The 43,902-nt window shown below is 63.4% G+C and carries 39 protein-coding genes, 2 rRNA genes and 1 pseudogene (2 of these 42 running past the window's edge); 23 read left to right on the top strand and 19 right to left on the bottom strand.

The features are described 5' to 3' along the window. The 11 genes and pseudogenes from ACZ9C1_RS12360 to ACZ9C1_RS12310 all read left to right on the top strand — a co-directional run. A 23S ribosomal RNA gene (locus ACZ9C1_RS12360) occupies positions 1 to 1,687 on the top strand (it extends 1,207 nt beyond the left edge of the window). A gap of 137 nt (positions 1,688 to 1,824) precedes the next feature. Beyond that, positions 1,825 to 1,940: ribosomal RNA gene (gene rrf / locus ACZ9C1_RS12355) — 5S ribosomal RNA — on the top strand. A gap of 323 nt (positions 1,941 to 2,263) precedes the next feature. Then, positions 2,264 to 3,908: pseudogene (locus tag ACZ9C1_RS12350) on the top strand (acetolactate synthase large subunit). A 506-nt stretch (positions 3,909 to 4,414) separates the two neighbouring features. Continuing rightward, positions 4,415 to 4,567, top strand: a complete 153-nt coding sequence (locus tag ACZ9C1_RS12345; protein WP_277505482.1) for a hypothetical protein — start codon at positions 4,415 to 4,417, stop codon at positions 4,565 to 4,567. A gap of 135 nt (positions 4,568 to 4,702) precedes the next feature. Further along, positions 4,703 to 5,599 carry a nitrilase family protein gene (locus ACZ9C1_RS12340; RefSeq protein ID WP_102685195.1) on the top strand — a complete coding sequence of 299 codons (897 nt, stop codon included), beginning with the start codon at positions 4,703 to 4,705 and terminating at the stop codon, positions 5,597 to 5,599. 93 nt (positions 5,600 to 5,692) lie between these two features. After that, positions 5,693 to 6,760, top strand: coding sequence for a hypothetical protein (locus ACZ9C1_RS12335; RefSeq protein ID WP_476254575.1), 1,068 nt, complete (start codon positions 5,693 to 5,695; stop codon positions 6,758 to 6,760). After that, positions 6,757 to 7,734, top strand: a complete 978-nt coding sequence (locus ACZ9C1_RS12330) for an asparaginase (RefSeq protein WP_476254020.1) — start codon at positions 6,757 to 6,759, stop codon at positions 7,732 to 7,734. The genes ACZ9C1_RS12335 and ACZ9C1_RS12330 overlap by 4 nt, the downstream gene beginning before the upstream one ends. An 82-nt stretch (positions 7,735 to 7,816) precedes the next feature. Further along, positions 7,817 to 8,371 carry a UPF0149 family protein gene (locus tag ACZ9C1_RS12325; protein ID WP_277505479.1) on the top strand — a complete coding sequence of 185 codons (555 nt, stop codon included), beginning with the start codon at positions 7,817 to 7,819 and terminating at the stop codon, positions 8,369 to 8,371. Positions 8,372 to 8,548: 177 nt separating this feature from the next. Next, positions 8,549 to 9,178: a glutathione S-transferase family protein gene (locus ACZ9C1_RS12320; protein ID WP_139673636.1), complete on the top strand. Its 630-nt coding sequence runs from the start codon at positions 8,549 to 8,551 to the stop codon at positions 9,176 to 9,178. An 18-nt stretch (positions 9,179 to 9,196) separates the two neighbouring features. Further along, positions 9,197 to 11,212 (top strand): 2Fe-2S iron-sulfur cluster-binding protein, encoded by a 2,016-nt coding sequence (locus tag ACZ9C1_RS12315; protein WP_476254019.1) that lies wholly within the window; start codon positions 9,197 to 9,199, stop codon positions 11,210 to 11,212. Between the two features lie 46 nt (positions 11,213 to 11,258). Beyond that, a complete protein-coding gene (locus tag ACZ9C1_RS12310) occupies positions 11,259 to 12,158 on the top strand; it encodes a LysR family transcriptional regulator (RefSeq protein ID WP_102685189.1) in 900 nt (299 codons plus the stop codon). Positions 12,159 to 12,208: 50 nt separating this feature from the next. Here ACZ9C1_RS12310 and ACZ9C1_RS12305 read toward each other — a convergent pair whose 3' ends face one another. From ACZ9C1_RS12305 to pdxR, 3 genes are all read right to left on the bottom strand, one after another. Then, entirely contained in the window at positions 12,209 to 13,627 is a 1,419-nt protein-coding gene (locus ACZ9C1_RS12305; protein ID WP_476254018.1) for an aminotransferase-like domain-containing protein, read from the bottom strand. 23 nt (positions 13,628 to 13,650) lie between these two features. Continuing rightward, positions 13,651 to 15,075, bottom strand: a complete 1,425-nt coding sequence (locus tag ACZ9C1_RS12300) for an L-lactate permease (RefSeq protein ID WP_476254017.1) — start codon at positions 15,073 to 15,075, stop codon at positions 13,651 to 13,653. 277 nt (positions 15,076 to 15,352) lie between these two features. Next, the gene (gene pdxR / locus ACZ9C1_RS12295) at positions 15,353 to 16,834 is read right to left on the bottom strand and encodes a MocR-like pyridoxine biosynthesis transcription factor PdxR (RefSeq protein ID WP_476254016.1); all 1,482 of its coding nucleotides are present in this window, start codon (positions 16,832 to 16,834) and stop codon (positions 15,353 to 15,355) included. Positions 16,835 to 17,058: 224 nt separating this feature from the next. Between pdxR and ACZ9C1_RS12290 the strand changes: the two genes are divergently transcribed. After that, positions 17,059 to 17,529, top strand: coding sequence for an N-acetyltransferase family protein (locus ACZ9C1_RS12290; protein ID WP_476254015.1), 471 nt, complete (start codon positions 17,059 to 17,061; stop codon positions 17,527 to 17,529). Positions 17,530 to 17,678: 149 nt separating this feature from the next. Here ACZ9C1_RS12290 and ACZ9C1_RS12285 read toward each other — a convergent pair whose 3' ends face one another. From ACZ9C1_RS12285 to ACZ9C1_RS12275, 3 genes are read right to left on the bottom strand one after another with little or no spacing between them, the layout of a single operon-like run. Continuing rightward, positions 17,679 to 18,068, bottom strand: coding sequence for a DUF6088 family protein (locus tag ACZ9C1_RS12285; RefSeq protein WP_476254574.1), 390 nt, complete (start codon positions 18,066 to 18,068; stop codon positions 17,679 to 17,681). Beyond that, entirely contained in the window at positions 17,950 to 18,357 is a 408-nt protein-coding gene (locus ACZ9C1_RS12280) for a DUF6088 family protein (RefSeq protein ID WP_476254014.1), read from the bottom strand. The genes ACZ9C1_RS12285 and ACZ9C1_RS12280 overlap by 119 nt, the downstream gene beginning before the upstream one ends. Then, positions 18,341 to 18,880, bottom strand: a complete 540-nt coding sequence (locus tag ACZ9C1_RS12275) for a BRO-N domain-containing protein (protein ID WP_476254013.1) — start codon at positions 18,878 to 18,880, stop codon at positions 18,341 to 18,343. The genes ACZ9C1_RS12280 and ACZ9C1_RS12275 overlap by 17 nt, the downstream gene beginning before the upstream one ends. A 234-nt stretch (positions 18,881 to 19,114) precedes the next feature. Between ACZ9C1_RS12275 and ACZ9C1_RS12270 the strand changes: the two genes are divergently transcribed. Together ACZ9C1_RS12270 and ACZ9C1_RS12265 are read left to right on the top strand one after the other, a co-directional pair. Then, entirely contained in the window at positions 19,115 to 19,534 is a 420-nt protein-coding gene (locus tag ACZ9C1_RS12270; RefSeq protein WP_476254012.1) for a hypothetical protein, read from the top strand. Beyond that, positions 19,531 to 20,607 carry an SIR2 family NAD-dependent protein deacylase gene (locus ACZ9C1_RS12265; RefSeq protein WP_476254573.1) on the top strand — a complete coding sequence of 359 codons (1,077 nt, stop codon included), beginning with the start codon at positions 19,531 to 19,533 and terminating at the stop codon, positions 20,605 to 20,607. Before ACZ9C1_RS12270 ends, ACZ9C1_RS12265 begins: the two co-directional genes overlap by 4 nt. 43 nt (positions 20,608 to 20,650) lie before the next feature. Here ACZ9C1_RS12265 and ACZ9C1_RS12260 read toward each other — a convergent pair whose 3' ends face one another. Then, a complete protein-coding gene (locus ACZ9C1_RS12260) occupies positions 20,651 to 21,901 on the bottom strand; it encodes a ribonucleotide-diphosphate reductase subunit beta (RefSeq protein ID WP_038706634.1) in 1,251 nt (416 codons plus the stop codon). A 242-nt stretch (positions 21,902 to 22,143) separates the two neighbouring features. Further along, positions 22,144 to 25,023, bottom strand: a complete 2,880-nt coding sequence (locus ACZ9C1_RS12255) for a ribonucleoside-diphosphate reductase subunit alpha (RefSeq protein ID WP_139673606.1) — start codon at positions 25,021 to 25,023, stop codon at positions 22,144 to 22,146. Positions 25,024 to 25,870: 847 nt separating this feature from the next. Between ACZ9C1_RS12255 and ACZ9C1_RS12250 the strand changes: the two genes are divergently transcribed. Together ACZ9C1_RS12250 and ACZ9C1_RS12245 are read left to right on the top strand one after the other, a co-directional pair. Further along, positions 25,871 to 26,566: a response regulator gene (locus ACZ9C1_RS12250; RefSeq protein ID WP_102683604.1), complete on the top strand. Its 696-nt coding sequence runs from the start codon at positions 25,871 to 25,873 to the stop codon at positions 26,564 to 26,566. Beyond that, on the top strand, positions 26,563 to 28,167 hold the full coding sequence (locus ACZ9C1_RS12245) for an ATP-binding protein (RefSeq protein ID WP_102683605.1): 1,605 nt from the start codon (positions 26,563 to 26,565) through the stop codon (positions 28,165 to 28,167). Before ACZ9C1_RS12250 ends, ACZ9C1_RS12245 begins: the two co-directional genes overlap by 4 nt. On the opposite strand, the gene ACZ9C1_RS12240 is transcribed toward ACZ9C1_RS12245, so the two are convergent. Beyond that, complete coding sequence (locus ACZ9C1_RS12240; protein WP_457378841.1) at positions 28,164 to 28,865, bottom strand: 4'-phosphopantetheinyl transferase family protein; 702 nt, start codon at positions 28,863 to 28,865, stop codon at positions 28,164 to 28,166. The two genes, ACZ9C1_RS12245 and ACZ9C1_RS12240, sit on opposite strands and share 4 nt — an antisense overlap. A gap of 159 nt (positions 28,866 to 29,024) precedes the next feature. Next, positions 29,025 to 29,816: a dienelactone hydrolase family protein gene (locus ACZ9C1_RS12235; RefSeq protein ID WP_457378842.1), complete on the bottom strand. Its 792-nt coding sequence runs from the start codon at positions 29,814 to 29,816 to the stop codon at positions 29,025 to 29,027. A 123-nt stretch (positions 29,817 to 29,939) separates the two neighbouring features. Between ACZ9C1_RS12235 and ACZ9C1_RS12230 the strand changes: the two genes are divergently transcribed. The 4 genes from ACZ9C1_RS12230 (at position 29,940) to ACZ9C1_RS12215 (ending at position 34,395) form a co-directional block, all read left to right on the top strand. After that, positions 29,940 to 30,545 (top strand): outer membrane beta-barrel protein, encoded by a 606-nt coding sequence (locus tag ACZ9C1_RS12230; protein WP_102683608.1) that lies wholly within the window; start codon positions 29,940 to 29,942, stop codon positions 30,543 to 30,545. 119 nt (positions 30,546 to 30,664) lie between these two features. After that, positions 30,665 to 31,342 carry a response regulator gene (locus ACZ9C1_RS12225; protein WP_023632177.1) on the top strand — a complete coding sequence of 226 codons (678 nt, stop codon included), beginning with the start codon at positions 30,665 to 30,667 and terminating at the stop codon, positions 31,340 to 31,342. Beyond that, a complete protein-coding gene (locus tag ACZ9C1_RS12220; RefSeq protein WP_457378843.1) occupies positions 31,339 to 32,679 on the top strand; it encodes an ATP-binding protein in 1,341 nt (446 codons plus the stop codon). The genes ACZ9C1_RS12225 and ACZ9C1_RS12220 overlap by 4 nt, the downstream gene beginning before the upstream one ends. Positions 32,680 to 33,072: 393 nt before the next feature. Continuing rightward, positions 33,073 to 34,395: a dicarboxylate/amino acid:cation symporter gene (locus tag ACZ9C1_RS12215; RefSeq protein WP_102683610.1), complete on the top strand. Its 1,323-nt coding sequence runs from the start codon at positions 33,073 to 33,075 to the stop codon at positions 34,393 to 34,395. 56 nt (positions 34,396 to 34,451) lie between these two features. Here ACZ9C1_RS12215 and ACZ9C1_RS12210 read toward each other — a convergent pair whose 3' ends face one another. Next, entirely contained in the window at positions 34,452 to 34,946 is a 495-nt protein-coding gene (locus ACZ9C1_RS12210) for a SprT family zinc-dependent metalloprotease (protein ID WP_046854519.1), read from the bottom strand. Positions 34,947 to 35,086: 140 nt separating this feature from the next. After that, positions 35,087 to 35,686 carry a Yip1 family protein gene (locus ACZ9C1_RS12205; protein WP_023630778.1) on the bottom strand — a complete coding sequence of 200 codons (600 nt, stop codon included), beginning with the start codon at positions 35,684 to 35,686 and terminating at the stop codon, positions 35,087 to 35,089. A 263-nt stretch (positions 35,687 to 35,949) separates the two neighbouring features. Between ACZ9C1_RS12205 and ttcA the strand changes: the two genes are divergently transcribed. Continuing rightward, the gene (gene ttcA / locus ACZ9C1_RS12200) at positions 35,950 to 36,774 is read left to right on the top strand and encodes a tRNA 2-thiocytidine(32) synthetase TtcA (RefSeq protein ID WP_023630777.1); all 825 of its coding nucleotides are present in this window, start codon (positions 35,950 to 35,952) and stop codon (positions 36,772 to 36,774) included. A gap of 4 nt (positions 36,775 to 36,778) precedes the next feature. Next, positions 36,779 to 37,450, top strand: coding sequence for a DNA-3-methyladenine glycosylase I (locus ACZ9C1_RS12195; protein ID WP_023630776.1), 672 nt, complete (start codon positions 36,779 to 36,781; stop codon positions 37,448 to 37,450). A 33-nt stretch (positions 37,451 to 37,483) separates the two neighbouring features. Here ACZ9C1_RS12195 and ACZ9C1_RS12190 read toward each other — a convergent pair whose 3' ends face one another. From ACZ9C1_RS12190 to arsC, 3 genes are read right to left on the bottom strand one after another with little or no spacing between them, the layout of a single operon-like run. Then, positions 37,484 to 37,897 carry a DUF2069 domain-containing protein gene (locus tag ACZ9C1_RS12190; RefSeq protein ID WP_031315197.1) on the bottom strand — a complete coding sequence of 138 codons (414 nt, stop codon included), beginning with the start codon at positions 37,895 to 37,897 and terminating at the stop codon, positions 37,484 to 37,486. Next, positions 37,890 to 38,495 (bottom strand): NAD(P)H:quinone oxidoreductase, encoded by a 606-nt coding sequence (wrbA, locus tag ACZ9C1_RS12185; RefSeq protein WP_046854520.1) that lies wholly within the window; start codon positions 38,493 to 38,495, stop codon positions 37,890 to 37,892. The genes ACZ9C1_RS12190 and wrbA overlap by 8 nt, the downstream gene beginning before the upstream one ends. Next, positions 38,492 to 38,845, bottom strand: a complete 354-nt coding sequence (gene arsC / locus ACZ9C1_RS12180) for an arsenate reductase (glutaredoxin) (protein ID WP_110701183.1) — start codon at positions 38,843 to 38,845, stop codon at positions 38,492 to 38,494. The genes wrbA and arsC overlap by 4 nt, the downstream gene beginning before the upstream one ends. An 86-nt stretch (positions 38,846 to 38,931) precedes the next feature. On the opposite strand from arsC, the gene ACZ9C1_RS12175 reads away from it, so the two are divergent. After that, complete coding sequence (locus ACZ9C1_RS12175; RefSeq protein WP_277505441.1) at positions 38,932 to 39,399, top strand: TlpA disulfide reductase family protein; 468 nt, start codon at positions 38,932 to 38,934, stop codon at positions 39,397 to 39,399. A 60-nt stretch (positions 39,400 to 39,459) separates the two neighbouring features. Here ACZ9C1_RS12175 and ACZ9C1_RS12170 read toward each other — a convergent pair whose 3' ends face one another. From ACZ9C1_RS12170 to ACZ9C1_RS12155, 4 genes are all read right to left on the bottom strand, one after another. Continuing rightward, positions 39,460 to 39,864 carry an META domain-containing protein gene (locus ACZ9C1_RS12170; RefSeq protein ID WP_110701179.1) on the bottom strand — a complete coding sequence of 135 codons (405 nt, stop codon included), beginning with the start codon at positions 39,862 to 39,864 and terminating at the stop codon, positions 39,460 to 39,462. Beyond that, on the bottom strand, positions 39,865 to 40,299 hold the full coding sequence (locus tag ACZ9C1_RS12165; RefSeq protein ID WP_094011801.1) for a hypothetical protein: 435 nt from the start codon (positions 40,297 to 40,299) through the stop codon (positions 39,865 to 39,867). A gap of 186 nt (positions 40,300 to 40,485) precedes the next feature. Then, positions 40,486 to 41,481 carry a 2-hydroxyacid dehydrogenase gene (locus ACZ9C1_RS12160; protein WP_476254011.1) on the bottom strand — a complete coding sequence of 332 codons (996 nt, stop codon included), beginning with the start codon at positions 41,479 to 41,481 and terminating at the stop codon, positions 40,486 to 40,488. Between the two features lie 123 nt (positions 41,482 to 41,604). Then, a protein-coding gene (locus ACZ9C1_RS12155; protein WP_457378847.1) for a response regulator crosses the window boundary here: on the bottom strand, positions 41,605 to 43,902 show its 3' portion. It continues 459 nt past the right edge of the window; only the last 2,298 of its 2,757 coding nucleotides appear in the window; its start codon lies off the right edge, out of view; it ends in the stop codon at positions 41,605 to 41,607.

Genomic DNA, 43,902 nt, shown 5'->3' with positions numbered 1-43,902 from the left:
TGAGTTGAGAAGCTTGCTGGAGGTATCAGAAGTGCGAATGCTGACATGAGTAACGACAATGCGAGTGAAAAACTCGCACGCCGAAAGACCAAGGTTTCCTGCGCAACGTTAATCGACGCAGGGTTAGTCGGTCCCTAAGGCGAGGCTGAAAAGCGTAGTCGATGGAAAACAGGTTAATATTCCTGTACTTCCAGTTATTGCGATGGAGGGACGGAGAAGGCTAGGCCAGCTTGGCGTTGGTTGTCCAAGTTTAAGGTGGTAGGCTGAGATCTTAGGCAAATCCGGGATCTCAAGGCCGAGAGCTGATGACGAGTGCTCATTAGAGCGCGAAGTGGTTGATGCCATGCTTCCAAGAAAAGCTCCTAAGCTTCAGATAACTGGGAACCGTACCCCAAACCGACACAGGTGGTTAGGTAGAGAATACCAAGGCGCTTGAGAGAACTCGGGTGAAGGAACTAGGCAAAATGGCACCGTAACTTCGGGAGAAGGTGCGCCGGTGAGGGTGAAGCACTTGCTGCGTAAGCCCACGCCGGTCGAAGATACCAGGCCGCTGCGACTGTTTATTAAAAACACAGCACTCTGCAAACACGAAAGTGGACGTATAGGGTGTGACGCCTGCCCGGTGCCGGAAGGTTAATTGATGGGGTTAGCGCAAGCGAAGCTCTTGATCGAAGCCCCGGTAAACGGCGGCCGTAACTATAACGGTCCTAAGGTAGCGAAATTCCTTGTCGGGTAAGTTCCGACCTGCACGAATGGCGTAACGATGGCGGCGCTGTCTCCACCCGAGACTCAGTGAAATTGAAATCGCTGTGAAGATGCAGTGTATCCGCGGCTAGACGGAAAGACCCCGTGAACCTTTACTATAGCTTTGCACTGGACTTTGAGCTTGCTTGTGTAGGATAGGTGGGAGGCTTTGAAGTGGGGACGCCAGTTCTCATGGAGCCATCCTTGAAATACCACCCTGGCAACCTTGAGGTTCTAACTCAGGTCCGTTATCCGGATCGAGGACAGTGTATGGTGGGTAGTTTGACTGGGGCGGTCTCCTCCCAAAGAGTAACGGAGGAGTACGAAGGTGCGCTCAGACCGGTCGGAAATCGGTCGTAGAGTATAAAGGCAAAAGCGCGCTTGACTGCGAGACACACACGTCGAGCAGGTACGAAAGTAGGTCTTAGTGATCCGGTGGTTCTGTATGGAAGGGCCATCGCTCAACGGATAAAAGGTACTCCGGGGATAACAGGCTGATACCGCCCAAGAGTTCATATCGACGGCGGTGTTTGGCACCTCGATGTCGGCTCATCACATCCTGGGGCTGAAGCCGGTCCCAAGGGTATGGCTGTTCGCCATTTAAAGTGGTACGCGAGCTGGGTTTAGAACGTCGTGAGACAGTTCGGTCCCTATCTGCCGTGGACGTTTGAGATTTGAGAGGGGCTGCTCCTAGTACGAGAGGACCGGAGTGGACGAACCTCTGGTGTTCCGGTTGTCACGCCAGTGGCATTGCCGGGTAGCTATGTTCGGAAGAGATAACCGCTGAAAGCATCTAAGCGGGAAACTTGCCTCAAGATGAGATCTCACTGGAGCCTTGAGCTCCCTGAAGGGCCGTCGAAGACTACGACGTTGATAGGTTGGGTGTGTAAGCGCTGTGAGGCGTTGAGCTAACCAATACTAATTGCCCGTGAGGCTTGACCATATAACACCCAAGCAATTTGCGCTGAGGCCAAATTGTGGTGGTGAAGACGAAACGAACCGAAAGTTCGCGACGACCCACAAATATCGCATATCCGAATTGGCTGGCATGTCTGCAAAGACGTACTGGCAACCGAATTTCTTGACGACCATAGAGCATTGGAACCACCTGATCCCATCCCGAACTCAGTAGTGAAACGATGCATCGCCGATGGTAGTGTGGGGTTTCCCCATGTGAGAGTAGGTCATCGTCAAGATTCATTTCGCAAAACCCCTATCTGCGCGAGCAGGTAGGGGTTTTGTCTTTGCGCGTTCCGACAAGCCCGCTCCCACGGTATGTTGTTCCTACACGGGATCCGCTTGCTGACAATCACGCAAAAATCCTTTGCTCGTCGGCTACCTCACATCGCCGCGTCACAGGTGCGACAATATTGCCGTCACATTAAGTGACTTCCCCGTACCTACCCTGCGTCAAGGCTTAGGTTCGGGGCAATCCTGGCACCCGGACCGAGCGATGCCAGCGTACCGTGCTGCGCATTTCTGGACTTTCACCGTCCTATTACTTGAGGTTAGAAGCAAGATGGCCAAGGCCGCCGATGTCGTTGTGCAATGCCTGGAAAACGAAGGTGTCGAGTATGTGTTCGGCATTCCCGGTGAGGAAAACCTCGACCTGCTCGAGTCCCTGCGCAAGTCGAAGATCAAGCTGGTACTGACCCGCCACGAGCAATCCGCGGGCTTCATGGCCGCCACCTACGGCCGCCTGACCGGCAAGACCGGCGTCAGCCTGTCGACCCTCGGCCCTGGCGCGACCAACCTGGTGACCGCCAGCGCCTACGCCTACCTGGGTGGCATGCCGATGATGATGATCACCGGCCAGAAACCGATCAAGAAGTCCAAGCAAGGCCGTTTCCAGATCATCGACGTGTGCGGCATGATGGACCCCATCACCAAGTACACTCACCAGTTCGCCTCGGCCGACAACATTCCTGCGCGCATGCGTGAAGCCTTCCGCCTGGCGGAAGAAGAGAAGCCGGGCGCCGTGCACCTGGAATTGCCGGAAGACATCGCCGCCGAGCAGACCGACGCCCTGCCGATTCCGCGCAGCCTGCACCGTCGCCCGCTGGCCGAGCACGTGGCCATCGAAGCCGCCGTGCAGAAACTGCAGAACGCTCGCAACCCGATCCTGGTGATCGGTGCCGGCGCCAACCGCAAGATGACCGCCAAGGTCCTCAAGCAACTGATCGACAAGACCGGCATCCCGTTCATCACCACCCAGATGGGTAAAGGTGTGGTCGACGAGCGTCACCCGCGCTTCCTGGGTAACGCTGCGCTGTCCTCCGGTGACTTCGTTCACCGCGCCGTCGAAGCCGCCGACCTGATTGTCAACATCGGCCACGACGTGATCGAGAAGCCACCGTTCTTCATGGTTCGTGGCGGGCACCGAAGTGATCCACGTGAGCTTCCGCTCGGCTGAAGTCGATGCCGTGTACTTCCCGCAAGTAGAAGTGATCGGCGACATTGCCAACGCCGTATGGCAGATCAGCGAAGCGCTGACCGATACCAGCCACTGGGACTTCACCCGCCTGATGGCCATCCGCGAAGCGAACGAAGCGCAGATCGCCGAAGGCGCCGACGACGACCGCTTCCCGGTCTATCCGCAGCGCATGGTTGCCGACATCCGTCGCGCCCTGCCGTCTGAAGGCATCGTCGCCCTGGACAACGGTATCTACAAGATCTGGTTCGCCCGCAACTACAAGGCCCACAAGCCCAACACCGTGCTGCTGGACAACGCCCTGGCGACCATGGGCGCCGGCCTGCCATCGGCCATGGCCTCGCACCTGGTGTACCCGGATCGCCCGGTCATCTCGGTCTGCGGCGACGGCGGCTTCATGATGAACAGCCAGGAGCTGGAAACGGCCGTCCGCCTGGGTATGCACATCACCGTGGTGATCCTGCGTGACGACGGCTACGGCATGATCCGCTGGAAGCAGGCCAACATGGGCTTCACCGATTTCGGCCTGGACTACGGCAACCCGGACTTCGTCAAATACGCCGAAGCCTACGGTGCCAATGGCCACCGCGTGGAAAGCGCCGAAGCCTTCCTGCCGCTGCTCGAGCACTGCATCAAGACCCCTGGCGTGCACGTGATCGACTGCCCGGTCGACTACAGCGAGAACGACCGCATCCTCAACAGCGAGCTGCGTGAACGCGCGCTGGCGGTCTAAACCGTAGCACCCTCATCGCGGGGCAAGCCCGCTCCCACGCCATCCGCAACCACAGAGCTAATACAGGGCTTGTGGGAATGGGTAGCGTGGGAGCGGGCTTGCCCCGCGATTGCGTCTGTTCTGGCAACGACGCACTCAGCACCGCGATACCCATCTACCACGCACCATCTCCCTCTCTCGGCATGCTCAGGCTCTTCACCTACCCTGAGAACCCGAAACCATGACCATCGGTTCAACGCACAACCATCCCGCCGACCTTATCGCGACGTCACTCAGTTAACGGCGTTTTCAGACATCGAGCTGGTGGGAAAATGCGTAGCTGAACTCGATCGGATTCTGTTGCGTTGCACCAACATCAGCGAGCCCATCACGCTGCATATCGATCTTGGAAACACCCACATACAAAGATGGATGACAGATAGGAATGCACTTGGTTGTGCGAAGTTGTACCGGGCGGGTGCCTATTACGACGCAGATAGCCTGATGTAGTACAACCGCGACCTTGAGTGCCCGTTCAGGGGTTCTCCCTCGCCGAGCCGTGTCTGCGCACCGCCATCGACACCGTGATCAACCTCTGCAACAACACGGGTGCCCCCTTCAAGGGTGGCTTCACCCTCGAGCACTATCCGCATTATCAGGTGCCTCTACAGGTGCTTTGAAACAACTTTGTAGGAGTGCTCCTCCCCGTATTTTCGCACTCTCCCGCAGTTCCAGAGGATCCTGCTGACTGTCGCTCCACCTGCCATGCCCGTTCTACTGGCGGCCTTCCATAACAACCAGAAAAGGAAGCCGCCATGCAGGAACACACCACCCCCGTCAGCCCCGTACGCATTGCCGTCATCCAGTACGACCCGCAGGTCGGCCTGGATCATTGTGATGGTAACCTGAGCCGTGGTTTGGCCCTGGCCCGCCGCGCCGTGCGTGAAGGGGCGAACCTGATCGTGCTGCCGGAGCTGGCCAACACCGGCTACACCTTCAACTCCCGCGCCGAGGCCTATGCCCACGCCGAGTCGCTGGAGGATGGACGATGCCTGCAGGCCTGGGCGGAGTTCGCCCGTGAGCAGCAGGTGTATCTGGCTGCAGGCTTCGCCGAGCGTGACGGCCTCAAGCTTTTCGACAGCGCCGTGCTGTTCGGCCCGCTGGGGCTGCTCGGGCATTACCGCAAGGCGCACTTGTGGAACCAGGAAAAGCTCTGGTTTACCCCCGGCGACCTGGGCTTCCCGGTGTTTGAAACGCCCATCGGCCGCATCGGCCTGCTGATCTGCTGGGACATCTGGTTCCCGGAGGTGCCACGGCTCATGGCAGCGCAGGGCGCCGACATCATCTGCAGCCTGAACAACTGGGTCTGGACACCGCCGCCGCTGTTCGACGAGGCCGGACGCTGCATGGCCTCGTATCTGACGATAACCGCAGCCCACGTCAACAATGTCTATATCGCCGCCGCCAATCGCATCGGTCGGGAACGGGGCGGGCGCTTCCTCGGTTGTTCGCTGATTGCCGGCACCAACGGCTGGCCCATCGGCGAGGTGGCCGGTGCCGAGGAGGAGTGCATCCTCTATGCCGACGTCGACCTCAGCGCCGCCCGCTCGGCGCCTATCTGGAACAGCCTCAATGACCTGCCGCGTGACCGCCGCACCGACCTCTACGACGCCACCTTGGGTTATCGGCTGCATGCGCCGATGCCACGTTGAGGAGGCGCCATGGAACAGCACCTTTCTTTACCGCGACAACGGTCGTCGTCGCTGATACTCCTGGGCCTCGCGCTGCTTTGCGTTGCCAGCCTGATGTTGGGTGGATGGCCCGATTATGCGCAACTCGTCGCAACCCTCGACCAGCCGCTGAGCAGGCTGCGCTGGATGGTCGGCGATATCAGTGAGGTCGCCTTCTACAAGCACGAGTTGCCGGCACTGGGGCTGCTGCTGGGGGCGAGCCTTGCGCATTGGGCCCAGCAGCGTGGGCATCGCTGGCAGGGCTTCGCCATCTGCTACGGCACTGGGTTGTGGCCCTGGCTGATTATCAGCTCGCTGCTCGGCCTACTGCTCAGCCATGCGTTGTGGGGCTGGACGCTGGACGGTGGTACCTGGCAGCCGACCTTCGTCGCCTTCGTCTCGCTGCCGGCGGCCATGGTCCTGCTGTTTGGCGGCGGTTGGCGCGTCGCGATCAATGGCGCGCTGCTCGGTGCCGTGCTGGTGACGCCGGCCAGCCTGCTGCTGGTCAACTACCTGTGCTACCCGCTGCAGTTGCCGGTGGTGATCGGCAATGTCAGTGGCATGGCCTTGGCCAGTGTGCTGGCGTTCCTGCTGTGCAAACGCTTCCCGGTGCTGGTTCGCGATGGACAGCGCCCAGCGCTCATAGCGACAGCCAGCCAGCCGGACTATGGCGTGGCCTGGACCCTGCGTCGGGTACTGGCCGATTTCAGCGAAGCGCCGTTCTTTGGCAATGAACTGGCCAGCCTCGGCTTGCTGCTGGGCGTATTGCTGGCTTATGTATTGGCCCCGGCGGCACCGGCCTACGGATCGCAACTGGTGCTGCAGATGGTGGCCGGGCAGGGGTTGGCATCGCTGGTCGGTGTGCTGTTCTGGCGACGGCAATGGAAGGAGCGGGGCTGGTATCCGACCTATATTCCCATCGTCTCGATCGTGCCCGCCGCCGTGCTGACACTGGGTGGCAGCTGGCAGGTGATCATCGCCAGCGCAGTGCTCGGCGCGCTGATCGCGCCACCGCTTGCCGTGGCAATCAGCCAGCGCCTGCCAAGCTACATGCACGGTTATATCGGCAATGTCCTGTCCATGGCCATTAGCACCCTGGGTATCGTGCCCCTGGTTGGTCTGCTTGCGGGAGGTAACCCATGACAGCACCACGTGTTTCCATCGGCAGCCTGGGCGGTACGGTCAGCATGCAATCCGGGGCGCCGGGGCAGGGTGTGACACCCCGGCTCGACTGTGCCGCGCTGTTGAGTGCCCTGCCTCAGTTGCAGCAACTGGCGCAGATCAGCACCGCCACGTTGTGCCTGGTGCCGAGCGCCTCCCTGGCATTCACCGACATGCTGGATGCGCTGGCCTGGGCAAACGCACAAGTGCAAGCCGGGGCCCAGGCCGTGGTGCTTACCCAGGGCACCGATACGCTGGAGGAGACCGCATATTTCCTCGATCTGCTTTGGCCCCATGACATTCCGCTGATCATGACCGGCGCCATGCGCTCGGCCTGCCAGCCGGGCGCAGATGGTCCGGCGAACCTGCTGGCGGCAGTGCAGGTTGCGATATCCGATGGCAGCCGGGGGCGTGGCGTGCTGGTGGTGATCAACGACCAGATTCACTCGGCCGCCCGGGTACGCAAGACTGCCAGCCTGGCAATGGCGGCCTTCGAATCGCCCGGCGCAGGGGCGTTAGGGGAAGTGGTGGAGGGCTGTCCCATCTATCGTCAGGCTGCCGCGCCACGCTGGGTGTTGCCCCTGCCGGCGCAGGTCGGTCACCAGGTCGTGCTGCTGGAAACCTGCCTCGATGCCGATACGCGGCTGCTGCGAGCCCTTGGTGGCATGGGCTATTCAGGGCTGGTGGTTGCCGGCTTTGGCGCAGGCCATGTCTGCGAAGCCTGGGCCGAGGCTTTGGAGGAGGTCGCAGACACCATGCCAGTGATTATCGCCACCCGCACCGGCAATGGCCCGACAGCCCGGGGAACCTACGGGTTCGTCGGTGGCGAGATCGACCTGCAGGCCCGCGGCCTGCACATGGCCGGCTGGCTTTGCCCGCGCAAATGTCGGCTCTTGTTGTGGCTGCTGGCCGGTAGCGGGCGGCAGGCCGAGCTGGCGCAGTGGCTGCAGCAATAGCCCGATGCCCGTTCCCATGAAGGGAGCGGGCAGGCGTTGCCTATGCTAGGGTGCACGCACATTTACCCAGGACACCCACCCCATGCTCCCCGCGCTCAGCGAAAAAGAACTCGACCGCCTCGAAGACCTGCTGATCACCTACGGCAACGATTATTCGGTACTCAACCTCGCCGAGCTCAACGGTTTCTTCACTGCGCTGGCCAGCTCCCCCAACAAGGTCAACCCTGAGCAATGGCTGCCCTCTGTCGCCGGTGGCAAGGTGCCCAAGTTCAAGAAGCCTGCCCATGAAGAAGCGTATACCGCGCTGATGCTGCGTTATGCCAGCCAGGTGGCCGAAGAGTTGGCCACGGACCTCGAGGACTTCGAGCCGATGTTCGAAGAGGGCGAGAGCGAAGAGGGCCCGACGATCATTCTCGAGGAGTGGTGCTTCGGCTACATGCGCGGCACGCAAGTGGCCGAGTGGAGCGAGCTGCCGCCAGAGCAGGATCGTCTGCTCAAGGCCATTTCGCTGCATGGTCTGGAGGACAACTTCGAGCTGCTCGACTCGATGAGCTTCGATGAGCGCCAGGCCTGTGTACCGCTGGTGGTCGAGGCGGCGCGGGGGTTGTACCAGTACCAGAAACAGCACCGGCATTGAGATCGCAACCGCGGGCGCGTGGGAGCGGCGATGCGGCGACCCGACTTGCCCCGCGATTGTAATTATTCCACTTGCCGAAATACTGGATTGCTTCCAGCACGGATTCTGCTGCCAGCCGATCCCGTGCAGCATGTCCTCCAGCAGCGCCACTCCCGGCGCTGACCTGGAGCCCTGCACATGCCAAGCCCGATCAAGCTCTACAACTTCCCCAAGTCCGGCCACGCCCACCGTATCGAGCTGATGCTGTCACTGCTCGAACTGCCTACCGAGCTGGTGTTCGTTGACCTGGCCAAGGGTGAGCACAAGCAACCCGGGTTCCTGGCCATCAACCCCTTCGGCCAGGTGCCGGTGATCGATGACAACGGCATCGTCATCGCCGACTCCAACGCCATCCTCGTCTATCTGGCCAAGGCCTATGGCGGCGAGCGTTGGTTGCCCGAAGATCCGGTCGGCGCCGCCCGTGTGCAGCGCTGGTTGTCGGTGGCGGCAGGCCCTTTGGCCTTCGGCCCGGCCGCGGCACGCCTGGTGACCGTATTCGGCGCCTCGTTCAACACCGACGAAGTGATTGGCCGCGCCCATACCTTGCTCAAGGTGATCGACGCCGAATTGGCCAAGGGCCCGTTCCTGGTAGGTGACCAAGCGACCATCGCTGATATTGCCAACTACTCGTACATCGCCCACGCCCCCGAGGGCAATGTGTCGCTGGAGCCGTACGCCAATGTGCGCGCCTGGCTGGCCCGGATCGAGGCGCTGCCGGGCTTCGTGCCGATGCCACGCACTGTCATCGGTTTGCAGACCACGCTCTGAACCCAGAGGAATGCCGCCATGCGATCGCCCTGGCATGCAGGTGAAAAACGGCTGCAGGAGCAAGTCGGTGTTGCAGAGCGCATGGAGGTGTTCGGCCAGAAGGTCATCCGCGACTTCATGCCCGACCAGCATCGCGCGTTCTACCAGCAATTGCCGTTCCTGGTGGCCGCTGCCGTGGATGCTGCTGGCACCCCTTGGGCGACGCTGCTCGAAGGCCCGGAAGGCTTCGTCAGCTCGCCCGATCCCCGGCAACTGCTGATCGGCACCGCGCCTGCCGCTGATGACCCGGCCATGCCGGGCCTGGTGGATGGCGGTGCCATTGGCTTGCTGGGGATCGAGCTGCACACGCGGCGGCGCAATCGCCTCAATGGCCTGATCCTCCGGGCTGGCACCGGCCAGCTGGAGGTGGTGGTCGAGCAATCGTTCGGCAACTGCCCGCAGTACATCCAGCTGCGCGAGTACACCCGCGTCGACGAGCCGCCGCAGGGGCGCCGGGACTCAGTGGCACTCGATACCGAGTCCCGCGCCATGATCGAACACGCCGATACCTTCTTCGTCGCCAGTTACGTTGAGCAGGAAAATGGCCAACGTGCCGTGGACGTGTCCCACCGCGGTGGCCGGCCCGGTTTCGTCAGGGTCGAAGGTAATCGCCTGACCATACCCGACTACGCCGGCAACCTGCATTTCAACACCCTCGGCAACCTGCTGGTCAACCCGGTTGCCGGCCTGTTGTTCATCGACTTCACCACGGGCGATGTGCTGCAGGTTTCAGGGCGAACCGAGGTGATTCTCGACAGCCCGCTGATCAGCGCTTTCGAGGGGGCCGAGCGGCTCTGGACCCTGGACATCGAGCAGGTGGTGGTCCGCCCGGCCGCCGTGTCATTGCGCTGGGCCTTTCAGGAGTACGCCCCTACCAGCCTGATGACCGGCACCTGGAGTGAAGCCCAAGAGCGCCTGCAACAGCGTGAGCGCCAGCGCCAATGGCTGACCTGGCGCGTGCTGCGTATCGAGCAGGAAAGCCGCGATATCCGTTCGTTCTACCTGCAACCCGAGGAGGGTAAGGCGGTGCCCTTCGCGCCCGGCCAGCATATGCCCGTGCGCCTGCAGGTTGATGGAGAGGCACCGCTGATCCGCACCTACAGCCTGTCCAGTGCGCCGTCCGATGGCCACCTGCGCATCAGCGTCAAGGCGCAGGGGCCGGCGTCACGCTATCTGCACCAGCAACTGAAGGTGGGCGACCCTTTACAGGTGCGCCTGCCCATGGGCAGTTTCACCCTGGATCACACCAGCGACCGGCCCCTCGTGCTGGTCGGTGCTGGTGTCGGTATCACCCCGTTGATCGCCATGCTCCGCGAGCAACTGGCCTTGGGGCTGGGGCGGCGCATCTACCTGTTCCACGGTGGCCGTACGCTGGCCGACCTGCCGTTCCAGCACGAGCTTGCCGAACTCCAGCAGCACGCCGGTGGCCTGCTGAGCATTCACCGCGCCCTGAGCCTGCCCGAACCCCAAGCCGTGCAGGGCCGCGACTATGTGTTCGCCAGCCGCCTGGGCATCGAGCAGATCAAGGCCACGCTGCCGCTGGACGACTACGACTTCTACCTCTGTGGCCCGGCCAGTTTCACCCAGGACCTTTACGAAGGCCTGCGCACGGTGCATGTACCGGATGCCCGCATCCATGCCGAAGCCTTCGGCCCTTCGACCCTGCGTCGCCACAACGACGACAACCAGTCCACCCTGCAACAACCGCCGCCCGCCAGCGAACCGGTGCCGGTGTACTTCGCCAGCTCCGCCAAGGAAGCGCGCTGGGCGCCCGGAGGCGGCACCTTGCTGGAACTGGCGGAAAGCCGCGGCCTGTCGCCGGACTTCAGCTGCCGTGGTGGCTCGTGCGGTACCTGCAAGACCAAATTGGTCAGCGGCCAGGTCCACTATCCGAACCCGCCCGCCGAACTGCCCGAAGCCGGTAGCGTGCTGATCTGCTGCGCGATTCCGGCCCAGGCCGAGGAAGGCATGCAGCCCCTGGTACTGGAGCTCTAGCGTGACCACGGCGATAATCGCTCGACGACAACGCGTGGGGCGCGGCATGGACCAGATCCACCTGATGAAAGTGTTCGTGGCCGTGGGCGAGCTGGAAAGCTTCGCCGCCGCCGCTCGCCGCCTGGCCATCTCGCCGGCGGCGGTGACCCGCGCCGTCAGCGCCCTGGAGGAACAGCTCGGGGTCAAGCTGCTGCTGCGCACCACCCGCAGCGTGCGCCTGACCGAGGCCGGCGGGCGCTATCTGGAAGACACCCGGCATATCCTCGCCAGCATTGTCGAAGCCAACGAAGCCGCCGCCGGCATCAACGCCGCGCCCAAGGGCGACCTGGCCGTGACCGCGCCGATCCTGTTCGGCAAGAAGTTCGTCATGCCGTGCATCGTGCGCTACCTGCAGCAGTACCCCGAGGTGGACGTCTCGGCGTTCTTCCTCGACCGCGTGGTGAACCTGGTGGAGGAGGGCATGGACGTGGCCGTGCGCATCGGCCAGTTGCCCGACTCGGGCCTGAAGGCGCTGCGGGTGGGCAAGATGCGCCGGCTGCTGTGCGCCTCGCCCGAATACCTCGAACGCCACGGCACGCCGCGCCATCCTTCGGAGTTGCAGAAGCACGAAGTCATCGCCGCCGGGACGCTGTCACCTCGCACGGACTGGCGTTTCGGCGCCATCGACGACCCGACGTTGATCCGCATGAAGCCGCGCCTGACCGTGACCAGCAACGACGCCGCCATCGCCGCGGCCAGTGCCGGGCTGGGGATCGCCCGGCTGCTGTCGTACCAGGTGGCGGACGAAGTGGCGGCCGGGCGCTTGCAGGTGATTCTGGCCGAATACGAGGAGGCGCCGTGGCCGATCCATATCCTGCATCGCGAGAGCAAATATGGTTCGACCAAGGTGCGGACCTTTATCGATATGTTGGCCGAGCACTTGCGTAGCCAGGCGCATCTGGCGTGATTCCGGAACCTGGGGCTGCTGCGCAGCGGCCCCAAGTACCTCAAGCTCAATCAAGGCCTTGAAAGGCCAGCACACTCCGCCAGCACCCTCAACCCGCCCATCACCTGCGGCGTAATCACCCGCCCCAGGCACACCCGCAACCCAGTGCCACACTCCCCATCGGCAAAGAACATCCCGCTGGCGCCCACATTGCAGCCACGCTCCGCGGCAAGCCGTTGCAGCGCCAGCATGTCTGTCCTTCCCGGTAATTCGACCCAGTGGATGAAGCCGCCCCGAGGCGCCACATAGCGCGTCCCCGCCGGAAATACCGAGCGCACCAGCGCCTCCATCACCCCGGCCTGCGCCGCCAGCCGCCCACGCGGTTTCGCGCAGTGCTCGTCCATGTACCCCCGCCCGATGAATTCATCCAGCACCCGCTGCGCCAGGCTCGATACCGCCAGGTTGCGTGAAAACATCTGGGCCAGGATCGCATCCCGGTACCGTCCGGCCACGCACCAGCCCACCCGGTACCCCGGCGCCACGGTCTTGGAGAACGACGAGCAATAGATCGTCTGCCCGGTCACGTCGTAGTGCTTGATCGCCCTGGGCCGCTGCGCCTCGTCCACCAGGTCGAAGAAGATATCGTCCTCGATGATCGGCACATCCGCCGCCTGCGCCAGCTGTGAGAGCCGTGCCCGCGCCGTGTCGGGCATGATGAAGCCCCGGGGGTTCTGCAGCGTCGGGTTGAGGAACACCACATCGACCTTCCCGCGCTTCAGGGCCCACTCCAGGTGCTCGAGGTCCATGCCGCTGTCGGCGTGGGTGCGAATGGGCAGGGCGCGCATCCCCAGGCGTTCGATGGTCTGCAGGATGCCGTAGTAGGTGGGTGTCTCGATGGCCACCGTGGCGCCCGGCCGGGCGACGGCTTCGAGGGCCAGTTCCAGCGCCACGGTGTCGCCTGAGGTCACCAGGATATCGTCCGGCCCGCAGGCCACGCCGCGTTGCAGCATCAGCCCGGCGATACGCCGGCGCAGCGAGGCCTGGCCGGGTGGCGCGATCAGCCCGGCCAGCGCCAGATCGGCCTTGCTCGCCAGCGATGCCAGGCATCTGCTCAGCAGCACCTGGGGGGCCAGTTCGTCATGCAGCACTGCCGAGCTCAGCGAAAGCGTGGTGTTGCTGGCCGCCTGGGCGAGCATGGCGACCACCGCGTGGTCGACGTTGACGGTGACGCTGGCCAGGTCGAACCCCTGCACCTGGGCCGTGCCCTTGGCGACGAAATAGCCTACCCGTGGCCTGGCCTGCACATAGGCATTGGCCTCCAGCTCCGCCAGGGCCCGTTGCACGGTGGCGATGCTGCTGTCGAACAGCCGCGCCAGCTCGCGCACCGAGGGCAATTGCATGCCGCTGGGCCATTCGCCGCTGTCGATCTGGCGCAGCAGCCAGGCGTTGACGGTGTGCCAGCGCTTGTCGGGCTTGGGAATGCGGTCCATGGGGGCTCTTTGTGGCGTCAGGTTCAGGCCCCCGAAAGGTAGAGCAAAACCACGCCGGTTGCAGCCACGATGACAATGTTCAGCACGACCAGGGCAAAACCGAAGCGGATCAGCCCGTGTTCCTCGTCGCGGTTGGCACTGGCCAGCCCGATGATCAGCGCCAGGATCGACAACGAGCCCAGCGCGCCGTGCCCGGCGGCACTGTTGGCCATGGCGGCCAGCCACGCACCATGGCTGTCGGACAATGCCGCGATGGCGGGCATCACCAGGGTGGTACCGCCGACATTGGAACTGGTGACATAGCCGGCCAGCCCTGCCAGCAACGACACGGTCGCGGCCAGCGATACGCCGGACAGCGACTGCAAGGCCCGTTGCGCCTCGACCAGGAAGCCCGCCTTGACCATCACCTGGGAGAGCAGCAGGAACAGGAAGATCGTCGCCACCGGAAACCGTGCGCGGGTGAACAGTGCCCGCCACGGGAAGCCGCCGCCCTGGCGTGCGGCCATCGCCAGCACCACCAGCAGCAGCGCCAGCCCCGGCGAGGCCAGTGGCTTCCACGCTACATTGGCGCCGTGCACCACCCACCCGCCGTCCCAGCCCGAGGCCAGGAACAGCCCACGCGAGGCGACGATCACCCCCAGCAACGCCAGGTACGGCCACGCTGCCCGTGGCCAGTGCACCAAGGTTCCTCGCCGCGCCCAGGACAGCGCCAGGCCCGTGCAGGCCACCGCCAGCCCGGCCAGCACCCCCGAAGCCTCGGGCCCGATCCAGCGATTGGCCGTATACAGCACTGTGCTGAACAGCAGCGAGATCGCCGCCAGCCCCAGCCATGCCTTGAGGCTGCGGATCCCCGCCAAGGCCAGTGCCACGGCGGCCAGGCAGAGAAACACCGGTGCGCTGACCAGCGCCGAATGGCTGCCCAGTTCCTGCGCCGGTACATGAGCCAGCAGCGCGCCGATCACCGTGGCCAGCCCAAGGGTGCCCCACGGCATCACCGCCATCCCTGCCAACGCCATCTTCATGCCCGTCTGGCGCGAAAACAGCCCCATCAGCAATGGCACGGTAGCGATCAGCGACACCCCGAACCCGGTCATCGCTTCCAGCAGCGGCGCCAGGCCCAGGACAATGAAGATCACCTGCATCGGTGGCGTCCAGCCCAGCTCCCGTACCCAGGCCCCGATAGCCTGCGGGGCGCCGGCGCGCTCGACCAGAATGGCAAAGGCCAGGCCCGGGACGATCACGCCGGCGGTGCTGAGAAACAGGATCAGCGTGTCTTGCAGGATCGCGCCGGACACCGCCGTCGACAGCGGCTGCGCGACGCCCAGGCCCCACAGCAGCAGGACACCGGCCACGCCAGCCAGCGCGGCCTGCACGGGGGGGCGGCGCAGCAGCAGGATCAGGGTGATCACCAGGCCTATGGGGGACATTTGCAGCAGCAGGGCAGCCATGATGCGGGTTCCTTTAGCCATCCGGGGGAGTGTGGGAGGGATGGTGGAGGGAAGGGAGAGACGGCAATAGATACAGGGGGTGGGGGTTTTTCAATACAGACCCAGGGCTTGTGGCGTTGGAGCCACCTGTTTGCACCTCCTCTCACGCCAATGCCTGGATTTCTGGGCACTGACTGCGATATTGGCCGTTAATGCCTGTAATTCGAGGCATTGGGTGGATCGGGCATTCTGGTTACATTCCGCACGGGTTTTGACCGTACTGCTTACACGCAGCGTGTTATCTGGCCAAACCTGCCAGCACCTTCTCCAGTTTCACCACCGCCTCCCTCATCTCTGCGGGCGTCAGTGCCGCAAACCCCATCAGCAAGCCGGCATCGTTCCTCGGCTGCGCATACAAGCTGCCCAGCCCCAGCAGATCGATCCCCGCCCCGCGTGCCGCCCTGACCACAGCGTCTTCCGCCAAGTCCTGAACGAAGTGGCAGGGCATCTGCAGCCCACCCACCGGCACTTGCGGGCGCAGGAACGCCCCCAGGTGCCGCTGCACCAGCTCTGCCAGCACGTCGCGTCGCTCGGCATAGAGGCTGCGCATGGCCCGCACATGGGCGTTGAAGTGGCCGTCTTCCATGAACCGGGCCAGGGTCAGCTGGGCGACGGACGCGTTGTGGCCATCCTGCAGTGTTCGCGCGGCGGTCATTGGTGTGACGAGCTGGGGCGGCAGCAGCAGGTAGCCGATGCGCAGCCCGGCGCCCAGCGACTTGGTGAAGGTGCCGATGTACAGCGTGCGCGCGTGCGAATCCAGGCCCTGCACGCAGGCGGTGGGGCGGCCGGCGTAGTGGAATTCGCTGTCGTAGTCGTCCTCGATGATCCACGCCTGCTGCTGGCGCGCCCAGTCGATGGCCAGCAGGCGCCGGTCCAGCGACAGGGTGGCGCCGGTCGGGTATTGGTGCGAAGGCGTGAGGAACAGCGCCCGGGCATCCGGAGCTAGCTGGGCCATGCCATCCACCTGCAAGCCGTGCGCGTCCACCGGCACCGGCACGCCTTGCAGCCCGGCGGCGCTGATGGCCTTGCGGGTGCCCTGGTACAGCGGGTCCTCGACCAGTACCCGGTCGCCTGCGTCCATGAGCACCTGGGCGCACAGGCCCAGGGCCTGCTGCGAGCTGGTGAGGATCAGGATACGGTCAGCGGATGCCTGCGCGCCGCGTTCGAGGTTGAGGTAGTCGGCGATTGCACTGCGCAAGGCGAGCATGCCCTGTGGCTCGCTGTGTTCCAGGGCACGGGTGCCGTATTCCTTGTACACCTGCCGCTCCAGCTTCTCCCAGACGGCCAGGGGGAAATGCCGGGTTTCCGCCACGCCCGGGGCGAAGGGGCGGGGTGATTGGAAGTTGTGAACGCCACCGCTGTGCAATAGCGCTTCACCTCGGCGGCTCAACTGCACCGGGGCCTCGCTGTGTGCCGGCCGCTGGCGCTTGCGCGACGGCAGGCAGCGGGCCCGTTGCGACACGAAGCTGCCGCTGCCCACGCGCCGTTCGATAAAACCCTCGGCGTGCAACTGGCTGTAGGCCGACTCCACGGTATCCCTTGAAACCCCCAGCGAACTTGCCAGCGACCGCGATGCCGGCAGCGGCTTGCCGACCGGCAGGGCACCCTCAAGGATCAATTGGCGGATGGCCCGCTGGATGCGCACGTGCCGCGCCAGTGCACCATGGGCGGGATCCGTTAGCCAGGCTTTTACCGATTCCAGCTGGGCGTGTTTGAACATTGGCCTGGGTCCTTGGCGGGTGGATTCGACAGATGCCTGCCTATCCTGGGACGGATCGCGCCCCTGAAAATGGTCTGGTAACTACCGAATAATTGGCAGGTAAAAACCAGCCATTTATCCGCTATAAAACCCAGGTCCGCAAGCAATCACCAAGGAAGGCAAGCGCTGCGGACAGGCCGGCCCCCTCACTCATTCAGCTGTGTTGTCCAAAAGGGGTTTGAACAATGAACACCACCCAACTGCCCGTTTTCGTACGCGAAGTGAAGCAAACCGACCTGCAGCCATGGTCCGACTACTGGGCGCAATACCAGGCCTTCTACCAAGTGGACCTGGGCCCAGCCATCACCGAGCGCACCTGGGCCCGCTTCTTCGACCCGGCCGAGCCCATGCACTGCGCCGTGGCCACGGACGGCGAGCAAATCTTCGGCTTCGTTCACTATGTGTTCCACCGCTCGACCTGGGGGCGCAATGATTTCTGTTACCTGGAAGATCTGTTCGTGTCGCCGAGTGCGCGGGGGAGGATGATCGGCAAGCGGCTGATCGAGTTCGTCCAGGACCAGGCCGGGCAGCAGCGGTGTGATCGGTTGTACTGGCATACCCAGGAGACCAACAAGACTGCGCAGCGGTTGTATGACTGGATTGCCGAGAAGCCGGGGGTGATTGAGTACCGGATGCCGGTGGATGTTGCTCACTAAGTCCATAGTGAGCAGATGAGGGCGTGGGAGCGGGCTTGCCCCGCGATTGGGACGGTAAGGTCATCGTCGTTGCCTGTACTGACGGGCAGACACCAACGAAACCGGTGCCATCCCCTGCGCGGCCCTTTCAGCAATGCGCACAGCTCGTTTCAGCCCTTTCCTCGGGCTGAGGCGGGCGTTACCTGTCCATACGCCCTATCCACCATCTTGCGCATCCACCGAGGCATCCTGCAGCGCATCAATCTCTCTGCCTCCCCGGTATCGAGCCTGGACAGAATCGTCTGAACCATCGCGCCCGTCAGTTCGCGCCTGCCGATATAGAAAAGCGCACACAGCGCCAAGCCGGCCTGACTACCTGCACATTGCAGCTTATCCGTTGATACATGCCGCAGATGGACGACCGCATCACCCACCCGTAGATCACGACTGGAGCCACTGGTGTAGTACATCGGCCGCATCTGAACCTGCGTGCTGAGCCTGAACCATCGAACCGCTTCGGCCCCATGCACTTGGATGATTTCGCCACGTGCCCTGGCCATTGCCATCATCACGGTGACAGGTCCCGGTCGCACCTTGCCCACATAGGGGCTGCCTCTTTGGGCGTATGTACACACCTCGCGCCACGCGTTCCAAGGCGCCCGCCCGGACAAGGCGGGCCAGAGCCTTGTCCACGGCGGAGCGTGATCCGAACTTAGTGAAGTGTTGAATAGTGAACGGCTTGCCTCGTGCCAGATACCGAATGTGGCTGGCAATCGCCTGCGCTACCGACACGCTTGCCTTCTCAACGGCCTGGGTTGATGCCTCCCGCTGGTCAATCTCCCACCCCATGCAACCGCAACGCCCGCTGCGCACATTCCTTCCAGCTCAGCTTGCGCCGCTCGGGCACCACCACGGGTACCTCCGCCGCCATCACCACCGGCATATCCCGCATCCGTACCCAAGGCTCACTCTGCCAATACAACAGACTCGCCGTATGCCCACCCGGCCAGCACATCCTGCCCAGGCGCGGCAGGTCTTCCAGCGCCGAGTCCTGCCCATCGCGCAGCACCGCCACCACCTCATGGGTCAGCCAGTGGCGCAGGTGGCGGTTTTCCGGAATGTGATGATGGGCCAGCAGGGTATAGGCCCCGGACTCGCTGACCATGGTGGTTTCGCCGTACTGGCCGTAGCGCAGCAACTGCAGGGTGCGATGCTGGTCCGGGTCGAGCTTGCGAATGCAATGTTCGTCGAAGAAGCGCCCGGTCATCCGGCCGAGTTCTTGGGCGCAGAACCAGGCTTGGGATTCGAGCCAGAGGGTGTGGAGCGGGCGGTTGTGGCGGGTGAAGAGGGTGGGGGAGTAGTGGTTGTCCATGATTGGCCTTCCAAAATCAGGAGAGCCGTTTCTAACGGGAACGGGATTCCGCTGCGTGAGCGTTCTTAAGCGCTTGGAGGATGATGGGCGAACTCGAGAGGAATCAGTTGAGGATTTGAGTGATTTTAGAATCAGAAGATTCTGAAAAATTGGTCAAGAAATCCTGACACGCTTGAAGGGTGGTTGGTCTTGTGCTTCGATGATGGCGTTTGGCTACCTTTCGCTGGAGGCGTGATGCATATAAATGATTATGTTGCGGGCTTTAGTAACCACCCGGTGCTTTTCGTGGGCACGGGATTCAGTTTGAGGTATCTGGAAAAGTCGTACACGTGGGATGGACTCCTAAAGTTCATTGCATCCGAATTTACAGGAAGTAATGAATACTATTTTGATGTTAAAGCTCGTAGTTGTGTTGATGGGAAGTTTCAGTTTGATTTGATTGCAAGCAGGTTGGAGGAGGATTTTACAAAGGCTCTTGAGTTGGATCGGAATGGTAAGTTTAAGGCGGTTAATGATAGCTTCTATGAGTATATGGAGCAGGGAAAGTTTATAAGTAGGCTGAAGATATATATCTCCAAGCTTTTGGACTGCTCGGCTATTAATGAAGGGAAGAGAGAGGAGTTGGCTGATTTAAAAAAGCAGTCAAGAATATAGGTTCAATAATTACGACGAATTATGATCAGCTTCTGGAGGAGGTTTTTGAGTTTAGTCCTCTTATAGGTAACGACATATTGCTAAGCAATCCATATGGTTCTATATATAAGATTCATGGATGTGTGTCTAGTTCTGATCGGGTTATAATAACTAAGGATGATTATGATAAGTTTGATAAAAAATATGAGTTGATTCGAGCTCAATTGTTGTCGCTGTTTATTCACAACCCTATTGTGTTTGTTGGGTATAGTATTAATGATGATAATATTAAAAAAATACTTAGGACTGTATTTACATATGTTGAGCCTAACTCTGAGCAAGCGGCAAGAATAAGAAGAAATTTCCTATTGGTCGAGTACGAAAGTGGGTCTGCCTCTGAAGATATATTTGAACATGATATTGAGTTGGAGGGGATGGCAACAATCAGAATTAGCAAGATAAAAACCGATAACTTTTCATCGGTTTATCGCGCTTTGTCTTCGTTGAATCTTCCAGTCTCAGCGATGGACGTTCGGAAGGTCCAAAATATCGTTCATGACTTAAAGTCCGGAGGGGATATTAAGGTTCACGTCACAGAGGACCTTGATGAGCTTGGTAATGGAGACAAAATTATCGCCATTGGTTCAAGTAAATCAATTACCTACAGGTACATGAATTCGGCAGAAACCATTTCTAACTACTTCAAAATTATTGATGAAGAGAATTCCCAGCTTCTTTCTTTGGTTAATAAGTTCACAATTGGTAAGCAGCAATTCTTCCCTGTGTTTGCCTTTTCAACGATTCAGCCTGATATAGAGAAGGTTGACAAGCTTAAAGAGCAGCAAAGAAGAAAGGTTACAGAGGCACTTGGAGGAGTTTTAGATAGCTGTAAGATCCCACACTCTGAGGTGGAGGCTATTATGGCGGACGCTCAAGTTGCTGCTAGCTACAAGACGAGAACACTATTTTGGTGTGCTCATGAAGGACACATTGCTCTTGATGCATTGGAGGTTTATCTCAGAAACTCCAACGACCATAAGAGTACAGAATATCGCAAGCTACTCTGTCTATATGATGTTATGAGATATTCGTGATGCTGTTATAAAAAGGCCGCCATGATTGGCGGCCTCGTAGTTTTTAGTCCCAGCTCAACGCCCCACCAGTCTGATACTCAATCACGCGAGTCTCAAAGAAGTTCTTCTCCTTCTTCAAGTCCATGATCTCGCTCATCCATGGGAACGGGTTAGTAGTCCCCGGATACTCTTCCTTCAACCCAATCTGAGTCAGTCGACGGTTGGCAATGAACTTGAGGTAATCCTCCATCATCGCCGCGTTCATGCCCAGCACGCCGCGTGGCATGGTGTCACGGGCGTATTCGATCTCCAGCTGGGTACCCTGCAGAATCATCTGGGTAGCCTCTTCCTTCATCGCGGCATCCCACAGGTGCGGGTTCTCGATCTTGATCTGGTTGATCACGTCGATGCCGAAGTTCAGGTGCATGGACTCGTCACGCAAGATGTACTGGAACTGCTCGGCGACGCCGGTCATCTTGTTGCGGCGGCCCATGGACAGGATTTGGGTGAAGCCGCAGTAGAAGAAGATGCCTTCCAGTACGCAGTAGTAGGCGATCAGGTTGCGCAGCAGCTCTTTGTCGGTTTCGACGGTGCCGGTGTTGAACTCCGGGTCCGAGATGGCGCGGGTGTACTTCAGGCCCCAGGCCGCCTTCTTAGCGACCGACGGGATCTCGTGGTACATGTTGAAGATCTCGCCTTCATCCATGCCCAGCGACTCGATGCAGTACTGGTAGGCGTGGGTGTGGATCGCCTCTTCGAAGGCCTGGCGCAGGATGTACTGGCGGCACTCGGGGTTGGTGATCAGGCGGTACACGGCCAGGGCCAGGTTGTTGGCAACCAGGGAGTCGGCGGTGGAGAAGAAGCCGAGGTTGCGCATCACGATGCGGCGCTCGTCTTCGGTCAGGCCGTCCATGCTCTTCCACAGGGCGATGTCGGCGGTCATGTTGACCTCTTGCGGCATCCAGTGGTTGGCGCAGCCGTCGAGGTACTTCTGCCAGGCCCAGTCGTACTTGAACGGGACCAGCTGGTTGAGGTCGGCGCGGCAGTTGATCATGCGCTTTTCGTCAACGGCGACGCGGGCCGAGGAGCCTTCCAGCTCGGCCAGGCCTTCGGCGATGTCCAGGGCGTCCAGGGCAGCCTTGGCGCGCTTGACGGCGTCGGAGTCGGCGGCGGTGGCGGCGCGGGCTTCCAGGGCGGCGGCACCGCCGGCGCTGTCGAGCTTGTCCAAGGTGGTGGTGGCAGCGGCCTGTGCGGCGGTGTTGCCTTTGGCGGCGACTTCGCCGTCTTCTTTGTCGAATTCGTCCCAGCTCAGCATGGTGAGATCTCCTGCTTGAGGGCCATCAATGAGTATGGCCGGTGGATCTTGGTTGCGGTGCGGTGCACGCAAATCTGGAATGCCCGGGGGAGGGCTGACCGGGGCGTTGGGCCCCGGCTTGTTATGTCTGGCTGTGGGGAGGTGCTGGCAGTGCCGGCCTCATCGCTGGCAAGCCAGCTCCCACAGGGTTCTGCGCCGTGGCGCAGAAAAGAGGCTACCCGGGGGTAGCCTCTGCGCAGCCCTTATTGGCAGGCTTCGCAATCCGGCTCGTCGATGGCGCAAGCCTTCGGTACCGGGGCTGGGCCCGCGGCCTGGACCGGGGCGCTGTCGCCGCCGCTCGACACGGCGTTGAGCTTGCCGGTGTTGATGGTCGACTTCTCGGTGCTGGTCGCGGCCAGGGCACGGAGGTAGTAGGTGGTCTTCAGACCACGGTACCAGGCCATGCGGTAGGTCACGTCCAGTTTCTTGCCCGAAGCGCCGGCGATGTACAGGTTCAGCGACTGGGCCTGGTCGATCCACTTCTGGCGACGGGAGGCGGCGTCGACGATCCACTTGGTCTCGACTTCGAACGCGGTGGCGTACAGGTCTTTCAGCTCTTGTGGGATACGCTCGATCTGCTGCACGGAACCATCGTAGTACTTCAGGTCGTTGATCATCACCGAGTCCCACAGGCCGCGGGCCTTCAGGTCGCGGACCAGGTACGGGTTGATCACGGTGAATTCGCCCGACAGGTTCGATTTCACGTACAGGTTCTGGTAGGTCGGCTCGATGGACTGCGACACGCCGGTGATGTTGGCGATGGTCGCGGTCGGCGCAATGGCCATGATGTTCGAGTTACGAATACCTTTTTGTACGCGCTCGCGCACCGGTGCCCAGTCCAGGCTCTCGGTCAGGTCGACGTCGATGTACTTCTGGCCACGGGCCTCGATCAGGATCTGTTGCGAATCCAGCGGCAGGATGCCCTTGGACCACAGCGAACCCTGGAAGGTCTCGTAGGCGCCGCGCTCGTCGGCCAGGTCGCAGGAAGCCTGGATCGCGTAGTAGCTGACCGCTTCCATCGACTTGTCGGCGAACTCGACGGCAGCATCGGAGCCGTACGGGATGTGCTGCAGGTACAGCGCGTCCTGGAAGCCCATGATCCCCAGGCCGACCGGGCGGTGCTTGAAGTTCGAGTTACGCGCTTGCGGCACCGAGTAGTAGTTGATGTCGATCACGTTGTCGAGCATGCGCACGGCGGTGTTCACGGTGCGTTGCAGCTTGGCGGTGTCCAGCTTGCCATCGACGATGTGGTTCGGCAGGTTGATCGAGCCCAGGTTGCAGACCGCGATCTCGTCCTTGTTGGTGTTCAGGGTGATCTCGGTGCACAGGTTCGAGCTGTGGACCACGCCCACGTGCTGCTGCGGGCTGCGCAGGTTGCACGGGTCCTTGAAGGTCAGCCATGGGTGGCCGGTCTCGAACAGCATCGACAGCATCTTGCGCCACAGGTCTTTGGCCTGGATGGTCTTGAACACCTTGATCTTGTTGTACTCGGTCAGGGCTTCGTAGTACTCGTAGCGCTCTTCGAAGGCCTTGCCGGTCAGGTCGTGCAGATCAGGCACTTCCGATGGCGAGAACAGGGTCCACTTGCCGTCATCGAAGACGCGCTTCATGAACAGGTCGGGGATCCAGTTGGCGGTGTTCATGTCGTGGGTACGACGGCGGTCATCACCGGTGTTCTTGCGCAGCTCGATGAACTCTTCGATGTCGAGGTGCCAAGTTTCCAGGTAGGCACACACGGCGCCCTTGCGCTTGCCACCCTGGTTCACGGCGACGGCGGTGTCGTTGACCACTTTCAGGAACGGCACGACGCCTTGCGACTTGCCGTTGGTGCCCTTGATGTACGAGCCCAGTGCACGCACCGGAGTCCAGTCGTTGCCCAGGCCACCGGCGAATTTCGACAGCATGGCGTTGTCGTGGATCGCGTGGTAGATGCCCGACAGGTCGTCCGGCACGGTGGTCAGGTAGCAGCTCGACAGCTGCGGACGCAGGGTGCCGGCGTTGAACAGGGTCGGGGTCGAGGCCATGTAGTCGAAGGACGACAGCAGGTTGTAGAACTCGATCGCACGGGCTTCTTTGTCTTTCTCTTCCAGCGCCAGGCCCATGGCCACGCGCATGAAGAACACCTGCGGCAGCTCGAAGCGCACGCCATCCTTGTGGATGAAGTAGCGGTCGTACAGGGTCTGCAGGCCCAGGTAGGTGAACTGCTGGTCGCGCTCGTGGTTGATCGCCTTGCCCATGCGCTCCAGGTCGTAGCCTTTCAGGGCTGGGTCGAGCAGTTCGAACTCGACGCCTTTCTCGACGTAGGCCGGCAGGGCCTTGGCGTACAGGTCGGCCATTTCGTGGTGGGTGGCGCTGTCGGCGACGTTCAGGAAGCCCAGGCCTTCGGCACGCAGGGTGTCCATCAGCAGGCGGGCGGTGACGAACGAGTAGTTCGGCTCACGCTCGACCAGGGTGCGGGCGGTCATCACCAGGGCGGTGTTGACGTCTTTCAGGGCGACGCCGTCGTACAGGTTCTTCAGGGTTTCGCGCTGGATCAGCTCGCCATCGACTTCGGCCAGGCCTTCGCAGGCTTCGCTGATGATGGTGTTCAGGCGCGCCATGTCCAGCGGCGCCAGGCTGCCGTCGGCCAGGGTGATGCGGATGCTTGGGTGCGGCTCGACCACAGCGTCGGCGTTGCTGCGGGTGGCGCGCTCTTTTGCACGCTGGTCGCGGTAGATCACGTAGTCGCGGGCGACTTTCTGCTCGCCGGCGCGCATCAGGGCCAGTTCGACCTGGTCCTGGATTTCTTCGATGTGGATGGTGCCACCCGATGGCATGCGACGCTTGAACGTGGCGGTGACCTGCTCGGTCAGGCGCGCGACGGTGTCGTGGATGCGCGACGAGGCGGCGGCGGTGCCGCCTTCAACTGCGAGGAACGCCTTGGTGATGGCAACGGTGATCTTGTCGTCGGTGTAGGGGACGACAGTGCCGTTACGCTTGATCACGCGCAGTTGGCCAGGGGCGGTGGCGGCCAGATCCTGGTTCGAATCGGCGGCCTGAGGCGCCTTGGCCTGCGGGTTCTCGCGAGTTGTGTCGGTTTGCATGGGTGGGTGTCTCCACAGTTTCTAGTTTGTTCAGGCGCCGTTGTCGGGCGCCACCGTTCCGTCCACTTGCTCGATGGCCCGGGCGGGGATGCGCGTGAAGCACACGCATCCGCCCGCTCGGGCTTACCGACTTCGGGACAGACTCAGGAATTAGGGGCAGTAACCTGCCGCTCCCTGGCCGAAGTCAAAGGTTCTGGGCGTACCCAAAATCTGTTGCTGATGAGTGCGGGCCTTGCCTGCAACACTCATACCCGAACAAGGCCGTCTGCGGCTTGCCTCGGTCGCCCTCCGCAGGAGCGGTTTGGCTGTTGAAATCACCTTAAGTTCAGCCAGAAAATTCGCTTGAATTTGCCTGTTGACTTGTGTTTGTGATTTTGCGCAAAACCCAATATCTAGTGGTTCGCTGCGATAGGGATACAAGATAATGCGGTCCAGGGGGCTTTGCAAGGTCGGCGCCTGTGGATAACTTGTGGGTACTTTGTGAGTCATCCGTGGGTATTCGCTGTAGGCCTTGTCCCAAGAGGTTTGCACTATTTTTTGCCTGTGCTAAGCCGCCGCGAAGATTTTTTAGGGCGCGCACCCTATCACAAAAAACGGTTCAGTCGAGGGCTGTTTGCGGTGGTTGGCAGGGGTGGGGGCGGGACGTAGTATCCGGGGCTGATGTTGCGCTTTGGTGAAAGGGAATACCCGTACGATCAGGCATTTACATTGCCTGCACCGGCCTCATCGCCGGCAAGCCGGCTCCCACAGGTACGGCGCGGCTTTTGTGGGAGCCGTCTTGCCGGCGATGAGGCCGCTGCGGACAACGCAAAACAACAATAAAAGACCAGCACACAAGGGGGAGGCCATGGACCAGCCAATCAACCGCATCCTGATCGTCGAGGACGACCAGCGCCTGGCCGAACTGACTGCCGAATACCTCCAGGCCAACGGCTTCGAAGTGGCGGTGGAGGGCGACGGTGGCCGCGCCGCGCGGCGTATCATCGACAGCCAGCCGGACCTGGTGATCCTCGACCTGATGCTGCCCGGCGAAGACGGCCTGAGCATCTGCCGCCGCGTGCGCGGCCAGTACGCCGGCCCCATCCTCATGCTCACCGCCCGCAGCGACGAGCTCGACCAGGTCCAGGGCCTGGACCTGGGCGCCGACGACTACGTATGCAAACCGGTGCGCCCGCGCGTGCTGCTGGCGCGTATCAACGCCCTGCTGCGCCGCAGCGACGCCCCGGAGCGCCGCCAGGACCTGACCTTCGGCCCTCTGCATATAGACAGCCGCCAGCGCGAGGCGCGCCTGCATGGCCAGCTGGTCGAGCTGACCGGCGCCGAATTCGACCTGCTTTGGCTGCTGGCCAGCAACGCCGGGCGCGTGCTGTCCCGCGAGGAGATCTTCACCTCGCTGCGCGGCGTCGGCTACGACGGCCAGGACCGCTCCATCGATGTGCGCATCTCCAAGATCCGCCCCAAGATCGGCGACGACCCGATCACCCCGCGGCTGATCAAGACCCTGCGCAGCAAAGGCTACCTGTTCGTCGGCGAGGCGCCATGAACTCGATCTTCCTGCGCATCTACGGCGGCATGCTCGCGGTGCTGGTGCTGGTGGCCGTGCTTGGTGTGCTGAGCCTGCACCTGCTCAACGAGATTCGCGCCGGCCAGCACCGCGAGCGCCTGGCCCAGGGCACCTTCAGCCTGATGGCCGACAACCTGGCGCAGCAGAACGCGGTGGAGCGCACCCGTTCGCTGGTGATTTGGGAGCGCCTGCTTGGCGTGCCGCTGGACCTGCAGCCGCTGTCGGCGTTCACCCTCGACGGTGGGCAGCGGGCGCGCCTGTACCGCGACCTGGTGGTGGTGGAGAAAACCGGCCCGCATGCTGCCCGGGTGCTGCGCCGGGTCGGCCACGAGGACCTGCTGCTGGTGGCTGAGGTCAAGCAGATCAGCGAGCAGCTGGCCCGCGCCACCCTTTACCTGTTGGCCGACGAGCTGGTGCGCTACCCGGTGACCGAGCAGCAGGCGCGCCTGGCGCAGCTGCGCCAGAGCAAGGGCTTCGGCTTCGACATCGCCCTGCAGCGCATCGAGCGCGCCGCCCTGGACGACGACCAGCGTCGCCGGGTGGAGGAGGGCGACACGGTGATGGCCCTGGGCAGGGATGGCGATTCGATCCGCGTGTTCTCGGGGCTGTCCGGCTCGCCCTGGGTGCTGGAGATCGGCCCTCTGTATCAGCTCAACCCCTATCCGCCGCAGTTGCTGATCCTCATCGCCTTTCTCGGCTTGTGCCTGATCGGCCTGGTGGTCTACCTGCTGGTGCGCCAGCTGGAGCGGCGAGTGTCGGGCCTGGAGGTGGCGGCCACGCGCATCGCCCAGGGCAGCCTCGATACCCGGGTGCCGGCCGGCGATGCCGACTCGGTGGGGCGCCTGGCCGAGGCCTTCAATGGCATGGCCGAGCACCTGCAACGTTCATTGACCATGCAGCGCGAGCTGGTGCGGGCGGTGTCCCACGAGTTGCGCACGCCGGTGGCGCGGCTGCGCTTTGGCCTGGAGATGATCGAGAGCGCCAGCACCGACGCTGCCCGGGCCAAGCACCTGGCGGGCATGGACGGCGATATCCAGGACCTGGACAAGCTGGTCGACGAGATGCTGACCTACGCCCGCCTGGAGCAGGGCGCGCCGGCCCTGCATTTCCAGGTGGTGGACCTGGACGAGCTGCTGGCGCGGGTAATCGAGGAGCTGGCGCCGCTGCGCGCCGAGGTGCGGGTAGTGCGCGGCGAATGCCACGGGCTCGACGGCGGCGACGCCCGGGTCGAGGCCGAGCCGCGCTACCTGCACCGGGCCCTGCAGAACCTGGTGCGCAATGCCATGCGCCATGCCGAGTCCGAAGTGCGCGTGAGCTATCACCTGGGACAGCAACGTTGCCGCATTGATGTGGAGGACGACGGTCCCGGGATTCCCGAGGGCGTGTGGCACCGGATCTTCACCCCCTTCACCCGCCTCGACGACAGCCGCACCCGGGCCTCGGGCGGGCATGGCCTGGGGCTGTCGATCGTGCGGCGGATCATCTACTGGCATGGCGGCCGCGCCCTGGTCGGGCACAGCGAGCAGTTGGGCGGGGCGTGTTTCAGCCTGAGCTGGCCGCGGGAGCAGCCACGCGATTAAACGCTGATCAGGCTGAGCAGGTGGCCGTCCTGCAGGCAGAACTGGCCATCGAGTTCGACACCGTGGCGCCACTCGGCCGACAGGTCGGTGAGCAAGCGCAGGCGGGCGTGGCCGTCGCTGGACCATTCCAGCAGTTCGGCATGCTCGAAGTAGAAGCGCTTTTTCGTCAGCGGGTAGAGCGTCTTGAACAGGCTTTCCTTGAGCGAGAAGGTCAGGGTCACGGCCAGGGCCTGTTGGCTGCGGTCCAGGCGTTCCAGCTCCGCAGGGGTGAGAATCTCCACGGCCAGGCGTTCGGCGCGGTCGTCGCCGAGCAAGGTTTCCTGGTCCAGCCCCAGGCCGCGGCATTGGCCGTCGGTAGCCACCACGGCGGCGGCCCAGCCCTGGCCGTGGGTAATCGAGCCGTGGATGCCGGCGGGCCAGATGGGCGAGCGGTCTTCATGAGGGGCGGGAGCGTAGCTACGACCGTCGAGTATCCGTAGCGCCTCGCGGGCGCAGACCCGACCGGCCAGGTACTCGGCCTGGCGCTTGGCCACCGAGCGTTGCAGGCTGGCGGTCTGTTCGATGCCGGCGCGCTGGTAGTCATCGGGCGCGAGCTTGGCCGGGTCGAAGGCACAACTGACCAGCACCGCGCCGGGGACCGGGCGCGGCAGGGGCCAATGGTGCTGGAGCGGGGCGCAGCAGGTGGGGAGTCTGTTCATGGCGGGTATTGTGCCAGCCTGGTGGCTGGTGGTGGAGCACAGATTTTGGGGCTGCTGCGCAGCCCTTTCGCCGGCGAGCCGGCTCCCACAGGGGGCGTCGCCATCTTTTGTGGGAGCCGGCTTGCCGGCGAAAGGGCCGCAAAGCGGCCCCGGCGATCATCAGTCGAGCGCATCCTTCAGGAACGCCTGCATATCCTTCCACGAGCTCTCGTCAGCCGCCTTGTCATAGCCGATATCCGGACCGCCATGCTCGCCATGGCTCAAGCGGTCGGCATCCGGGTTGGTGAAGCCATGCTTGGCCCCCGGGATCCCGACGAACTTGTAGTCTGCCTTGGCCGCATCCATCTCCGCCTTGAACGCCGCCACCTGCTCCGGGGTGACCATGCTGTCGGCCTCGCCATGCTCTACCAGGATCCTGGCCCGGACCACCCCCGGCTTGGCCGGCGTCTGGGTCACCAGCGCGCCATGGAAGCTCACCACGCCGTCGAGCTTCTCACCGCGGCGCGCCGCGTCCAGCACCACCTTGCCGCCAAAGCAGTAGCCGATGGCCGCCAGCTGGTGCTTGTTGGTGTTGGGCTGGATCTTCAGCAGCTCCAGCCCGGCATCGAAGCGCCGGGCGGCGGCCGCTGGGTCCTTCATCGCCGCGGCCATGAACGCCTGGGCATCCTGCGGGTGTTCGGTGTTCTTGCCATCGCCGTACATGTCGATGGCCAGGGCGTTGTAGCCCAGCGCCGCGAGGTCGCGGGCGCGGCGCTTGGCGTAGTCGTTCAGCCCCCACCATTCATGCACCACCACCACGCCCGGGCGTTTGCCCTCGACGGCGTCGTCGTAGGCGTAATAGCCGATCAGACGATTGCCGTCGGTATCCTGGTAGGGGATCTCGCGGGTCTGCACCGCCGCCTGGGCGAGGGTGGCGCCGCACAACAGGGCCAGTGCAAGCAGGGTACGCATGGTCGAGCTCCTTGTTCGGTTCGTTCAGCCCAGGTTCAGGCCGGGTTCAGCAGGGGTTCAGGGCGCCCTCCCTACTCTAGTCCCCAGACAGAAACAACGCATCCAACCCGGAGTACCTGAACCATGAAAACGCTCAATACCCTGATCGCCGCCATGGCGGTTTGCGCCGCCGGCCTCACCACCGCCGCCCAGGCCGATGACAACTTCGCCAGCCTGACCTACGGCCAGACCAGCGACAAAGTGCGCAAGTCCGGCCTGCTGCAACGCAACACCGACAACCTGAACGCCGACGGCATCATCGGCAAGGACAGCACCTGGGGCGTGCGCCTGGGCAAGATCAACGACCAGGGCCGCTACTACATGACCTACGACAATGTCTCGGGTGACCACAGCGGCGTCAAGCTACGCCAGGAAAACCTGCTCGGTAGCTACGACCTGTTCCTGCCGGTGGGCGATACCACCAAGCTGTTCGGCGGCGGCACCCTGGGCATGACCAAGCTGACCCAGGACTCGCCGGGCGCCAGCCGCGACACCGACTACGGCTATGCCGTGGGCCTGCAGGCCGGCGTGATCCAGGAAATCACCGACAAGGCCTCGGTGGAGATGGGCTACCGTTACCTGCGCAGCAACGCCGCCACCGAGATCGGCGCCCACGGCGGGCCGAAGGACGGCACCCTGCGCCTGACCAGCAGCGCGCAGACCTACCTGGCGGCGAGCTACAAGTTCTGAGGTCGCTGTTATCCTGTACCGGTCTCAGCGCGGGGCAAGCCCGCTCCCATGCGCCTGCGTGGGAGCGGGCTTGCCCCGCGAGCGCAATCGAACCGGCGAACCCGAGTAAGGAGAACTGCATGAAATTGCTGGTGGTCGAGGACGAGGCGCTGCTGCGTCATCACCTGTTCACCCGCCTCGGCGAGGGCGGCCATGTGGTGCAGGCGGTGGCCAACGCCGAGGAAGCCTTGTACCAGGCCGAGCAGTACAACCATGACCTGGCGGTGATTGACCTGGGCCTGCCGGGCATGAGCGGGCTGGACCTGATCCGTCAGTTGCGCAACCTTGGCCAGACCTTCCCGATCCTGATCCTCACCGCCCGCGGCAACTGGCAGGACAAGGTCGAAGGCCTGGCCGCCGGCGCCGACGACTATGTGGTCAAGCCGTTCCAGTTCGAAGAGCTGGAGGCGCGCCTCAACGCCTTGCTGCGCCGCTCCAGCGGCTTCACCCAGTCGACCATCGCCGCCGGCCCGCTGGTGCTCGACCTCAACCGCAAGCAGGCGACCCTGGACGAGCAACCGCTGGCGCTGACCGCCTACGAATACCGCATCCTCGAGTACCTCATGCGCCATCACCAGCAGGTGGTGGCCAAGGACCGGTTGATGGAACAGCTGTACCCGGACGACGAGGAGCGCGACCCGAACGTCATCGAGGTGCTGGTCGGCCGCCTGCGTCGCAAGCTCGAGGGCGACAACGGCTTCAAGCCGATCGATACCGTGCGTGGCCTGGGCTACCTGTTCACCGAGCGCTGCCGATGATCCGTTCGCTGCGGGTGCGCCTGATGCTGGCGGCGGCGTTGCTGGCGCTGCTGTTCATGCTGGCGTTGCTGCCGGCGCTGCAGAAGGCCTTCAGCCTGGCGTTGCAGGAGTCCATCGAGCAGCGCCTGGCCTCGGACGTGACCACGCTGATTTCCGCCGCGCGCATCGAGCATGGCCAGTTGCAGATGCCGGCGCTGCTGCCGGACGAACGCTTCAACCTGCCGTATACAGGCTTGCTCGGCTACATCTTCGACCGCCAGGGCAAGCTGGTGTGGCAGTCGCGGGCCACGCGCAACCGCAACATCAACTACCACCCGCGCTATGACGGGCGTGGCAACGAATTCGCCCGTATTCACCAGGACGACGGCGAGGAGTTCTTCGTCTATGACGTCGAGGTCAGGCTGCTTGGCGGCAAGAGCGCGGCGTTCAGCATCGTCGCCCTGCAACCGGTCCGCGAATACCAGGACACCCTCAATGGCCTGCGCGAGAAACTCTACTTCGGCTTCGGCGCGGCGCTGCTGGCGCTGATGGTGCTGCTCTGGGCCGGCCTGACCTGGGGCCTGCGCTCGCTGCGTCGGCTCAGCTCCGAGCTGGACGACGTGGAGAGCGGCGCCAGGGATGGACTGAGTCGCGAGCACCCACGCGAACTGCTGCGCCTGACCGGCTCGCTCAACCGCCTGCTGCGCAGCGAGCGCGAGCAGCGCCAGCGCTACCGCGACTCGCTCGACGACCTGGCCCACAGCCTGAAGACCCCGCTGGCGGTGCTGCAGGGCGTGGGCGAGAGCATGGAGCAGGGCGACCGCGAGCAGGCGCGGGTGCTGCAGAGCCAGATCGAGCGCATGAGCCAACAGATCGACTACCAATTGCAGCGCGCCAGCCTGCGCAAGAGTGGCCTGGTAAAGCACCAGGTCGAGCTCAAGCCGTTGCTCGACAGCCTGTGCAGCACCTTGGCCAAGGTCTATCGCGACAAACGCGTCGAGGTCGGTTTCGATCTCCCGGCCGATGCGCGGGTGCCGATGGAACAGGGGGCCTTGCTTGAACTGCTCGGCAACCTGCTGGAGAACGCCTACCGGTTGTGCCTGGGGCAGGTGCGGGTCAGCCTACGCGAAGCGCCGGGGCAACTGGAACTGTGGATCGAGGACGACGGCCCGGGCGTGCCGCCCGACCAGCGTGAGCGCATTCTCGAACGCGGCGAGCGGCTGGACCGCCAGCACCCCGGACAAGGGATCGGCCTGGCGGTGGTCAAGGACATCATCGACAGCTATGACGCCGAGTTGAGCCTGGGCGACTCCGAATTGGGCGGGGCTGCGTTCCGCATCGCTTTCCGGCTCGATTGAAATCGCGCAAGACTTGTAGGAGCGGCTTTAGCCGCGATCACCGGCCCAGCCGTTGCCATGCACCGCGTCGCTGGCTTCGCGGCTGAAGCCGCTCCTACAGGAAACGCGCTGGGCGGATTCCCGCCAACCCGCCCTGTACGATTTCCGCCATCGGGCGGAAATCCGCCATTACCTACTGGCTTTTACGCCCCGTCCCGGGGCATTCACACCCTGTAAACATTGGCTGTGCACCTCAAGCGGGCACTTTGGCATCGCCCTTGCTATTCACCTGGCAGAGGCCTGCCCAGGCGCTCGAACACAACGACAAATCCCTCCGGGTACAGGAGGGTTCGCGATTCAGGTGCCCCGACATCCTGGGAAGGATGCGCCGGCCCACTTGAGGAAAAATTAGCCATGACGACTCGTCAGCCGCTGTACAAATCGCTGTATGTCCAGGTGATCGTCGCGATCACCATCGGTATCCTGCTCGGCCACTACTACCCGGAGACCGGCGTAGCCCTCAAACCCCTGGGTGACGGCTTCGTCAAGCTGATCAAGATGGTCATCGCGCCGATCATCTTCTGTACCGTGGTCAGCGGCATCGCGGGCATGCAAAGCATGAAGTCGGTCGGCAAGACCGGCGGTTACGCGCTGCTGTACTTCGAGATCGTCTCCACCATCGCCCTGATCATCGGCCTGGTGGTGGTCAACGTGGTGCAGCCGGGCGCCGGCATGCACGTCGACGTCAGCACCCTCAACGCCAGCAGCGTGGCTGCCTATGCCGCCGCCGGCGCGCAGCAGACCACCGTCGGCTTCCTGCTCAATGTCATCCCCAACACCGTGGTCGGCGCCTTCGCCAACGGCGACATCCTGCAAGTGCTGATGTTCTCGGTGCTGTTCGGTTTCGCCTTGCACCGCCTGGGCAGCTACGGCAAGCCGGTGCTGGACCTGATCGATCGCTTCGCCCATGTCATGTTCAACATCATCAACATGATCATGAAGCTGGCGCCGATCGGCGCCTTCGGCGCCATGGCCTTCACCATCGGCCAGTACGGCGTGGGTTCGCTGGTGCAGCTGGGCTACCTGATGGCCTGCTTCTACATCACTTGCCTGCTGTTCATCCTGGTCGTGCTGGGCGGTATCTGCCGCGCCCATGGCTTCAGCGTCATCAAGCTGATCCGCTACATCCGTGAAGAGCTGCTGATCGTGCTGGGCACCTCGTCCTCGGAGTCGGCCCTGCCGCGCATGCTGGCCAAGATGGAGCGCCTGGGCGCGAAGAAATCCGTGGTTGGCCTGGTGATCCCGACCGGTTACTCGTTCAACCTGGACGGTACCTCGATCTACCTGACCATGGCCGCGGTGTTCATCGCCCAGGCCACCGACACCACCATGGACATCACCCACCAGATCACCCTGCTGCTGGTGCTGCTGGTGGCCTCCAAGGGTGCCGCGGGCGTCACAGGTTCGGGCTTCATCGTCCTGGCCGCCACCCTGTCGGCCGTCGGCCACCTGCCGGTTGCCGGCCTGGCGCTGATCCTGGGTATCGACCGCTTCATGTCCGAAGCCCGCGCCCTGACCAACCTGATCGGCAACGCCGTGGCCACCGTGGTCGTGGCCAAGTGGGTCAAGGAGCTGGATACCGACACCCTGCAGGCTGAGCTGGCGTCTGGCGGCTCGCCGCTGATCGACACCCGTCCGACCGACGACCTGGGCGTGGCCGAAGGCCCGGCGCGTTGAGCGTGAGATGAAAGACAAAAGGCGACCCTCGGGTCGCCTTTTTCATGCGTTGACGATTATTCGACCCGGGTCTCGCCGCTATACACCAGGATCTCCCGGCAGCGCCGGCACAGGTAGCGCCGCCCCTGGCGCACCAGCTTGTGGCGCTGGGCGGTGAACGGGAAATCGCTCTCCGGGCACGGACAACGGTAGATGTAGCGTGTCGCCACGCGCCGCTGCACCTCGTAGTTGTGGCAGCGGTTCGGCGGCAGCTCGTACACCCCGCGCATGATCAACTGCCATTCCTCGCCATGGGCCTGGATGCGCTCGCCGAATAGCTGGTGGGCGATCAGGTGGGCGACTTCGTGGGCCACGGTCTGGCGCAGGAAGTCTTCGGCGTTCTCGCGGTACAGCTGCAGGTTGAAGCGCAGCAGGTTTTCGTGCAGGTGGGCGACGCCGGCCTTCTGTCCGCGCAGCTTGAAGCTGACCTGCGGGCGCGGGAAGGGGCGTTTGAAGAAGGTTTCGGCTTGCTGGTAACAGGTTTCGACGCGTTGTCTGAGCAGCTCGGGCATGGCGGGGTAGTTCTCCTGACCGGGCATTATGCCGCAGGCAATGGGCGGCTGCCGAGCCGTCGGTCAGGCACACGAAGCGAGGCCGCCTTGCGGCGGCCTCGGTGATGCCCCAGTGTTGGTTGGATCTGGTTGGTATGCGTTTAGTTGGTGTAGACGGGCCCCACGCCCAGTCCCCAGATGATCACGGTTGCGGCCATGATCGCCACCAGAACCACGAGGCCCACCGCCAGCACGGAGCTTGAGAACAGGAAGCCTTCATCCGACGGTATGTTCATGAAGGTCGGCAAGCCGACATACAGCAGGTACACGGTGTAGCAGATCGCCGCCGTGCCGATCAGCATGCCCAGCCACAGGTGCGGGTACAGTGCCGCGAGGCCGCCGATGAACAGCGGGGTGGCGGTGTAGGTGGCAAAGGCGATGCACTGCGCCATGCTTGGGTTGGCGTCGTAGGTGCGCGCCATCCAGTGGATGAAGGCGCCCATCACCGCGACCCCGGCGAGCATCGCTAGATAGGACATGATGCTCATCCACAACGCGCTTTCCATGGTCAGCATCACGGCTGGCCGCTCGCCGATCACCCAGCCGACCTGGGTGGTGCCGATGAACGCCGACACGGCGGGAATCGCCGCCAGGATCAGCGTGTGTGTCAGGTACATGTGGCTGATGCTTTCGTCCTCGCCACGAATCTCCCGCCACTCCTGGTCGGGGTGGGTGAACAGCCCAACAACGTGATGAATCATACGGGTCACTCCTATCGTCGTTGCCAAACGCCCCCCGGATGGAGCGCCTATGGCCCGAGGCCAGGACACCAGGTGCTGCGCCAATGTGGCCTTATGTCGCAGTATAGGAAGCCGTTCCCCACAGAAAACCGGCTTTTTAGAGCAAATCGCGCTGTCAGGACCGGTGTTGATTCCCTTGAAGTCTTTATCGGATTCACCTACTGCGCCGCCCGGTTTGTGCGTAAAATAGCCGGCTTTTGTCACACCTCGCGGATTCAAGCGCTATGGGCACCCTCTCGGTCAACCAGAACAAACTGCAAAAACGCCTGCGTCGCCTCGCCGGCGAAGCCATCACCGACTTCAACATGATCGAGGATGGCGACAAGGTCATGGTCTGCCTGTCCGGCGGCAAGGACAGCTACACCATGCTCGACGTTCTGTTGCACCTGCAGAAGGTGGCGCCGATCAAGTTCGAGATCGTCGCGGTGAACATGGACCAGAAGCAGCCGGGCTTCCCCGAGCACGTGCTGCCGGCCTACCTCAAGGAACTGGGCGTCGAGTACCACATCGTCGAGAAGGATACCTACTCGGTGGTCAAGGAACTGGTGCCCGAGGGCAAGACCACGTGCTCGCTGTGCTCGCGCCTGCGTCGCGGCACCTTGTACACCTTCGCCGACGAGATCGGCGCGACCAAGATGGCCCTGGGGCACCACCGCGACGACATCGTCGAGACCTTCTTCCTCAACATGTTCTTCAACGGCGCGCTCAAGGGCATGCCGCCGAAGCTGCGCGCCGACGACGGCCGCAACGTGGTGATCCGCCCGCTGGCCTACTGCAGCGAGAAGGACATCCAGGCCTACTCGGACATGAAGGAATTCCCGATCATCCCGTGCAACTTGTGCGGCTCGCAGGAAAACCTGCAGCGCCAGGTGGTCAAGGACATGCTGGTGGAGTGGGAACGCAAGCACCCGGGCCGTACCGAGAGCATCTTCCGCGCCCTGCAGAACGTCGCGCCGTCGCAGCTGGCCGACCGCAACCTGTTCGACTTCACCAGCCTGAAGATCGACGAGAGCGCCACCCCGCGCTTCCTCGACGTGCTGAACATCTGATCTTATGCGCGACTACCAGTGGTTGCACGAGTACTGCCTGAACCGCTTCGGTTCGGCCCAGGCGCTGGAAGCCTTCCTGCCGCAGCCGCGCACACCCGCGCAGCTGCGTGACATCACCGACGACCGCTACCTGTCGACCCTGGCCCTGCGCGTGTTCCGCGCCGGGCTCAAGCACAGCCTGGTGGATGCCAAGTGGCCGGCGTTCGAGCAGGTGTTCTTTGGCTTCGACCCGGAGAAAGTGGTGCTGATGGGCGCCGAGCACCTGGAGCGGCTGATGCAGGACGAGCGCATCATCCGCCACCTGGGCAAGCTCAAGAGCGTGCCGCGCAATGCGCAGATGATCCTCGACGTGGCGAAGGAGAAGGGCAGTTTCGGCGCGTTCATCGCCGACTGGCCCGAGACCGATATCGTCGGGCTGTGGAAGTACCTGGCCAAGCATGGCAACCAGCTGGGCGGGTTGTCGGCGCCGCGTTTCCTGCGCATGGTCGGCAAGGACACCTTCATCCCCACCGACGACATGGCCGCCGCGTTGATCGCCCAGAAGATCATCGACAAGCCGCCGACCAGCCTGCGTGACCTGGCGCTGGTGCAGCAGGCGTTCAATCAGTGGCACGCCGAAAGCGGGCGGCCACTATGCCAGTTGTCGGTGATGCTGGCGCATACCGTCAACCATTGAGATCGCCGGGGCCGCGTTGCGGCCCCGATACGTTCAGGCACCTTCGCCAGCCAGGCGTCGATCCTGCTGGAACTTCCAGCGCACGAACAGCAAGCCGCTGACGAACAGCCCCAGGCTCACCAGCACCTCGACCCAGCCGAACAGCGCTCGGGCGGGGTCGAAGGCGGCCAGCACGCCCTTGATGAAGTAGATATTGACCACGAAGCAGGTCCAGGCATGCGCCCGGGCGCTACCCATCAGCATGCCCGGCAGCAGCAGCAGCAGGGGGATCAGCTCGATGGCCAGGATCACTTCGACCCGCGCCCCGTGCAGGTTGGCGAACCACAGGTTGTTCACCACCAGCAGGGCGATCAGGCCGAAGAAGCAGGCCAGGCTCAGGGCGCGGGTCAGCCGTACGCGTGGGGCGAGCCACTCCAGCGGCGGCAGCACCTTGGGTTTTCTAGCCACGCTGGCCACCCAAGGCCTTGGCCGTATTGGCCAGGCGTTGGCCGAGGGCGCGGCACAGGGTGATCTCGTGCTGGTCCAGTTCGCGCTTGCCGTCGGCGCCGGCATGGTGGCTGGCCCCATACGGGGTGCCACCGCCGCGGGTATCGAGCAGCGCCGACTCGCTGTAGGGCAGGCCGGTGACCAGCATGCCGTGGTGCATCAGCGGCAGCAGCATCGACAGCAGGGTGGTTTCCTGGCCGCCGTGCAGGCTGGCGGTGGAAGTGAACACCGCCGCTGGCTTGCCCACCAGCTCGCCGCCCAGCCACAGGCTGCTGGTGCCGTCGAGGAAGTACTTGAGCGGCGCGGCCATGTTGCCGAAGCGGGTCGGGCTGCCCATGGCCAGGCCCGCGCAGTGGCGCAGGTCGTCGAGGGTGGCGTACAGCGCGCCGCTGGCCGGGATGTCCGGGGCCACGGCTTCGCACTCGGTGGAGATAGCCGGCACCGTGCGCAGGCGCGCCTCCAGGCCGGCCATCTCGACGCCGCGGGCAATGTGCCGGGCCATCTCGCTGGTCGAGCCGTGGCGGCTGTAGTACAGCACCAGGATGTAGGGTTCGCTCACGGCAGGATCTCCAGGACCTTCTCGGGTGGGCGTCCGATCACGGCCTTGTCGCCTGCGACCAGGATCGGGCGTTCGATCAGCTTGGGATGCTCGACCATCGCCTTGATCAGCTGAGCGTCGCTCAGGGCTGGGTTGGCCAGCTCCAGTGCCTTGTATTCGTCTTCGCCGGTGCGCAGCAGTTGGCGCGCGCCGATGCCCAGCTTGGCGAGCAGCTGTTCGAGGGTGGCGGCGTCCGGCGGGGTTTCGAGATAGCGCACGATGGTCGGTGCGAGGCCGCGCGCTTCGAGCAGTTCCAGGGCGCCGCGGGATTTCGAGCAGCGCGGGTTATGATAGAGGGTCAGATCGGTCATGACGGGTCGCATCCAGCTGGGTGTGGCGGCTATTCTAACCGCAGCGACCGACTTCAATGCTTGAAAACTTCGAGAAGGATTGACCCATGGCAAGGCGTTTGGCAGCTGCACTGGCCATCACCGCGAGCCTGCTGCTCGGCGGCTGCGGTGCGGACTACGGCGTGGACCAGCACGGCAATACGGTGAAGGCCGAACAGGTCGACGGGCACTGGTTGGTGCTCAATTACTGGGCCGAATGGTGCGGCCCGTGCCGTACCGAAATCCCCGAGCTCAATGCTGCTGCCAAGCAGTGGGAAAACCAGGGTATCCGGGTGCTGGGGGTGAACTTCGATGGTTTGCAGGGTGCCGACCTCAAGGCCGCCGCCGAGACCCTCGGCATCGGTTTCACCGTGCTCGCGCAAGACCCGGCCGAGCGCTATGAGCTGCCGCGCAGCGAGGCGCTGCCGGTGACCTACATCATCGATGACAAGGGCAAGGTGCGCGAGCAACTGCTGGGCGAGCAGACGCTTGAAGGGCTGCAGGCGAAGATAAGGGCACTCAAGGGCGGCGCCTGAGTTCCAGCATCGCGGAGCAAGCCCGCCCCCACGTGGGAGCGTGCTTGCTCCGCGATGGTTTCAGCCTTCCTCAGGCCAGAACCGCAGCGGCTTGCCCTCGGCCGGCCAGAAGCGGATCTGCTCGATTGGCGACACGTCCCAGCGCTGCACCGTCTCCAGCGCCTGGAGGAAGCGTTTCTCCTGCTCCATCAGCGCTGGCGCGCACAGCTTGCGGGTCTTGCCGACCTTGCCGAAGCTCAAGTGCTCGCCGTCCAGCGTGTAGGGCGCGAACCAGTGGTTACAGCCGGCATTGCCATAGGCACGGCCATCGCTGGCCAGGGTCAGGGTCAGGTGGCTGTAGTCGATCAGCGGGCGTTCACCAATCCACTCCAGCAGGTAGCTTTGCTCCTGCTGCAGCTTCGAAGGTTGCGACGCGCAGCCCATCAGGCCGGTGGCGATCAGCACGCCGGTCAGCAGCTGTTTCACTCAGGCGCGCTCCTGGCACTGCGGGCACAGGTGCTTGTCGCCCTGGCTGGCCCAGCCCAGCTCCTGGACACGGGCGGTGGCTGCCGGGGCGTGGCCTTTCTTGCCGAGCTTGGCTTCGGCGGCGAACTCGAAGTCCAGCACCGCGTCGCAGCCGTCGCACTTGACCTGCCACTCGTGGATTTCCAGTTCGTTGAATACTGGCCCTTGGGCCACGGCCACCCACTGCCCGGTGGGGTTGATCAGGTGGCGCACGCTGTCCACGGTCAGGCGCATGGACAGGGTTTTGCTGCCTTTGAGCGAAACCAGCAGTGCGTCGCCTTTCTGGATCGAGCCGCCGTTGCCGGTGACCTGGTAGCGGCCCGGCACCAGCGCGCGGCACTCGATCAGGGTGTGTTGCGGGTTGAAAAGGGTGTAGCGGAAATCGTGTTCGACCATGGGTCCTCCAGAAATGCCGCGTATCTTAGTGTGGTGCTTCACAAATAACGACCCTAATTCGCGGCGCTTTTTGCGCTCATGCTGCGTTGTCGCTCCTCGCCGTAGCCGGGCTACGACTCGTCGCGACGCCTTGCTTGAGCACAAAAATCACGCGCGACTTATGGGGCGTATTTGCAAAGCACCACACTAGCATCCACCGTTTACAAGATTCTGCGGATTGCCTGCCGCCCAGCGGGAGATGTTGTCCAGGGTGGTGGCCGCGATGGCATCCAGGGCCTCGCGGGTAAGGAACGCCTGGTGCGCGGTGACGATCACGTTGGGGAAGGTCAGCAGCCGTGCCAGCACGTCGTCCTGCAGCGGCAAGTCGGAGCGGTCCTCGAAGAACAGCTGCGCTTCCTCTTCATAGACATCCAGCCCCAGGTAGCCAAGCTGGCCGCTCTTGAGCGCATCGATCAGTGCCGGGGTGTCGACCAGGGCGCCGCGGCCGGTGTTGATCAGCATGGCGCCGGGCTGCAGTTGGGCCAGGCTCTGGGCGTTGATCAGGTGGCGGGTGTGCTCGGTGAGCGGGCAGTGCAGGCTGATGATGCGTGCCTGGCGCAGCAGCTCGGGCAGTTCCAGGTAGCGGGCGCCGAGGGCGACCAGCTCAGGGTTGGGGTAGGGGTCGTAGGCCAGCAGCTGGCAGCCGAAGCCGGCCATGATGCGGGCGAAGGCCGCGCCGATCTGGCCGGTGCCGACCACGCCGACGGTCTTGCCGTGCAGGTCGAAGCCGGTCAGCCCGTGCAGGGTGAAATCGCCTTCGCGGGTGCGGTTGTAGGCCCGGTGCAGGCGGCGGTTGAGGGCCAGGATCAGGGCCACGGCATGTTCGGCGACGGCGTGCGGTGAATAAGCCGGGACGCGCACCACGCTGACCCCGAGACTCTGCGCGGCAGCCAGGTCGACGTGGTTGTAGCCGGCCGAGCGCAGGGCGATCAGGCGTGTGCCGCCGGCGGCCAGGCGCTGCAGGACCTGGGCGTCGAGTTCATCGTTGATGAAGGCGCAGACCACCTCGAAGCCCTGGGCGAGGGCTGCGGTGTCCAGGGTCAGGCGGGCGGGCTGGTAGTGCAGCTCCAGGGCGCCCGCGCTGGCGGCGCGAGCGAAGCTTTCCTGGTCGTAGTGCTGGCTGCTGAACAACAGGGCGCGCATGGGGGGGCTTCCTTCTGTGAATCGGCAACAGTCTAGGCCGTCAGAGAGATCGGGTATTGATCTGTGACGGCCCTGTCGCGGGGCAAGATGTACCGCCGCTCTCACGACTCATGCAAAGCCTATTCAGGCGCTTTCGCGCGCCTGCTCGGCCAGTCGGCTGATGGCCTGGTCCAGTTCATCCAGGGCCTGCAACGCCTGGGGGCTGTCCTGCTTGAGCAAGGTCTCGCTGCGCTGACAGGCCGCCCGCAACTGCGGTACGCCGCAATAACGCGAGGCGCCGTTGAGTCGGTGTACCCGTTCGATCATGGCATTGCGATCGGCCGCGTCGCGAGCGGCCTGGATCGCCTCGCGGTCAGAATCCAGCGATGCCAGGAGCATGGCCAGCATATCCGCCGCCAGGTCCGGCTTGCCGGCAGCCAGACGCAGGCCTTCCTCCGGGTCGAGCACCTTCAGCTCGCTGCTGTCGGGCAGGCGCTCACTGGGGCGTTCCTGCGGCGGTGATCCCAGGCTCAGGCCGGTCCATTTCATCACCACCTGGGCCAACTGGCGCTCGCTGATCGGCTTGGTCAGGTAGTCGTCCATGCCGCTGTGCAGCAGGGCGCGCTTTTCGTTGGCCATGGCGTGGGCGGTGAGGGCCACGATGGGTAGGGGCGGGCCGCTCTGGCTGGCTTCCCACTGGCGGATCTGTTCGGTGCAGGCACGGCCATCCATGCCGGGCATCTGCACATCCATCAGCACCAGGTCGAAGGGCTCGTCCTGCACGGCCTGCACCGCGGCATAGCCACTGTTCACCGCCAGTACCTCGGCGCCCATCCCTTCGAGCAGGGTCTGCACCAGCAGCAGGTTGGCCGGGTTGTCGTCGACGCAGAGGAGCTTGGGCATGCGCTGGCCGCCGTTGCTGCGCTGCTCGCATACTGGGCGGCGGGGTTGTACCAGTTCCAGCAGCAGGCGGCGCAACTTGCGCGTGCAGGTGGGCTTGGCCAGCAATTGGCCGTGGGCGTTGGGCAGGTAAGGATGGTAGAGCGGTTGCTCGGTGGTGGGGCACAGCACCACGCACTGGCAACCCAGGCGCTCGAGCTGTTGGTGGTACTGCCCCAATTGTTCCGGCGCCAGGCTGCCGAGGTTGACCCCGAGCACGGCGAACTCGAACGGCTGCCCGGCCTGGCTTGCCGCCTGCACGCCGTGCAGCAGCTGGTCGCAGGAGGCGAACACGCTGACCGCCAGGCCGCAGTCCTCCAGTTGGTGCTCCAACGCCTGGCGGGCCAGGTCGTGCCCGTCGACGATGGCCACGCTACGGCCGACCAGGGCCTGGGCGGGTTGCTCCTCGGTGTCGTCGTGGGCCTTGGGCAGGTTGAGGCTGATCCAGAACTGCGAGCCTTCGCCCGGCGTGCTGTCGACGCCGATTTCGCCCCCCATCTGTTCGATCAGGCGCTTGGAGATCACCAGGCCCAGGCCGGTACCGCCGGGCTGGCGCGACAGCGAGTTGTCGGCCTGGCTGAAGGCCTGGAACAGGGTGCGCACATCCTGCGGCGACAGGCCGATGCCGGTGTCCTGGACGCTGATGCGCAGTTGCACGCTGTCTTCCTGCTCGTCCTCGAGCATGGCGCGCACGACGATGGTGCCTTCGCGGGTGAACTTGATGGCATTGCTCACCAGGTTGGTGAGGATCTGCTTGAGCCGCAACGGGTCGCCTACCAGCGACAACGGGGTGTCGCGGTAGACCAGGCTGAGCAGCTCCAGCTGTTTGGCGTGGGCGGCCGGGGCAAGGATGGTCAGGGTGTCCTGGATCAGGTCGCGCAGGTTGAGCGGGATGCTGTCGAGCACCAGCTTGCCGGCCTCGATCTTGGAGAAGTCGAGGATCTCGTTGATGATCCCCAGCAGGTTGTCGGCGGATTTCTCGATGGTGCCGAGGTAGTCGAGCTGGCGCGGGCTCAGCTCGCTCTTCTGCAACAGGTGGGTGAAGCCGAGGATGCCGTTGAGCGGGGTGCGGATCTCATGGCTCATGTTGGCGAGGAACTCGGACTTGATGCGGCTGGCCTCCAGGGCCTCCTTGCGCGCCATGTCCAGCTCGATGTTCTGGATCTCGATGGTTTCCAGGTTCTGGCGCACGTCCTCGGTGGCCTGGTCGATGCTGTGCTGCAGCTCTTCGTGGGCGCTGTGCAGGGTCTCGGCCATGCGGTTGATGCCGGCACCCAGTTCGTCGAGCTCGTGGCTGCCCATGGCCGGCAGGCGTTCGTCGAGGTGGCCGTCCTTGAGCTGGTTGACCGCGTGCTTGATGCGGTTGATCGGGTCGTTGATGGTGCGGCTCATGCGCAGGGCGAGCAGCGCGGTCAGGCTCAGGCAGGCGAGGATCAGCAGCAGGCTGGTGAACAGGTTGCGGTAGCCGCGCAGCAGGGTGCCGTCGTGGGACAGCTCGATTTC

Source organism: Pseudomonas sp. TE21435 (genome assembly GCF_056279265.1).
The sequence above is the reverse complement of the archived record's forward strand: the minus strand, read 5'-3'. Positions and strand labels throughout refer to the sequence as shown.

Coding starts and splice junctions, on each gene's coding strand:
- ACZ9C1_RS12290 (WP_476254015.1), top strand. CDS start 17,059: ATGAACACCACCCAACTGCCCGTTTTCGTACGCGAAGTGAAGCAAACC.
- ACZ9C1_RS12175 (WP_277505441.1), top strand. CDS start 38,932: ATGGCAAGGCGTTTGGCAGCTGCACTGGCCATCACCGCGAGCCTGCTG.
- ACZ9C1_RS12335 (WP_476254575.1), top strand. CDS start 5,693: ATGTTGGGTGGATGGCCCGATTATGCGCAACTCGTCGCAACCCTCGAC.
- ACZ9C1_RS12215 (WP_102683610.1), top strand. CDS start 33,073: ATGACGACTCGTCAGCCGCTGTACAAATCGCTGTATGTCCAGGTGATC.
- ttcA (WP_023630777.1), top strand. CDS start 35,950: ATGGGCACCCTCTCGGTCAACCAGAACAAACTGCAAAAACGCCTGCGT.
- ACZ9C1_RS12195 (WP_023630776.1), top strand. CDS start 36,779: ATGCGCGACTACCAGTGGTTGCACGAGTACTGCCTGAACCGCTTCGGT.
- ACZ9C1_RS12255 (WP_139673606.1), bottom strand. CDS start 25,023: ATGCAAACCGACACAACTCGCGAGAACCCGCAGGCCAAGGCGCCTCAG.
- ACZ9C1_RS12240 (WP_457378841.1), bottom strand. CDS start 28,865: ATGAACAGACTCCCCACCTGCTGCGCCCCGCTCCAGCACCATTGGCCC.
- ACZ9C1_RS12230 (WP_102683608.1), top strand. CDS start 29,940: ATGAAAACGCTCAATACCCTGATCGCCGCCATGGCGGTTTGCGCCGCC.
- ACZ9C1_RS12315 (WP_476254019.1), top strand. CDS start 9,197: ATGCGATCGCCCTGGCATGCAGGTGAAAAACGGCTGCAGGAGCAAGTC.
- ACZ9C1_RS12330 (WP_476254020.1), top strand. CDS start 6,757: ATGACAGCACCACGTGTTTCCATCGGCAGCCTGGGCGGTACGGTCAGC.
- ACZ9C1_RS12280 (WP_476254014.1), bottom strand. CDS start 18,357: ATGGGGTGGGAGATTGACCAGCGGGAGGCATCAACCCAGGCCGTTGAG.
- ACZ9C1_RS12250 (WP_102683604.1), top strand. CDS start 25,871: ATGGACCAGCCAATCAACCGCATCCTGATCGTCGAGGACGACCAGCGC.
- ACZ9C1_RS12305 (WP_476254018.1), bottom strand. CDS start 13,627: ATGGACCGCATTCCCAAGCCCGACAAGCGCTGGCACACCGTCAACGCC.
- ACZ9C1_RS12220 (WP_457378843.1), top strand. CDS start 31,339: ATGATCCGTTCGCTGCGGGTGCGCCTGATGCTGGCGGCGGCGTTGCTG.
- ACZ9C1_RS12245 (WP_102683605.1), top strand. CDS start 26,563: ATGAACTCGATCTTCCTGCGCATCTACGGCGGCATGCTCGCGGTGCTG.
- ACZ9C1_RS12260 (WP_038706634.1), bottom strand. CDS start 21,901: ATGCTGAGCTGGGACGAATTCGACAAAGAAGACGGCGAAGTCGCCGCC.
- ACZ9C1_RS12320 (WP_139673636.1), top strand. CDS start 8,549: ATGCCAAGCCCGATCAAGCTCTACAACTTCCCCAAGTCCGGCCACGCC.
- ACZ9C1_RS12285 (WP_476254574.1), bottom strand. CDS start 18,068: ATGGCCAGGGCACGTGGCGAAATCATCCAAGTGCATGGGGCCGAAGCG.
- arsC (WP_110701183.1), bottom strand. CDS start 38,845: ATGACCGATCTGACCCTCTATCATAACCCGCGCTGCTCGAAATCCCGC.
- ACZ9C1_RS12340 (WP_102685195.1), top strand. CDS start 4,703: ATGCAGGAACACACCACCCCCGTCAGCCCCGTACGCATTGCCGTCATC.
- ACZ9C1_RS12160 (WP_476254011.1), bottom strand. CDS start 41,481: ATGCGCGCCCTGTTGTTCAGCAGCCAGCACTACGACCAGGAAAGCTTC.
- pdxR (WP_476254016.1), bottom strand. CDS start 16,834: ATGTTCAAACACGCCCAGCTGGAATCGGTAAAAGCCTGGCTAACGGAT.
- ACZ9C1_RS12275 (WP_476254013.1), bottom strand. CDS start 18,880: ATGGACAACCACTACTCCCCCACCCTCTTCACCCGCCACAACCGCCCG.
- ACZ9C1_RS12235 (WP_457378842.1), bottom strand. CDS start 29,816: ATGCGTACCCTGCTTGCACTGGCCCTGTTGTGCGGCGCCACCCTCGCC.
- ACZ9C1_RS12270 (WP_476254012.1), top strand. CDS start 19,115: ATGCATATAAATGATTATGTTGCGGGCTTTAGTAACCACCCGGTGCTT.
- ACZ9C1_RS12325 (WP_277505479.1), top strand. CDS start 7,817: ATGCTCCCCGCGCTCAGCGAAAAAGAACTCGACCGCCTCGAAGACCTG.
- ACZ9C1_RS12225 (WP_023632177.1), top strand. CDS start 30,665: ATGAAATTGCTGGTGGTCGAGGACGAGGCGCTGCTGCGTCATCACCTG.
- ACZ9C1_RS12165 (WP_094011801.1), bottom strand. CDS start 40,299: ATGGTCGAACACGATTTCCGCTACACCCTTTTCAACCCGCAACACACC.
- ACZ9C1_RS12310 (WP_102685189.1), top strand. CDS start 11,259: ATGGACCAGATCCACCTGATGAAAGTGTTCGTGGCCGTGGGCGAGCTG.
- ACZ9C1_RS12210 (WP_046854519.1), bottom strand. CDS start 34,946: ATGCCCGAGCTGCTCAGACAACGCGTCGAAACCTGTTACCAGCAAGCC.
- ACZ9C1_RS12205 (WP_023630778.1), bottom strand. CDS start 35,686: ATGATTCATCACGTTGTTGGGCTGTTCACCCACCCCGACCAGGAGTGG.
- ACZ9C1_RS12300 (WP_476254017.1), bottom strand. CDS start 15,075: ATGGCTGCCCTGCTGCTGCAAATGTCCCCCATAGGCCTGGTGATCACC.